Genomic DNA, 57,671 nt, shown 5'->3' on the forward strand with positions numbered 1-57,671 from the left:
CGAGATACCGACTACTTCTTCTTGAAGATAAAAGCGGCTTTCCCCGGAAAGCCGCGATGAACCTTTTTTTATGTTTGGTTCGTTTGTAAAACGGATTGAGAGGCAATAGCTCTGCTACTTAATATGAGCTGAGCCAGTCATGTTCAATTGGAATAGGGAGTTAAACCTCTGCCGCGACAACTCGCCCACTGAAGTAGTCATTCGAGACAATGTATTCGGTTGTTCTGGTCAGCTCGTCTTGCAGCTGCGCCCAGTGACATCGGTTGAGCTTGCCATCGGAGTTATGAACGGCGGGAACAACGCCACCGACTCGAATGCCAAAGGGAGTCAGCTCTTTCGCCCAACTATGGGTAAAGCCAGTGATCATTGAGTTTGCGCTCTCTAAGCCAGACACATCGTGAAAGTCATCATGAGATATCACATTCACAATCACGCCTTCCTTATCTTCCTCTCGCAATCTCTCAGCACTGATTTGCCCAAATGCGAACAGGGTCGATGCCATCGATGAGAGATCATTAATAAAGCTGCTCACAGGCTGATCGCCAATTAGGCTAGGCATTGGGGAGCTTATCCAGTTATTGACCAGCACATCGGGTGTCGTGTTGAAGGTGGTTTGAATAAAATCATATACGCTGAGAATCGCTTGGCTGTCATTGCCTTTGAGCGTGTAGTGGTAAACAGAGTCAGAAAACCGGGCACACTGTAGATACGTCGCTTTAAGTGCTTCCGTGTCTTTATCACAAAGGATGACGGTGGCTCCAAGGTTAACAAAGTGGTTCGCAATCGCCCCCCCCAGTCGCGAGCCGGCAGATGTCACCAATATGATTGAGCTTTTTATTTCCATCCCAGTACCTAAACAAATCGTCCATGTCGGATAAGGATGGGTTAAAATTTATACAACGGGTGTGAATTGGTTCAAACTAAGGTGTGCCAATTAATAAGTTTTTATGAACTTAGTGGCACGTCACATTTTGTAGTAACTTCAAGCGGTAACCGACATCAGGTGTTTTTAGGTTGCCTAAGGCTAGTGGTTCATATCATTCGTGTGAATACTTTGAAGTGTGCGAGTTAGTCGAAGAAGAGCTATGGATAGACAGCGAAAAAGGGAAAGGTAGGTGATCGCTATACTTGAGCTTGAATTTGATACCGACGTTGCGCGGTGGTTAGCTCATTGTAGAGCGTGGCATGTGGCAAATCAGGTAAATGCTTGTTTGCGAGTTTGCGTCGGTCATGACCAGAAAGGTTTTGGTAAACCTCTTCGGGTAAGTCGGCTGTATCTTCAGGCATGAAGGCAAGCGCTTCAGGTTTCAAGTAATGGCTGAGTTTGGCGCTGGCAAGGCTAGCTTGATGAAAATGATTAGATTGCTGAGCTGAAATCTCATATGAAGACTGGTTTGAACGCAGTTGTTGAGGTTCTGCTACGCCAAATTGTTTGCGCAGGCGATCTTCATTTGTCTCTGTGATTTCAATGGTGTCAATTGGCGTGCAATCACGGACATCATTAGAAAACATAGATAACAGCAACGCGAAATCTGCACGGCGACCTTGCTCAACCGCTTGGCTGATCCCGATGCCGAACTTCAGTTCGTTGATGATTCCTGCTTTGTCTAAAGTATGTATTTGCATGTCGCCTCTCATTGGATACACCTTTAACGGCATGGAGTCGGCAAACTTTAGTGTTTAATTACAGGCAAATAGAGAATTTATGTAGGGTTGGGAAGAAGGCTATCAATAGTTCGAGAAGTAAGCGCTATTGGCGGGTTTATTACGAAATGTTTAGATTTTGTGGAACACGACAGATACAAAAAAGCTCACGCCGAGGCATGAGCTTTCAATAGATAACTCGCTATAAATAGCGCAGCGTAAGCAATAATTACTTAGCTAGGTTCTCTTCTACGAAAGACCAGTTTACTAGGTTCCAGAATGCAGCCATGTAGTCAGGGCGAACATTGCGGAAATCGATGTAGTAAGCGTGTTCCCATAGGTCAACAGTTAGAAGTGGAGTAACACCTTCTTCTGTTAGAGGAGTAGCAGCGTTAGAAGTGTTAACGATGTCTAGAGAACCGTCAGCTTTCTTAACTAACCAAGTCCAAGAAGAACCGAAGTTGTTGATTGCTGAATCAGTGAATTTCGCTTTGAATTCTTCGAAAGAACCGAATGCAGCGTTGATAGCTTCTGCAACAGCGCCAGTTGGTTCGCCGCCCGCTTTAGGAGCAAGACAGTGCCAGTAGAACGTGTGGTTCCAGATTTGAGCAGCGTTATTGAAAACACCACCAGTAGAAGTCTTAACGATCTCTTCTAGTGTTTTGCCTTCAAACTCAGTACCTGGGATAAGGCCGTTTAGCTTAACAACGTAAGTGTTGTGGTGCTTACCGTGGTGGAAATCTAGCGTTTCTGCTGAGATGTGTGGTTCTAGCGCGTCTTTCGCGTAAGGAAGAGCCGGTAGTTCAAATGCCATTGCTCAATTCTCCATTAATATGAAAGAGTTAACTCTTTCGATTGCTTCCAGTGATATTATTATTCATGGCTCGCTATACTGCCAATCATGGTCAATTTGCTGACTTGCGATATAGTTTAGCAAGTTTTTACTTTATTAAAAGCTTATTTCATTACTTTTGTGTGAATTGTTAGCTTAGCTTGTTAACCGCTTTTTTTATATGGTTTTTATTCTTTTAGTTTGGGGTAGAATAAAGGCAATAAAAGCCGTAATCCATTAACGAGGAAGCAATGGAAACTATCGATAAAATCAAACAGCAAATTGAAGAAAACACTATTCTACTGTACATGAAAGGTTCTCCTAAGCTACCTAGCTGTGGTTTCTCTTCTCAAGCGTCTCAAGCTCTAATGGCATGTGGCGAAAAATTTGCTTACGTAGATATCCTACAAAACCCTGATATCCGTGCAGAGCTTCCTGCTTACGCACAGTGGCCAACTTTCCCACAACTTTGGGTTGAAGGTGAGCTAATCGGTGGTTGTGACATCATTCTTGAGATGTTCCAAAAAGGCGAACTTCAGCCAATCATCAAAGAAGCAGCGGCTAAAGTTGCTGGCGATGACGCTGAATAAGTTCTAGCCTTTGCGCTGAATAGTTAAAATGAGGGGCCTTAATCAGGCTCCTTTTTTGTTTGAATTGATCGAATCATTGACTCGATAAGGAATGAACAATGAACGTAAAACTTCATTATGTGCATGATCCAATGTGCAGCTGGTGTTGGGGTTACAAGCCAACACTTGAGTTATTGAAACAACAATTGCCTGCGAGCATTGAGTTTAACTATGTAGTGGGTGGTTTGGCCCCGGATTCTGATGAGCCAATGTCAGAAGAGATGAAAGGCAAGCTGCAAGCGATTTGGAAGCAGATCGAAGCTAAGTTGGGTACTGAGTTTAACCATGATTTTTGGACAGAGTGCCAACCTGTTCGCAGTACTTACCCTGCGTGCCGTGCCGTGATTGCTGCAGGTTTTCAAGACCACTACGAAGCGATGCTTGAAGCGATTCAACATGCTTACTACCTTCGTGCGATGTTGCCACATAGCCAAGACACACATTTGCAGTTGGCTGAAGAGCTAGGTATGAATGTTCAACAGTTTGAAAATGACCTTTCTAGCAAGTTATTGGAAAGTGAGTTAGATGACCAGCTAGGCTTTAAAGAAGCGATGGGTGTATTTTCTTACCCGACCTTAATGCTTGAAGTGAACGGCATCTTTAGTGAAGTTGAATTGGATTATCATTCAACGGAAGCGACGCTTAAGTCTATTCGCGAAATTTTAGTGAGTAATGCTCCCGCTGCGTAATTCAGCGAGAGTCATCTGTATTCGCAATGATTTCTAAGGCTTACTCATCAGAGTAAGCCTTTTTTGTTTGGTGTCGCTAGTTCAATGAGAGTGAGCGGAAGGAAGAGTAGAATGAATCTCAGAGACAAAAAAGACCGCACGAGGCGGTCTTTGTAATAATAGCTTAGGTTCTTTACTACAGAACCATGGCTGCAATCCAACCGAATACGATCAGTGGGATGTTGTAGTGCAGGAACGTCGGTACTACGGTTTCCCATACGTGCTCGTGTTGACCATCAGCATTTAGACCAGACGTTGGACCTAATGTTGAGTCAGAAGCCGGAGAGCCCGCATCACCAAGTGCTGCAGCTGTACCTACTAGAGCGATTGTTGCCATAGGCGAGAAGCCAAATGCTGCTGCTAGTGGAACGTAGATGGTAGCAAGGATCGGAATCGTAGAGAACGAAGAACCGATCCCCATTGTTACTAATAGACCAACGATGAGCATAAGCAGTGCTGCTAGAGGCTTGTTGTCGCCGATGCTTGTTGAAAGTGCTTCAACCAGAGATTCAACGCCACCTGTTTGCTTCATAACTGCCGCGAAACCTGCCGCTGCAATCATGATGAAACCGATCATTGCCATCATGTGAACGCCCTTGGTGAAGACATCTTGTGTCTCTTTCCAAGCAATGACGCCACCGAAGGTAAATACCATGAAACCCGCTAGAGCACCGATGATCATAGAGCCCGTCGACAGTTGAACTGTTAGCGCAGCTACGATACCCGCCGCTGCAACTAAGATGTGCTTCTTGTTGATCTCTTTCACTTCTGTTGAAACAACAGTGTGAGAGGTTTCTTTGTATTGGCGAGGCTTACGGTAAGTAAAGAATACTGCAGTAAGGAGACCGAAGATCATGCCTGCTGCTGGTAACAACATTGCCATAGGTACTTGGCTTGCTACAACGTTTTCAAGACCATTGTCGTGAAGGTTTTTAAGCAGAATGTTGTTTAGGAAGATGCCACCAAAACCAATCGGTAGCACCATGTAAGGTGTAATCAGACCAAAAGTAAGTACACACGCAACTAGACGGCGGTCTAGGTTCATTTTTGCGAATACGCCTAGTAGAGGTGGGATTAAGATTGGGATGAAGGCGATATGTACTGGAATCACGTTTTGCGAAGACATGGTCACTAAGATCAACGACGCAAGCATGCCGTATTTAAGACCAGTCGATGCCGCACTGTTCTCTTTGCCGTGAATGCGTTTGATAACACTTTGAGCAAGGAGATCTGTGATACCAGAACGTGAGATAGCAACAGCGAATGTACCAAGCATAGCGTAGCTAAGTGCAATCGTTGCACCGCCGCCTAATCCACTTTCGAAAGCCGCGACTGCGTCGTTCAAGCTCATACCAGAGGCTACGCCACCGATAATTGCACTGAACGTCAGAGCAACGACTACGTTTACGCGCATCAAAGCTAAAACAAGCATGATGCAAACTGAAATTACAACAGGATTCATATTATTCTCGGGATGTTGTGTTTTTTATGAAGGCAATACGAAAAAACGTTTACCGACTCTATTTTTTATTCTTCGTCAACAAGAGGCCAACCACCAAGGGCTTTCCATTTGTTTACAATGCCGCAAAATAACTCTGTGGTTTTTTGCGTATCATACAAAGCAGAGTGTGCTTCTTTGTTGTCAAATTCCATCCCTGCAGTGCGGCAAGCTTTAGCCAAAACGGTTTGACCGTAGGCAAGACCACTAAGAGCTGCAGTGTCAAAAGTAGCAAATGGATGGAAAGGGACGCGTTTAAGCTTACAGCGCTCACTTGCCGCATTAACGAAGTTCAAATCGAATGTAGCGTTGTGAGCAACCATGATTGCGCGACTGCAATCTGAAGCTTTTTGTTCTTTTCTCACTAGCTTGTAGATTTCTTTAAGGGCTTCTTGTTCCGACACAGCACCACGTAATGGGCTAAATGGGTCTTTAATTCCGTTAAAGTCTAATGCTGCCTGCTCTATATTTGCGCCTTCAAAAGGCTCAATGTGAAAATGAAGCGTTGATGCAGGGTGCAGATCTCCGTTCTCATCCATTTTTAATGTAATGGCACAGATTTCTAATAATGCATCGGTTTCAGCGTTAAACCCTGCGGTTTCCACGTCGATGACCACTGGAAAATAGCCGCGAAAGCGTTTTTTTAGGGTCAGAGCTTCGTTTTCTACAGTCATGTTAGCCCAAATAAGTGTGATTAAGGCTGCATTATTGCAGATAATAGCAGTGATAAAAACTAGGGAAGGGCAATAAATCTTAAATTACCTAACCCATTGCGGCTTGATAATTGCATATTTAAACGTGAGAGAAAAATGCGGCAATTGGCTGCATTGTTAAACGAATTGCTTAAGAGATACTCCACTTTATGAAGAAACAACTCATAACAGGTTCAATGCTATTTTCGCTACTTGTGTCGTCATCGGTCATAGCACAAGAAAAGCGTTACGGAGCATCTCCTCAACAGTCGACATGGGAGATGGTAGCCAACACGCCACTTGAATGTCGCTTGGTCCACCCAATTCCAAACTTTGGTGATGCTGAGTTCTCATCTCGCGCGAGTAAAAAAATCATTTTGGACTTTGAGCTTAAAATGCGCCGTCCAATGGGTGCGACGCGCAATGTAAGCTTGATCTCTATGCCGCCACCTTGGCGTCCGGGTGAAAGTGCTGATCGTATGACAACCATTAAGTTCTTCCAGCAATTTGACGGCTATGTCGGCGGTCAAACAGCTTGGGGCATCTTGAGTGAGTTGGAGAAAGGGCGTTATCCGACATTCAGCTACCAAGAGTGGCAGAGCCGAGATCAACGTATCGAAGTGTCGTTGTCGTCGGTGTTGTTCCAAGAAAAATACAATGTGTTCAGTGACTGTGTTGCTAACCTGCTGCCTTACAGCTTTGAAGATATCTCTTTCACTATTTTGCATTACGACCGCAACAGCGACCAGCTGAACAAGTCGTCGCGCAAAAGGCTGAGCCAGATTGCCGATTACGTTCGCTATAACCAAGACATCGACCTTGTGCTGGTGGCAACGTACACCGACTCTGTCGACAGCAAAGGGATTAGCCAAAACCTTTCAGAGCGCAGAGCAGAATCGTTAAGAGAGTACTTCAAATCTCTAGGCCTGCCAGAAGATCGTATCCAAGTGCAAGGCTATGGCAAGCGTCGTCCGATTGCGGACAATAACTCGCCAATTGGTAAAGATAAGAACCGACGTGTTGTGATCTCTTTAGGTCGCACACAGGTTTAAGCTAAACAACAGCTTGTTTTGAAATGACAAAGCCCGTCTTGATGACGGGCTTTTTTATGTTTTAAATTTGGAGTCGTTGTTTTAACGGAACTTGTTTAATTCAAGCGGAAGCGGGCGATCATTTCACAGTTGGTCGCGGTATCGATCTTCTCCACCATAGAGGCAATTTTAGGGTTTGGGTGGCGTTTCATGAAATCGATCAGCGCTTTCTTACAGCAACCAATAGAATCGATAAAGCTTGAACATTGGGTATTAGGGCACTGAGGGATCAGTGTGAGTACCTTTTCGGAAGCCAGTTGAAGATACTTGAGCTCGTATTCAGTGTCGCCAGCCCAACGCCAGAATTGAGCAAGATTGTGGCAAGAAATCACCGAGATCAGTAAGCGTTCATCGGCTTGAATATCGGTGCGTTCTGTAATTTCTTCACTTAAGTTCAAAGCCTGCTGATAATGAAGAATACTTCGTACAGGATCGTCGAGCTGCAATGCAGTATCGGCAAGTAACGTGTGTTTTTCCCATTCGCTAATCATTGTATTACCTCACTAATCAATAGGTGGTTAATTTAAATGATAATCATTATCATTTAAAGTTTCATCAATGAGATTGTTAAGAATAATTGGTAAAGAATATCGATTATGGTGAGAGTGATAAAAAAGAAGCGAGCATAGTGCTCGCTTCTTTTTTATTTCATCAGGCGTTCAAACTCAACTTCTCAAAGAGGTTAAGGAATTAACCTTCTAGACCTGCGCTTGCTTGTTTGTTCTGAATCAGCTCAATCATGTAGCCATCAGGATCTTTCACGAACGCAATGTGTGTAGAGCCGCCTTTAACCGGACCTGCTTCTCGCGTTACGTTGCCGCCAGCTGCTTTAATCGCATCACACGTTGTGTAGATGTCATCAACACCGATAGCAACGTGACCAAAAGCAGAGCCAAGATCGTATTCCGTGGTGCCCCAGTTGTAAGTCAGCTCAATCACTGCGCCTTGAGATTCGTCGCCAAAGCCAACGAAAGCCAGTGTGTATTCGTACTCTTTGTTTTCGTTCTTACGTAATAGCTGCATGCCCATTACATTGGTGTAGAACTCGATAGACTTGTCTAGATCACCCACGCGTAGCATGGTGTGTAAAATACGACCGTTTGACATGATTTGCTCCTAGCTTGTTATTGGTTGTTTCTTTTATAGCACTATATATGAGCAAGCTCATAAGCAACACCAAAGAGATGATGAGTTTGGTCATATTTTCTTATTCTCATCATCTATCTTACTCTCCCCCTCTGCCTTTTTCTTATTTGTATTACAAGAAATTAAAGAGCGACGGCCTTATTAATTTGTCAGTCACTAGCGCTTAATTCGCAGTTTTGCATAAATAGTAAGTTTGAGTGTTGGTCTTTTTTGTAATGGCCAAGAATGGCCTTGGTTGTTGAATTGTGACTTATATCTCCATCTTGTTGCTGATTTCCTTTCGTTTTTACAATTGGCATCTAACTTTCCATTTTATCAATTTATGATTACGCCAACATCTCCCTGTTTATAGAAAGGTTATTCCGATGTTTTACTTCGTTATTAAGGAATTTTCGATAAAATACGCCGATAACCAATGGTTTTTACGAAAGTGCAAAGGGTGTCTATTTTTTGTGCTTATCTTTTTTAAACAATAGTTTGGGCTTGTATTGTTTGTTTTATGTTTGATGTTTGATGTGGTTGTGTTTTCAAAGTAGTTGTCAAGTGTGTATCAAGTGTATCTTTTGCGATCTTTGCTAAATAGACAATCCTTACTATATAGTTTTTCAAGCGCACCAAATCGACTAAATATTCACTTTTGATTTGTGCGATTTTTCTATCACATAAGAATAAGTATTATTTTATTACATTAGCCTCGGCGTGAGGCATTGATGTGGAGTACTCAAATGACGAGTAAATGGTTTACACAACAAAGTTCAGATGTTTTAAACGAACTGAACGCAGATCAAACGACAGGTTTATCAACTTCTGAAGCGGATGCACGCTTAGAGAAGCACGGCACTAACGAACTGACTGCACAAGAGTCAGCTTCTGCGTGGGAACTGTATATTCATCAATATAAAAACCCACTGATTTTTATTCTAGCTGTTGGTGCAATCGTTTCTTGGTCTACTGGCCACGCGATTGATGCTATTGCTATTGCAGTGATTATCCTTATCAATACTGGTATCGCGTTCTGGCAAGAATTTAAAGCTCAGAAAGGGATGGAAGCGCTAAAAGAAATGGCAGCTCCAGAAGCCGAAGTGATGCGCGATGGTAAATGGATCAGTGTTCCAGCTAAAACCCTCGTTCCTGGTGACATCATCAAAATTAATACTGGCGATATTCTGCCTGCTGATGTTCGTATTCTTGAGTCAAACCGTCTGACGGTAGATGAGGCTGCACTGACCGGTGAATCTGAGCCAGTGAATAAGCAGTCTGAACGCCTTGAAGATGAGACCCTTGGTCTTGGCGATCAGAAGAACATGGGCTTCATGACAACAATCGTGACTACAGGTACAGGCCTTGCTGTGGTAACAAGCACAGGTATGCAAACTGAAGTTGGTCACATCGCTGATATGATGAACCAAACGGAAGAGACGAAAACACCAATGCAAGAGCGTATGGACACCATAGCACTCGCATTATTGGTTGTTGCTCTTGTGGTTGTTGCTATTGTTTGTGCTATCGGTGTTTACCACGGTATGCCATGGTTAGAAATCCTAACAACAGGTATCTCTTTATCGGTTGCCGCTATTCCTGAAGGTTTACCAACGGTGGTTACTATCGTATTAACGATGGGCTCGACTAAGATGGTTAAGAATAATGCTTTGGCTAAACAGCTAGCAGCAATCGAAACGCTTGGTTCTACAACCGTTATCTGTTCAGATAAAACCGGTACGCTAACACAAAACCAAATGCAGGTGATGAAAGCGTACGATGTGTCTGGTCGTTACTGGGATGTGTCAGGTAAAGGTTTTGATCCTAAGGGTGAATTCATTACCAAAGGTCACAATGTCGAAGCGACAAACAGCCCTGCAATGATGAAAGGTCTTGTTGTTGCAACGCTTTGTAACGATGCTGAATATGTAAATGCTGATGGTAAATGGACGGTTCGTGGCAACCCGACAGAAGGTGCACTAATTGTTGCAGCTGCAAAATCAGGTCTTAAACAAGATGAAATGCTATCAACGGGTGGCTACTCAATCGTTAAGAAGTTCCCGTTCGATTCTGGTCGTAAGATGGCTTCTGTTATCGTTCGTGACCCACAAGGTAAGCACTTCCTAGCATTGAAAGGTGCGCCAGATGTTGTTCTTGGTAAATCAACCAGCTTCATGGTTGACGGTGGTTTCGTACCAACGGTTGGCTGTGAAGTTTCAGGCAACTTGGCTCTCGATACCGCACCGTCTCAAGAGCTTCATTTAAACTTTGAAGCGGCAATCCAAACCTTTGGTGGTGATGCTCTGCGTACACTTGCCGTTGGTTTCCGTGAATTAAAAGAAGAAGAGCTTGAGTTAGATTTCCCTGAGCTTGAAAAAGACGTCAGCATCCTGGGTATCTATGGCATCATGGACCCACCACGCCCAGAAGTACGCGATGCAGTAAATAGCTGTTATAGCGCTGGTGTTCGTACGGTAATGATTACCGGTGACCACGCAGTCACGGCAGCAGCGATTGCTCGTGAAATCGGAATCATCCGTAGCGAAGACGATCTAGTGGTAACGGGTGCTGAGCTTGACCAAATGGATGACGAGAAGCTGTTGTCTATCTGTTCTCAGGTTGCAGTATTTGCCCGTGTTACTCCAGAGCACAAGCTGCGTATCGTAAAAGCGCAGCAAGAGAACAATGAAGTTGCCTCTATGACCGGTGACGGCGTGAACGATGCGCCAGCACTGCGTCGTGCAGACATTGGTGTTGCGATGGGTATTACAGGTACGTCTGTTGCGAAAGACTCAGGTGACCTTATCCTGTTGGATGACAACTTCAGTACTATCGTGAAGGCGGTACGCCAGGGTCGTCAAATTTTCGATAACCTACGTAAGTTTATCCGCCAAGCACTTACAGCGAACGTGGGTGAGGTTTCGGTAATCCTATTTGCATTCCTACTCATGGGACCAGATGTAGTACTTCCGCTAACTCCACTAATGATTTTATGGGTTAACCTCGTTTCTGATGGTCTACCAGCACTCGCACTCGGTGTTGAGCCAGAAGAGAAAGATCTCATGGAGCGTAAGCCAGGCAAACGTGACCAAGGCTTCTTCTCTAATGGTCTAGGCGCTCGTATCCTAACTCGTGGTCTCGCATTAGGTGGTCTAAGCTTTGTGACATTCTCTTACGCACTCGACGGTGGTTACAGTGCTCAATACGCACAAACCGTTGCGTTTTTAACACTGATCTTTGCTCAACTTTGGAGCTTGTTCGATGCACGTACGTTTACAACGATTTATCGTAAGAATCCGTTCACTAACCACTACCTACTTGGTGCGGTGGCAGTATCGGCTATCTTGTCTTTAAGCGTTGTGTACACAAGCTTCGGTCAGTTGGTATTCAGCACAGAAGCGCTAGAGTTTAATCACTTAATATCGTTAATCTTCATTGCAGCAGTACCAACATTTGTTCTATCTGCTATCAAAGAAGTGACTAAAGTGGAGTTTATCTAAGACAGACTTCTTAGCTAAATAATTGAATCCCGCCATAAAAGGCGGGATTTTTTATGCCTGTTGTCTTGGGAACGCAGAATTAGAAGTGAAAACTTATGTAGAGGCGGATTCTAGAGAGTGGCAATAAAAAAGCAGCGCTTTAAGCGCTGCCGTATTGATTAATCGTTGTGAACGGAAAGACTAATCTTCGCTCTTTTCTTTGAATTCACAGAGGTCTTCAATGATACAGCTGCCACAGCGTGGTTTACGTGCGACACAGGTGTAACGTCCATGAAGAATGAGCCAATGGTGGACATCCAGTTTGAATTCTTTTGGGATAACTTTAAGTAGTTTTGCTTCGACATCGTCGACGGTTTTACCCATCGCTAGCTTAGTGCGGTTTGATACACGATAGATGTGAGTATCAACGGCAATGGTTGGCCAACCGAATGCGGTATTTAACACTACGTTTGCTGTTTTACGACCGACACCTGGAAGGGCTTCTAATGCAGCGCGATCTTCCGGTACTTCACCATTATGTAGGTCAAGCAGCATACGACACGTTTTGATGGTGTTTTCTGCTTTTGAGTTAAATAGGCCGATGGTCTTGATATACTCTTTTAAGCCATCAACACCTAGGTCGAAAATTGCTTGCGGAGTGTTGGCTAAAGGGTACAGCTTATCCGTCGCCTTGTTCACGCTGACATCGGTTGCTTGTGCAGACAATAGAACGGCAATCAGCAGCTCGAATGGGCTGTTCCAGTTAAGCTCAGTCTCTGGCTTTGGATTGTTTTCTCTTAAACGCTCAAGTATTTCTACTCGTTTTACATTGTTCATAGCGACATTACTTTCAAATAGTTAGGGCATGAAGCTTGGATTGCTTCTGCTTTATCATCGGTTACGCGCTCTTATGAGCGTCATTATTATATGTACTGTTTAAATCTGATTTCCCCCGCTGAGTGGTTGAGCTAACTCAGCGAGGTTTAAGCTAATTTAACTTATTAGGCATTGGTAACGCGAGCGCGTTCAATGACTGGTTTTTCTTGTTTTGGTTGTCTAGATTTTGCTTGGTTATCGATGATATTTTTCAAAGCAATTAAGAAACCAACACCAATGAAGGCACCCGGTGGAAGCAGGGCTAACAAGAAGCTGTTATCAAATTGGAATATCTGGATTCGTAACACCGAAGCCCAGTCACCAAGCAGCAGGTCTGCGCCATCAAATAGGGTCCCGTTACCAATAATCTCACGCATCGCACCTAACACGACCAATACTGATGTCATGCCTAGACCCATCCAGAAACCATCTTGAGCCGCTGGTAGCACTTCATTTTTTGAAGCGAAGGCTTCCGCACGACCAATGATGATGCAGTTGGTTACGATCAGCGGGATGAAGATACCCAAAGAGAGGTAAAGCCCATAGGCGTAAGCGTTCATCAGCAATTGAACACAGGTTACTAGCGAGGCAATGATCATTACGAATACTGGGATACGTACTTCTTTTGGCACATGATTACGAACCAAAGAAACAGAAACGTTTGAGCCGACCAGTACAAGCAAGGTAGCAATGCCTAGCCCAAGTGCGTTAGTGACTGTTGACGATACAGCCAGCAGTGGACATAACCCAAGAAGTTGCACTAGGGCAGGGTTATTGGCCCACATGCCATTTTTGATCAATGTTTTATGGTCACTCATTATTCACCACCACAATTTAGAGGTTGAGCAAGCAATGCTTGGTTGTTTTGGTTAACGTACTGGACCGCTTGTTTGACTGACTTCACGACTGCTCTTGGCGTGATAGTAGCGCCAGTAAACTGGTCAAAATCACCACCGTCTTTACGAACCTTCCAACGGTCTAGATTAGAATCCGTCACTTGCTTACCTGCAAACGAAAGAATCCAATCACTCACACGCAGATCAATCTTATCACCCAAGCCCGGAGTCTCTTGGTGAGAAAGCACGCGAGTACCTAAAATAGTACCGTCAGTTTTCATTCCAACAATGACTTTAATCGCGCCATTGTAGCCGTCTGGTGCAATCGCTTCGATCGCAATCGCGCTTGGCTCACCATTAAGCTTAGCAATGTAAGCCGGCATCGCTTGCTCAGTACCAAGCTCTTCTGCTTGAACCAAAGTACAAGACGAAAACAGCTCGTTGTCGTGCTGATCGTGTGGGATCACTTGGTTAAGAACAGACAGTAACTGAGCCTGTTCTTGTTGTTTGATCTGATCTTTGGTCAGGTAGTGAGTTACCGCGACCAAACCCGTCGAAGCACACGCAAAAATCGCGAGTACAAGGCCGTTTTTCTTAATTGCATTTAGCATGGTATCCGCTCCCTTAGTGACCGTATGTGCGAGGTTTGGTGTAGTAGTCAATCAGTGGAACACACATGTTGGCTAACAATACAGCAAACGCCACGCCATCAGGGAAACCACCCCAACTGCGGATGATAAAGACTAAACCGCCGATCAGAGCGCCAAACACTAAGCGACCTTTGACTGTCGTGGATGCTGAAACTGGGTCGGTTGCAATAAAGAATGCACCAAGCATAGTCGCGCCAGACAGAAGGTGAATGGTTGGAGAAGCGGTTTCTCCAGGAGTGAGCACTAAGAACACTAAGCTAAACAGAGTAAGACTGCCGATGAAAGCCACAGGGATATACCATTGAATAACACGTTGCTTAATCAGCACTAAACCGCCGATTAGGTAAGCAAGGTTTACCCACTCCCAGCCTACGCCAGCTAACCAACTAAATTGAGGTTGAGATAGTGCTTCTGAGGCAGTATTGCCTGCCGTTAATGCCGTTTTGAATGCATCAAGCGGCGTCGCCATTGTGGTGCCATCAATGCCAAGGCGTGCTTGTTGCAGAGACAAACCTTCGTTATTGAAGCCAGTAAAGATCATCAAGAATGAGTCAATAAAGCTTGTTGCTTCTGCTGTCAGGCTCGCGGGAGCATTCCAACTGGTCATTTGAACTGGGAATGAAATCAGCAAAACAACGTAAGCGACCATCGCAGGGTTAAATGGGTTCTGCCCTAGGCCGCCGTATAAGTGTTTCGCGATAATAATAGCGAAGAACATACCAATGACGAGGATCCACCACGGAGAGTGTGGGGGAATCGCGACACTCAGTAGCCAAGCGGTTACAACAGCACTGTAATCACGCAGTGCCATTACTGGCGGGCGTTTTCTCAATAGCATGACGGCTGCTTCAAAGGTAACAGCAAGTGCAATAGCAAATACTAACTGGATGAGGGTACCCCATCCAAAGAAGTAGGTTTGAGCTAGTAGACCTGGCAATGCACAAATAGCCACCCATTTCATTAGATCTGGGGTGCTTCTACGGCTATGCGCGTGCGGTGAGCTGGCGATAAAGAAGGCCACTACTCTTTCTCCTCATTGTTCTTTTTATCTAGCTCTTGCTGTGCTTTTCTTGCTTTAGCACGAGCAATAGCGGCAGCAACGGCTGCTTTTTTAGGGTCAACAGCTTCAGATTGAGTTTCAGCTGCCACTTCGAGCACTGGCTCTGGCGTTTCTACTGTTTCGTCTTGTTTCGCTTGCTGGGCTTTTTTGGCTTTAGCACGAGCGATAGCTGCAGCAACGGCGTCTTTCTTAGCATCGCCAGAACTTCCAGCTTCAGTTTCAACTGCAGGTTCAGGAGCTTCGGTTGTTTCTTGTGTCGCTTGCTGTGCTTTTTTGGCTTTAGCACGAGCGATAGCGGCAGTAACAGCATCTTTCTTGGCATCGCCGGATTTTTCAGCAGGAGCTTCAGCAGCAGATTCAGCTTGTTGAGCTTTCTTGGCTTTAGCACGAGCAATGGCCGCAGCGACAGCATCTTTCTTAGCATCGCCAGAGCTTTCAACAGGAGCATCCGAAGCAGATTCCGCTTGCTGTGCTTTCTTCGCTTTAGCGCGAGCAATCGCAGCAGCAACGGCGTCTTTCTTGGCATCGCCGGATTTTTCAGCAGGAGCTTCAGCAGCAGATTCAGCTTGTTGAACTTTCTTGGCTTTAGCACGTGCAATAGCCGCAGCAACTGCGTCTTTCTTGGCGTCGCCAGAGCTTTCTGCCGGAGCCTCAGAAGCTGATTCAGCTTGTTGAGCTTTCTTCGCTTTAGCGCGAGCAATCGCAGCAGCAACGGCGTCTTTCTTCGTATCGCCTGAGCTTTCTGCAGGAGTATCGGCTGCTGCTTGTTGTGCCTTGCGCTCTCTCGCTTGACGCTTGCGCTCTTCACGCAGTTTAGACATTTCAGAGTTGTCTGGTTCAGCGCCTTCCGCTTTTTGAGCTGCAGCTTGTTTCGCTTTTGCCTTCGCAATAGCGGCAGCAACCGCAGGTTTCACTGCTGGTTCTTCATTCGGAGCCTGATCCGCAGCGGCTTTTTGTGCTTTAACACGAGCAATCGCAGCAGCAATAGCATCATCACCGCCGGATGTTTTCATATCTTTACGGCGGTTATCTGCGGCTTTTTTAAAGCGGTTTTCACGTTCGGCTTTATCACGCTCCATACGAGCGTTCTTCTCTTCAAAACGAATCTTGGCGCGTTCTGCAGCAGCGGCTTCATCTTTTCGAGTTTTGATTTCAGCTTTTGCTTGGCGATAGTACTGAACAAGAGGGATTTCGCTTGGGCAGACAAATGCACATGCACCACATTCAATACAGTCTTTAATATTTAGCTCTTCACACTTATCCAACTCGTTGGCTTTGGCGTGCCATTGCAGTTGTTGAGGAAGTAGAGACGCAGGGCAAGCTTCAGCACATGCGCTGCAACGGATACATTCCATCTCGTAAGTGCTTGGTGAGATCTCACGACGCGTTGGCGCCAAAATACAGTTCGACGTTTTGGTGATTGGCACATTGGCATGCGGCAAGGTAAAGCCCATCATCGGGCCGCCCAAAATTAAACGCGGCAGTTTTTTATCTGCTTTGTAGCCAAACTCTTCAAGTAACTCATGTACTGGTGTGCCTAATAGCGCCCAAACGTTACGAGGTTGCTTAAAGGTTTTACCGGTTAATGTCACAACGCGGTTAACCACAGGTTCGCCGTCAATTACCGCTCGCTTAATCGAGTAAAGAGAGCCGACGTTCTGAACCAAAACACCAATGTCTGCAGGAATGCCGCCAGCTGGAACCTCTTTGTTGGTGAGGATCTTGATAAGTTGCTTCTCACCACCAGAAGGGTATTTGGTTGGGATAACGCGAATGACGATATCTTTGTCTTTCGCTGCAATCTCAAGTGCTTTTATCGCATCTGGTTTGTTGTCTTCAATGCCGATAACCGTCAGCTTTGGTTGAAGAATGTGTTCAACCACTTCGATGCCTTTTAATACTTCGTCGGCATGTTCTTGAAGCAACTTGTCATCAGAGGTGATGTAAGGTTCACATTCCGCAGCGTTGACGATCAAAATGTCGGTACGACCTAAGCCTGATTGAAGCTTCTTAGCCGTAGGGAAACCTGCGCCGCCCATGCCTGAAATACCAGCTTGGCGAATCACATCAAGCAGTTCGTCAGAAGTCTTTGTCGAAAAATCTTCAACTGGATTTTTTTCAATCCAAGTGTCTAGGCCATCAGGTTTAATAACCACGCATATTTCGCTCAAGCCTGAAGGGTGAGCGGTAGTTCGCGGTTCGATAGCGGTAATCACACCCGATGTTGGTGCGTGTACTGGCAAAGTAAAACCTGTGTCTAAGGCCGTAAGTTGCTGACCTTTTAACACAGTGTCGCCAGCAGCAACCAATAGGTTCCCCGGCTTACCGATGTGCTGTTTCACAGGAAGAACGATTTCTTCTGGAAGCCTTGCATGGACGATATCAGTAGTATTCGACTGTTTCTTGTTTTCAGCAGGGTGCACGCCACCAGGGAAGTTCCAAATAGAGCCCGTGCGAATTTGTTCAATTAAAGAGATCATACTAACCCTATGCTTTAGGCTCTGACGCAGTCGCATCAGTCGCTTGGTTAGTGATATCAGTAACAGGGATGATGTTCATCTGCCATTTCCAATTTTCAGTCGTTGTTGCCACTGGAATCATTTCAATACAGTCAGTAGGGCACGGTGCGACACATAGATCACAACCTGTACATTCATCTTTAATTACTGTGTGCAGTGCCTTGGTGCCACCAACAATGGCGTCAACAGGGCAGGCTTGAATACACTTGGTACAGCCGATACACATATCTTCGTGAATGAAGGCAACGGTTTTTACTTTGTTATCTAAGTCATGAGCGGAGTCTTCAACTTCTACGCCCATTAAATCTGCTAGCTTCTCAATGGTTGCTTGGCCGCCCGGAGGACATTTGTTGATCTTGTCTCCGTTAGCGATCGCCTCTGCGTATGGGCGACAGCCAGGGTAGCCACACTGGCCACATTGAGTTTGCGGTAAAATGGTGTCGATTTGATCGACGATAGGATCAGCTTCAACTTTAAAACGGATAGAAGCAAAGCCCAAAATAGCGCCAAAAACAGCGGCTAAAACGGCTAGCGCAATGATCGCAATTAAAATGGTACTCATGTTTATTTCACCAACCCAGTAAAGCCCATGAATGCCAGAGACATTAGGCCTGCTGTGATCATCGCAATCGATGCGCCTTTGAATGGCATTGGAACATCAGCAACCGCAATACGTTCACGCATTGCAGCAAATAAGATCAATACAAGAGAGAAACCCACCGCTGCGCCGAAACCATAGATGATCGACTGAATGAAGTTGTGGTTTTCATTGATGTTCAGAAGTGCCACACCTAATACCGCACAGTTGGTGGTGATAAGAGGCAGAAAGATACCCAGCAGGCGATAAAGAGTCGGGCTGGTTTTGTGAACGACCATTTCCGTAAATTGAACAACCACCGCGATAACCAAGATGAAACTCATGGTACGCAGGTATTCAATACCCAGAGGGGTAAGGATGTAGGTTTCTACTAGGTATGCAGAGACCGACGCTAACGTTAGAACGAAAGTCGTCGCGAGGCCCATGCCAATCGCAGTCTCCAGTTTCTTGGAGACTCCCATAAATGGACATAGTCCTAAAAACTTCACTAGCACAAAGTTATTGACCAGCACTGTGCCAACCAACAACAAAAGGTATTCGGTCATAATGGATTAATTCTTGAGATTCCGATCCCGATATTATCCTGCTTTGCTCACCTAATAACAACCAAGGATCACTAGGGATTTAGACACTTGGTGAAAAAAACATCAGGTAATCGATTGATTATTAAAGTTACCGTAAGTATAGACGGCCAATTTTTACTTCGTGAGACAAGTTTGTAGGAGTAGTTGAATTGGATCTTTCATAAGATCATTCTTGAATTGAACTCGATTTGCTTCCTACGAATAGGGTCATATTTGTGGCTTTTTGTGCTCAGAACTATCAAAAAGAGGAGTGAAAGAGGCGAGTAAAATACGAGCCCAAAGCACTAAAACGCAAAAAGCCGCATCGAGTGATGCGGCTTCTTTAAATTTGGCCCCCTTGTCGAGACTTGAACGCGGGCGGCTAGGTTTGTGACATTAACTTGGAACAAGTTAGTCGCAGTTATATACGAAAAAAGCCCAATCTTTCGATTGAGCTTTTTTCTGAATTTGGCTCCCCTTGCAAGACTTGAACTTGCGACATACGGATTAACAGTCCGCCGTTCTACCAACTGAACTAAAGGGGAATTGCTTGTTAGCGACGCGAATTCTAATAATTGTCCGGATTTCTGTCAATAAAAAATATCAGAAAAAAGTAAGATAAAAAACTTTACTTTCTTGAACGCCTTATAGGATTTAGCTTTGCTTTAGTTATCCACCAAAATTGTGGATAAGTGTGTGTGTGAAACTTTAACAACAATAATCGGGATAAATCGAAAAATGTAAAAACCTTATCTAACGTAATGTATTTAAAAGATTTATAGCAAAATGTCGCAATTGTATAACTTTTGTAGATTATAAAACGAACAGTAAAACAAGCGGTATTTTTAGGTTTTTTGGGGAAAAGTAGTGGATTAAAATTCGAGTAATTTAGCTGGGGAAACTTTGCAGGGCACGGATAATACCAAGTTCTAAAAATAAAAGCTATAACTGATCTCTGATCTTAAGATGCATTTCTCTAGATAATTGTTGCAACGACACTCCTCCTAGAGTGACAATGACCTGATTAAAAAAACAGTATGGAAATGGCGACCTATGAGTAAACTCTTTGACTTGGTATCGGACTACAGCCCGTCCGGTGATCAGCCGACAGCGATAACCAAATTACTAGACGGATTAGATTCTGGTTTGGCACATCAAACTCTACTAGGGGTAACGGGCTCAGGTAAAACCTTTACCCTTGCCAACGTCATTTCCCAATCTCAAAGACCTGCGATTCTGTTAGCGCCTAACAAGACATTGGCGGCTCAACTTTACGGTGAGATGAAATCTTTCTTTCCAAACAATGCCGTTGAGTATTTCGTTTCTTACTACGATTACTACCAACCTGAAGCCTACGTTCCAACCACGGACACGTTCATCGAGAAAGATGCGTCTGTGAACGCTCATATCGAACAAATGAGGCTTTCGGCAACCAAAGCCTTATTAGAACGAAAAGACGCCATCATTGTGGCTTCTGTGTCGGCTATCTACGGTCTGGGTGATCCTAAGTCTTATTTGAAGATGATGCTTCATTTGAGTCGTGGCGAGGTGATGGATCAGCGAGACATCCTGCGTCGATTGGCTGAGCTGCAATATTCAAGAAACGATGTCGCCTTTGAACGTGGTCAGTTCCGTGTTCGTGGTGAGGTGATTGATATCTTTCCGGCTGAATCTGACCAAGATGCGGTTCGAATTGAGATGTTCGATGACGAAGTGGACTGCATTAGTATTTTTGATCCTCTGACTGGTGCGGTGAAACAAAGAGACTTGCCGCGCTTTACGGTTTATCCAAAAACTCACTATGTAACGCCAAGAGAAAAAATCCTTGAGGCGATTGAGAACATCAAGGACGAACTGCGCGATCGTGCTCAATACTTAAAAGACAACAATAAGCTTTTGGAAGAGCAGCGTATCTCTCAAAGAACTCAGTTTGATATTGAGATGATGACTGAGCTTGGCTTCTGTTCCGGTATCGAAAACTATTCACGATACTTGAGCGGCCGTGCGGAAGGGGAAGCGCCGCCAACGTTATTTGACTACCTGCCTGATGATGGTTTGCTGATCATCGATGAGTCACACGTGACTGTGCCGCAAATTGGTGCGATGTATAAAGGTGACCGTTCTCGTAAAGAAACCTTGGTCGAGTTTGGTTTTAGACTGCCTTCTGCATTGGATAACCGTCCAATGAAGTTTGAAGAATTTGAGTCTATAGCCCCACAAACGATTTTTGTGTCGGCAACACCAGGTAATTACGAGATTGAAAAATCAGATGGCGAGATTGCTGATCAAGTGGTACGTCCTACTGGTCTGTTAGACCCAATCATCGAAGTAAGACCTGTCGCGACGCAGGTGGATGACTTGCTGTCTGAAATCAGAATCCGTTCAGTGAAAGAAGAGCGTGTTTTGGTTACCACGTTGACCAAGAGAATGGCAGAAGACTTAACCGAATACCTAAGTGAGCACGGCGTTAAAGTGCGTTACTTGCACTCGGATATCGATACCGTTGAGCGTGTAGAGATCATCCGAGACCTACGTTTGGGCAAGTTCGATGTGTTAGTGGGCATTAACTTACTTCGTGAAGGTTTGGATATGCCTGAAGTGTCGCTGGTGGCGATTCTTGATGCAGATAAAGAGGGCTTCTTGCGTTCTGAGCGTTCTCTGATTCAAACCATTGGTCGTGCTGCGCGTAACTTGGAAGGTAGAGCGATCCTTTATGGTGATTCGATTACTAAGTCGATGAGAAAAGCGATTGATGAAACCGATCGTCGTCGCGAGAAACAGCAAGCCTACAACGAAGAGCAAGGTATCACGCCGCAAGCGTTGAAACGCAATATTAAAGACATTATGGAACTGGGTGATCTAACCAAGTCGAAGCAGCAGCGCCAATCGAAGCAAGTTCCTTTATCTAAGGTGGCTGAGCCTTCTGAAAGTTATGCCGTACTTACGCCGCAACAGCTTGATAAAGAGATCAGTAAGCTAGAATCTGCGATGTATCAGCATGCTCAGAATCTGGAATTTGAATTGGCCGCACAGAAGCGTGATGAAATTGATCAGTTAAGAAAGCAGTTTATTACCAACAGCTAATCTCACTTTTCGCTCGAGAATTGATCCCCCTCAACACAAGAATTGAGAGTGTTTCAGACAAAAAAACAGCCAGTAGTAAATGTTCTACTGGCTTACGTTTGTGAACAATCTGTCCACTAACAACGTCAGTTGGCTAGGTGACCCGAAGGTCATTTATACCGTTGCATCGTTCGTGCCAGATAGATAAAACATTGATTGTTTGAAGCAAGTAAAAAAACACACTACAAATACTGTGGCTAATTTGCATAATGCAAAGCGGAATGCGACTATAATAAGAAATGCAAATTATAAATGGCTAGGATATGCAATCAAAAACGCTAGATAACAAATCGAAGTATTTGTTGATGGTAGAGGATACCGCTTCGGTAGCAGCGTTATATCGCTCGTATCTTACACCGCTCGAAATTGATATCAACATTGTCGGCACTGGCCGCGATGCAATCGAGAGTTTGAATCATCGAATCCCAGACCTTATTTTATTAGATCTACGTCTGCCTGATATGACGGGTATGGACGTACTATTTGCTGTAAAACAAAAATACCCTGAAGTTCCAGTTATCTTCATGACGGCTCACGGCTCTATCGATACCGCTGTAGAAGCGATGCGTCATGGCTCTCAAGATTTCCTTATCAAACCGTGTGAAGCCGACCGACTCCGTATTACGGTGAATAATGCGATCCGCAAAGCCACCAAACTTAAAAATAGCTCGGAACACCCGGGAAACCAGAACTACCAAGGTTTTATCGGCAGCAGCCAAACCATGCAGCAGGTTTACCGAACTATCGATTCTGCTGCATCGAGTAAGGCGAGCATTTTCATTACTGGTGAAAGTGGTACCGGTAAAGAGGTATGTGCAGAAGCCATTCATGCGGCGAGTAAGCGTGGCGATAAGCCGTTCATCGCGATTAACTGTGCCGCTATCCCTAAAGACCTGATTGAAAGTGAGCTGTTTGGCCACGTTAAAGGTGCCTTTACCGGTGCTGCGACCGATCGCCAAGGTGCTGCTGAGCTTGCTGATGGTGGAACACTGTTCCTTGATGAACTGTGCGAAATGGACTTAGAGCTGCAAACCAAGCTGCTGCGCTTTATCCAAACCGGTACTTTCCAAAAAGTCGGCTCTTCGAAGATGAAGAGTGTCGACGTTCGTTTTGTGTGTGCGACCAACCGTGACCCTTGGAAAGAAGTACAAGAAGGTCGCTTTAGAGAAGATTTATACTATCGTTTATACGTGATTCCATTGCACTTGCCGCCATTGCGTGAGCGTGGTGAAGATGTCATCGAGATCGCGTATTCTCTGCTAGGCTATATGTCGGTCGAGGAGGGGAAGGCGTTTGTACGTTTTGCTCAGGAAGTACTTGATCGCTTTAATCAATATGAGTGGCCGGGTAACGTTCGTCAGCTACAAAACGTGTTGCGGAACGTGGTGGTTTTGAATAACGGCAAAGAGATTACTCTCAACATGCTTCCACCACCGTTGAACCAACCGATTGAAAACAGTCTGCGATTGAAAGAGAAGCAGAATGAAGACATCACGGTAAAAGATATTTTCCCATTGTGGATCACTGAGAAAACGGCTATCGAGCAGGCCATTAAAGCGTGTGATGGCAACATCCCTCGTGCGGCAGGTTTCTTAGATGTCAGTCCATCGACGATATACCGTAAGTTGCAAACGTGGAATGCGAAGCAGTAATCAACAAACAATAAGAAAATAATAATGACGAAAGTATTAAATCAGCAAAAAGTTGATGAGCTTGCCGGCGAAATAGGCCAAGAGAATGTCCCGGTTTTACTGGAAATCTTTTTAGGTGAGTTGAAAGGCTACTACGAACACCTAGAGATAAATAAAGAGTCGGATACCTCTAAGTACTTGGCTGATATCAGTCATGCGCTTAAGAGCAGCGCAGCAAGCTTTGGTGCGGATTCTTTGTGTAGTTTTGCGATTAGCTTAGACGCAAAAGTGAAGCAAGCGTTGCCTGTAACCGAGATTGATTTTCAAGATATGCAAGACCTCCTGTTATCGACGTACACTGAATATCAGCAGTTGATGACGGACCTTTAAAACAGCGAGTTATTACTGAGATTAAAAAAGGAGCAGCATGCTCCTTTTTTGTTGTTTGTCGCTTGAACCTATGGCTACGCCAACTGGGCTTCAATGGCTTGTTGAAGCTTCACACGGTCGTGTCGCCAATCTCGGTTTGCCGATGCAAGATCTGTGGTCACACAATTCCATTGCACTTCTAGTTCCGGGTGAGGTTCATTGCCTAACACGATGTCTATTTTCCTTGCCTTACAGGTACGTTCACACCACTCCAATTGCTCTTGAAGCGTCATTTTCCCTGCGGGACCGTGCTCTGGTGAAAGGTTTTCAACGAAGATAACTTTTGCCTTGGTGTTCTCAGAGATTGCTTTGCCAATCTCTGGAAGGAGAAGAGGGGGCATCACACTGGTTAAAAAGCTTCCAGGGCCAAGGACAATGCAGTCTGCTTGCTCAACGGCAGCAACGGCTTCTTTGGTTGCTGGCACTTCTGGAGACAAGTCCATCATGCGCAGCTTTTCCGTCATGTCATCAACGTTGGTTTCGCCGGTAACCCAGCGGCCGTCCATTGATAGAGCCGTGAGGTCTGAAGGATGCTCAGTCATCGGCACGATATTGACATCGACCTTGAGCATATTTCGAATCAGGTTAATTGCTTCCAATGGGCGAACGGAAAGGTTGTCTAACGCCGTCAGCATTAGGTTACCCAAGTTATGACCGTCTAGCTCACCTTGACCACGAAAGCGGTATTCGAACATCATCGAACTGATTGAAGGCTCTGTGATTAATTGGTTGATACAGTTGCGTGTATCTCCCCATGCGATGCCACCTTGGCAATCTCTAATACGTCCGGTGGAACCGCCGTTATCTGTCGTTGCAACAATGCCAGTTGCGTTGTTACCAAAGTCTTTTAATGCAGCTAACATGCGACCTAAGCCATGGCCACCGCCGATTGCTACGACTTTCTTTGAAGAGTAAATATTCATTTATTGTTCTTGTTAGGTTATTACCAACTATAATTTAGGTTAAATGCTTCTCGCTATATACTCAACAAGAGTTATTTTGAGCGTTTGATACGTTTTTTTTGCCGATGTGACCCGTTTTTTACCATCAGAGCTAGATTCACGTACAAATATTAAGTATTTTATTACTCAGCTACTGCGCGTGTGAATATAACGCTCAGTTGCCATAACTCCGAGCTCTCGCATGCTAAGTCGCACAGTGGTATTTGCTGTACCGATACGCATCAAGAGCCAGTGACATGTTGTCACAAGGGCTTAATTGGAAATGATTATGCCTCCCGTGTTTGGAAAGGTGTTCCGTGGCGCAACAATTCGAAGATAGATTCCATCGCAAGTTTTATTACTTGCGCTTGTCGGTTACAGACGTCTGTAACTTTAAATGTACTTACTGCTTGCCAGATGGTTACAAACCGTCAGGGCAAAAAAACTCGTCTTTTTTAAGTGTTCCCGAGATCAAACGCGTTGTTAAAGCGTTTGCAGATTGTGGTACCTCAAAGATCCGCATTACAGGCGGAGAGCCGAGTCTGCGTAAAGACTTTCCTGAAATCATACATACCGTTGCTTCTACTCCAGGCATCGAAAAAGTAGCCACCACAACGAATGGCTACCGCATGGAGAAACAAGTAGGGCAATGGCGTGATGCTGGTTTAACCCATATAAACGTGAGCGTGGATAGTTTAGATTCGCGCATGTTCCATCAGATCACTGGTGAGAATAAGTTTACTGAGGTTATGCGAGGCATTGATAAAGCGTTTGAGGTTGGCTTTGAACAAGTCAAAGTCAACGTCGTATTAATGAAAGACCTCAATAGTCAGGAATTACCAGCCTTCCTTAATTGGATCAAAGACAAACCTATTCAATTACGTTTTATCGAGCTGATGAAAACCGGCGAGATGGACGAGTTGTTCGATAAACATCATGTGTCTGGCGTTGCGATTCGCAACCAGCTTATTGCTAATGGTTGGCTGTTAAAAGTCAAAGCCGTTAACGATGGCCCGGCGCAAGTGTTTGTCCACCCAGACTACAAGGGTGAAATCGGTTTGATCATGCCTTACGAGAAAGACTTTTGTGAGAGTTGTAACCGACTGCGCGTTTCTGCGACCGGTAAACTTCACTTATGTCTGTTTGGCGACCATGGTGTTGAACTGAGAGATCTGATTCAAGAAGATCAACAAGAGCAAGAGCTCATTGATCGAATTCAGGCTCAGCTTCAAACCAAGTCCGTTAGCCACTTCTTACACGATGGCAACAGCGGCATGACTCCAAACTTGGCGTCAATCGGCGGTTAACCCGCTACACACTCTAAAGCATTTTATCGCTCAGCTTCTTCAGGCTGGGCGAATCAGTCTAATGAAAAATTTATATAGGTGAACAAATGGGTCACGCAGAAAGCAAATTCCAAGCAGCAAACATCGCAGTACTAACGGTTTCAGATACTCGTACAGAAGAAAACGACACTTCAGGCGGTTACCTAGCAGAGCATGCTAAAGAAGCGGGTCACAACGTGGTTGATAAGCAAATCGTTATTGATGACATGTACAAGATCCGTGCGATCGTATCTAAATGGATCGCTGATGAAAGCGTACAAGCTATCATGATCACGGGTGGTACTGGTTTCACTTCTCGTGACAGCACGCCTGAAGCGCTTAAGCCACTGTTCGACAAAGAAGTAGAAGGCTTTGGTGAGCTATTCCGTCAAGTATCTTACGAAGAGATCGGTACTTCGACAATTCAATCTCGTGCGATTGCGGGTTTTGCTAACCACACGGTTATCTTTGCGATGCCAGGTTCTACAGGCGCTTGCCGCACCGGTTGGACTAAGATCATCAAGCAACAGATGGATGCTAGCCACCGTCCTTGTAACTTCATGCCACACCTTTCTGTATAAGGCGGTTTGAGTATGAGCCAATTTACACACATTAACGCGTCTGGCGAAGCAAACATGGTCGATGTATCGGCTAAAGCGGAAACAGTACGTGAAGCGAGAGCGGAAGCCTTCGTTCAAATGTCGGCAGAAACGCTAGAGCTGATTGTCTCTGGTAGCCACCATAAAGGTGATGTTTTCGCAACGGCACGTATTGCGGGTATTCAAGCGGCGAAGAAGACGTGGGATCTGATTCCCCTGTGTCACCCTCTGCTATTAACTAAAGTAGAAGTGCAGCTTGAAGCTATTGAGTCTGAAAACAAGGTTCGCATCGAATCTGTTTGTAAGCTTGCGGGTAAGACGGGCGTAGAGATGGAAGCGCTAACGGCTGCTTCTGTGGCTGCGTTAACGATTTACGATATGTGTAAAGCTGTTCAGAAAGACATTGTTATCGAAAACGTGCGCCTGCTAGAGAAGACAGGTGGTAAATCTGGTCACTTTAAGGTGGAGTCATGATTACAGTACTTTTCTTTGCTCAAACTCGTGAACTTGTTGGTGTGGACAGCGTTGAAGTTGATGCACAATTTAAGACGATTGAAGCGATTCGTAGTCATCTTGTGACACAAGAAGGCAAATGGGATATCGCATTGGAAGAGGGGAAGCTTCTGGCTGCACTTAACCAATCAATCGTACCTCTGACAGCTGAAGTGAAAGACGGCGACGAAGTGGCTTTCTTCCCACCAGTGACTGGAGGCTAAGCATGGATCCAAGAGTATTAGTGACAGCTGAGGACTTCTCGGTAGGCGACGAATACGACTACTTGGCTCAAGGTACAGCTGCCGGAGCGATTGTGACGTTCGTTGGTAAAGTTCGCGACATGAACCTTGGCGACAATGTGATTGGTTTGTCTCTGGAGCACTATCCGGGTATGACAGAAAAATCACTGAGCGAGATCTGTGACCAAGCTGAGGCTCGCTGGCCTATTCAGAAGATGCGTGTTATCCACCGTGTAGGTGACTTAGATATCGGCGACCAGATTGTTTACGTTGGTGTATCCAGTGCACACCGTGGTGCTGCATTTGAAGCCTGTGAATTCGTTATGGACTTCCTGAAAACCAAGGCTCCCTTTTGGAAAAAGGAACGCACGACCGAAACGACGCGTTGGGTTGATTCTCGTGATTCAGACACGAAAGCAGCGGAACGCTGGGAGAAGTAATTTCTCTTAAAGTGATGTTGCTTCAGCATTCACTCATTTGTATATGAGACAGTCAAAAACCGACCACTTAGGTCGGTTTTTTTGTACCTGCTATAAATCTATTTATAGATAATCATTGATTTGACAAATGATAATTCATTGTGGTTGCATATAAATTCAGCGCGTAATTTTGTCTTAATTGGTGCATTGGATAACCCGGTTTGGTGCAGAGCATTATGCTGTCTTGTATAAAGTGATTATCCTCACAAATAGTGTAGACGGTTTAGGTGATATGTGATGTGCAATTAGATTTCATGTGGCATTAATGTTAATTTGCGCTCAGTGTTCTAGCATAAGATGCTAAAAAAAAGTATCAACACAGATACATCAACACTAAAGGCTGTTTTTTAATTAATCCCTCTACGCAAGTCACTACTGATTTGGGGTTTTTTAGATATTTACACTGATACCTTAAGTATTTCGGAGAATTATCCGATTTTTTGCGACTTGTTTGTGGCAAATTACTTCAATGGTTGATAGTGTGTGCCTCAATCTTTGTAAGGTTTTAGATTTTTATGCTTAAATTTTGAGCTAAATAAATCTAAATCACTGCCGTTCAGTGAACCAAGCAAAGAAGTCATGGATGCAATACATAAAACTTGGAGTTTATTAAATGTACAAGAATAAAATCACTCAGGCCCTTCTTCTAGGTGCTGGTTTGGCAGTGGCTGCCTCTTCTACTCTTTCTATCGCTGCTGAAGTTCCAGCAGGCACAGAACTGGCAAAAGTTCAGGAACTTGTTCGCGGTAACGGTACTGAAGTTGCAACTATCGACCCACACAAATCTCAAGGTGTACCAGAATCTCACGTAATTCGTGATCTTCTAGAAGGTCTAGTGAACCAAGACGGCGACGGCAACACTATCCCTGGTGTTGCGGAAAGCTGGGAAACGACAGACAACAAAACATTCACTTTCCACCTACGCAAAGACGCAAAATGGTCTAACGGCGATCCTGTAACAGCTCAAGATTTTGTATACAGCTGGCAACGTGCAGTTGATCCTGCAACGGCTTCTCCATACGCTTGGTACATGGAATACACCAAGATGGCGAATGCGAAAGATATCGTAGCGGGTAAGAAAGACAAGAGTGAACTAGGCGTTAAAGCAGTGGATGCAAACACTCTAGTTGTTGAATTAGAAACAGCGGTACCATACTTCGTAATGATGATGGGCCACACAACAATGAAGCCAGTACACCAGGCAACTGTTGAAAAATACGGTGACCAGTGGACTAAGCCAGAGCACTTTGTTGGCAACGGTGCATTCTCTGTTGATAAATGGGTTGTTAACGAGCGTCTAGTACTCAAGCGTAACGAACAGTACTGGGACAACGATAAAACAGTTCTTAACAAAGTAACGTTCCTACCAATCGAAAACCAAGTAGCGGAAATGAACCGTTTCCTATCTGGTGAAATCGATTTCACAAACGAACTTCCAACTGAGCACTTCAAGCGTCTTCAAAAAGAGTACGCAGAAGATGTATCTGTAGCGGGTAACCTATGTACTTACTACTACATCTTCAATACGAAGAAAGCACCATTTGATGATGTTCGTGTTCGTCAAGCAATCTCTTACGCGATCGACCGTGATATCGTAACAGGTGCTATCCTAGCGCAAGGTCAAAAACCTGCGTATTTCCTAACGCCTGAAATCACAGCTGGCTTCGATCCTGAGCTACCTGCTTACGGCAAGATGTCTCAGAAAGAGCGTAACGCAGAAGCGGAACGTCTTCTTGAAGAAGCGGGTTACGGTAAAGACAACCCACTTAAATTCAACCTGCTTTACAACACTTCAGAGAACCACAAGAAGATTGCTGTAGCGCTAGGTTCTATGTGGAAGAAAACACTGGGTCTTTCTGTAACACTTGAGAACCAAGAGTGGAAAACGTACCTATCTTCTAAAGATTCTGGTGACTTCGAAGTAGCACGTGCTGGTTGGTGTGGTGACTACAATGAAGCGTCTTCGTTCCTAACGCTAATGAAGAGTAACAACACTACCGGTGGTGTTCACTACGACAGCGCGGCTTACGACCAGATCATCGATAAAGCACTTAACTCAACTTCAGAAGAAGAGCGTAAAGCACTTTACCTAGAAGCTGAGGCGCTAATGGCAAACGACATGCCAATTGCTCCTATCTACCAATACGTGAAATCTCGTCTACTTAACCCGCATGTTGGTGGTTTCCCAATCAACAACGCGGAAGACAAGATCTTCTCGAAAGACCTATACATCAAAGCTCAATAATAAGCTTCGATTCTAAAAAGTTAATATAACTATAACGATACAGGCACTACATGCGCAGGGCGCGCATGTAGCGTCTTTCTAATTTTAATTGTCACAGACTGAAAGAGTGAGTTTATGCTTAAATTCATTATGAAAAGGATATTTGAAGCGATTCCAACCATGTTGGTGTTGATCACTATATCTTTCTTTCTCATGCGTTTCGCACCGGGTAACCCGTTTTCAAGCGAGCGTCCATTACCGCCAGAAGTTATGGCTAACATCGAAGCTAAATACGGCTTAGATAAACCAGTGTTTGAACAATACACCACGTATTTGACAAATATCTTACAAGGTGACTTCGGTCCCTCTTTTAAATACCAAGATTACACAGTAAATGAGCTGATCGCGGTTGCACTTCCAGTATCTGCGAAGGTAGGTTTCGTTGCTTTTATCTTCACATTATTGATGGGGGTAACGGTCGGAACCATTGCCGCCTTGAAGCACAACACCTGGGTCGACTACACCATAATGTCGACCGCCATGCTCGGGGTGGTAATGCCATCTTTCGTGTTGGCACCGGCGCTTATTTACCTTTTCTCCCTGCACTGGAACATATTCCCAGCAGGTGGTTGGCATGGCGGTACATTCATGTACATCGTGCTGCCTGTTATCGCGATGTCTCTTCTTTACGTAGCAACCTTTGCTCGTATTACTCGTGGTAGCATGATTGAAACGCTAAACAGTAACTTTATCCGAACTGCACGTGCAAAAGGTCTAAGCTACCGTTATATCATTCTAAAACATGCACTTAAGCCAGCAATGCTACCTGTTGTTTCTTACATGGGACCTGCGTTCGTAGGTATCATCACAGGTTCAGTTGTTGTTGAAACCATCTTCGGCCTACCAGGTATCGGTAAGCTGTTTGTTAACGCCGCGTTTAACCGTGACTACTCGCTAGTAATGGGTGTAACCATCTTGATTGGTTTCCTATTCATCTTGTTCAACGCAATCGTTGATATTTTGCTAGCGCTTATTGACCCGAAAATTCGCTACTAACAGGGACGCATGGTTATGTTGAAGAAAAAAGAAAATTTAGAAGCGATCGAAAAGTTCTCTGAGAGCTTAGAGATTGAAGGTCGTAGTTTGTGGCAGGACGCGCGCATTCGTTTCATGCGAAACAAAGCTGCGATGGTGAGTCTGTTCATTCTTACGCTTATGGTACTGGCAGTTATCTTCTTACCAATGCTGGCTCAGTACACTTATGATGATACTGACTGGTACGCAATGCACGTTGGTCCGAATGCGGATCACTGGTTTGGTACCGATAGCTTAGGTCGTGATTTGTACGTTCGTACTCTTGTCGGTGGCCGCATCTCATTGATGGTTGGTGTGATGGGTGCCTTCGTAGCGGTACTGATTGGTACGCTTTACGGTGCAGCTTCAGGCTTCATCGGCGGTCGTACTGACCGAGTGATGATGCGTATCCTAGAGATCTTGTACGCAGTGCCATTCATGTTCCTAGTAATCGTACTGGTAACGTTCTTTGGTCGTAACATCGTCCTAATCTTCGTTGCTATTGGTGCGATTGCTTGGCTAGATATGGCGCGTATTGTACGTGGTCAAACGTTGAGCCTACGTAGTAAAGAGTTCATTGAAGCTGCACACGTATGTGGTGTAAGCAAATGGAAGATCATTACACGTCACATCGTACCGAACGTACTGGGTATCGTAGCGGTTTACTCTACGTTGCTTATTCCAAGCATGATCCTTACAGAATCATTCTTATCTTTCCTTGGTCTTGGTGTTCAAGAGCCTATGACAAGCTGGGGCGCATTGCTTCAAGAAGGTTCGCAAACAATGGAAGTTGCAATCTGGCAATTGACATTCCCTGCGGCATTCATGGTAGTTACGCTGTTCTGCTTTAACTACGTAGGTGATGGTCTGCGCGACGCGCTTGATCCAAAAGACAGATAACGAAATAGCAATTAAAAGCTATAAAAGATTAAGGAAGCAATAATGAGCTTATTAGATGTCAAAGATCTGCGCGTCGAATTTACCACACAAGATGGTATCGTAACCGCAGTAAACGACTTGAACTTCTCACTTAACCAAGGCGAAACGCTGGGTATTGTTGGTGAGTCGGGTTCAGGTAAATCACAAACGGTATTTGCACTGATGGGGCTGCTGGCTAAGAACGGCATCATCTCAGGCAGTGCAAAGTTTGAAGGCAATGAAATTCTCAACCTGCCTGAAAAAGCACTGAACAAGGTTCGTGCTGAACAGATCGCGATGATCTTCCAAGATCCAATGACCTCACTGAACCCTTACATGAAAGTAAGTGATCAGCTGATGGAAGTACTTATGCTGCATAAAGGCATGGGTAAAGCAGAAGCGTTTGAAGAATCAGTACGCATGCTTGAAGCGGTGAAAATCCCTGAAGCACGCAAGCGTATCACTATGTACCCGCACGAGTTTTCGGGCGGTATGCGTCAGCGTGTGATGATCGCAATGGCACTGCTGTGTCGTCCTAAATTGCTTATCGCTGATGAACCAACAACGGCACTGGATGTAACCATTCAAGCGCAAATCATGGAATTGCTGAACGAACTAAAAGATGAGTTCAATACAGCAATCATTATGATCACCCATGACTTGGGTGTTGTTGCTGGTTCTTGTGACAAAGTACTTGTGATGTACGCGGGTCGTACAATGGAGTACGGCACGGTTGATGAAATCTTCTACGAGCCAAGCCACCCATACGCGGAAGGCCTGCTTAAAGCGATTCCTCGTTTGGATACCGAAGGTGAAATTCTACCGACGATTCCAGGTAACCCACCTAACTTACTTCGCCTACCAACAGGTTGTCCTTACCAAGACCGTTGTCACCGTGTAATGGACCGTTGTAAGCAAGAAGCACCGATTTTGCAGCCATTTGCTAAAGACCGTCAGCGTGCTTGTTTTTCAGATTGGGAGACTTGGACAAAATGAGTAAAGAATTACTATTAGATATTAAAGACCTGAAAGTTCACTTTAGCATTGCAGCTAAGTCTGCTTGGCCTTGGGCAAAACCATCAAACCTTAAAGCGGTTGATGGGGTTGATGTTCACCTTTACGAAGGCGAAACGCTTGGTGTAGTAGGTGAGTCTGGTTGTGGTAAGTCGACTTTTGCCCGTGCGATTATCGGCTTGGTTGAAGCGACTGAAGGGCAAGTGATGTGGTTAGGTCAAGACCTAACTAAGATGCAGGAAGTGAAGCGTCGTGAGACTCGTAAAGAGATTCAGATGATCTTCCAAGACCCGCTAGCGTCGCTTAACCCACGTATGTCAGTAGGCGATATCATTGCTGAGCCTCTAGAGACTTTCTTCCCTGAACTTTCTAAACAAGAAGTGAAGGACAGAGTTAAAGAGATGATGGCAAAGGTTGGTCTACTACCAAACGTAATCAACCGTTACCCACATGAATTCTCTGGTGGTCAGTGTCAGCGTATTGGTATTGCACGTGCGCTTATCTTGAAACCTAAGATGATCATTTGTGATGAACCGGTTTCTGCACTCGATGTATCTATCCAAGCTCAAGTAGTTAACCTTCTGAAAGAGCTACAGAAAGAACTTGGTTTGTCTTTGGTATTCATCGCGCACGATTTGTCAGTGGTTAAACACATTTCTGACCGTGTCTTGGTGATGTACCTAGGTAACGCGGTAGAGCTTGGTGAATCAGATGCCTTATTCTCTGATCCAAAGCACCCGTACACCAAGGCGTTGATGTCTGCCGTTCCGATTCCAGACCCTCGTCTAGAGCGCAACAAAACGATTCAGATGTTGGAAGGTGATTTACCATCGCCAATCAATCCTCCATCAGGTTGTGTGTTCCGTACACGTTGCCCACAAGCAACAGAGGCGTGTGCGCAAACTAAGCCAACTATCCAAGGCGATGACGTACACGCAGTATCTTGCTTGCACGTGCAAGTCTAGAGCCAATTTAAAACGGTTCAGCCTGTGACAGGCTTAAGCGCGACTAGTTTTTAGAGTCGCGCTTTTTTTGTACTGCAGACCTAGTTCCTATATTTTGCTCAACAGCTTCATCAAATAATTCGAACAACTAAGCCAACTTTTTCTAGTTTTGAAAAAGTTGGCTTTTTTTATACTAGAGAAAAGTTAGCATCACAGAGGTTTGGATATGGGCAAATTAGTTGAAGGTGTTTGGCATGATGTGTGGTACGACACGAAAGAAAGCGGTGGTAAGTTTGTTCGTGAAGATGCGGGCTTTCGTCATTGGGTAGAGAACAAACCGGGCGCGCAGTTTGAGCCGGAAAGCGGCCGTTATCACTTATACGTATCGTTAGCTTGCCCTTGGGCGCACCGAACCCTTATCTTCCGCGAGCTGAAAGACCTAACCGATCACATTGACGTGACGGTTGTTTGCCCAGACATGATGAGTGAAGGTTGGCAAATGGGGTTACCTGAACCTCTATTTGGCCATACCCGCATGCACCAAATCTACACTCAAGCCAAGCCTGACTACTCGGGTAGAGTAACGGTACCTGTGCTGTGGGATAAGAAAACCAACACCATTGTGAGTAACGAGTCGTCTGAAATCATTCGCATGTTTAACTCAGAGTTTAACGAGCTAACGGGTAACACCGATGATTACTACCCGTGGGAGTTGTCCAAGAAGATTGATGAGTGGAATGATTATATCTACCCAAACATCAACAACGGCGTTTATCGTACTGGCTTTGCGACAACACAAGAAGCCTACGAAGAAGCTTATGACGCCTTGTTTGAAGCCCTAGACAAAGTAGACGCTCACCTTAGCGAACATCGCTATTTAGCGGGTAACGAGATTACAGAAGCGGATTGGCGCTTGTTCACGACCTTGGTTCGATTCGATGCTGTGTATGTGGGTCACTTCAAGTGTAACAAGCAACGAATTGCGGATTACAAACATATCCAAGGTTATCTAAAAGAGCTCTATCAAATAGAGGGTATTAAAGAGACGACGGATTTCTACCACATCAAGCGCCACTACTATTACAGCCATACGGGCATCAACCCGACTCAAGTGGTGCCTAAAGGGCCTGATCTGGATTTAGATTCGCCTCACGGACGTGGTTAGAATCATTAATTAATCCGCTTTTCTTCAGGCGTAAAAAAACCCTAGATAAACATCTAGGGTTTTTGCTTTCTGAAAAAGAAAATTAGTTAACTACTTTTTCTTCAGCTTGCGCAGCTTGGTCTGCTTGGATAGCCGTTAGAGCTACTGTGTAAACGATATCGTCTACTAGAGCGCCACGAGACAAGTCATTTACTGGCTTGCGCATACCTTGAAGCATTGGACCGATAGATACTAGATCTGCTGAACGCTGTACAGCTTTGTAAGTCGTGTTACCCGTGTTTAAGTCTGGGAATACGAATACTGTCGCTTTACCTGCAACTGGAGAGTTAGGCGCTTTAGAAGCGGCTACGTTTTCCATGATTGCTGCATCGTACTGTAGAGGACCGTCGATCACTAGATCAGGACGCTTCTCTTGAGCAAGTTTCGTTGCTTCACGTACTTTATCTACGTCTGCACCCTTACCAGATTCACCAGTAGAGTAAGAGATCATAGCAACGCGTGGGTCGATACCGAATGCCGCAGCAGAATCTGCAGATTGGATAGCGATTTCAGCAAGCTGTTCAGCTGTTGGATCTGGGTTGATCGCACAGTCACCGTATACAAGAACTTGATCAGGCAGAAGCATGAAGAAGATCGAAGATACGATAGAAGCATCAGGAGCAGTCTTGATGATCTGGAACGGAGGAACGATAGTGTTCGCCGTTGTGTGAACAGCACCAGAAACTAGGCCGTCAACTTCGCCAGCTTCAAGCATCATAGTACCTAGGAATACTGAATCTTCTAGCTTCTCACGAGCAACAACTTCAGTCATACCTTTAGCGCCACGAAGTTCTACTAGACGAGCTACGTAGTTTTCGCGAACTGATGCAGAATCGATGATCTCAACGCCAGCGCCAAGCTCAACACCTTGCTGCGCTGCAACGCGACGGATTTCTTCAGGGTTACCTAGAAGTACACACGTTGCGATACCGCGCTCAGCACAGATAGCCGCAGCTTTAACTGTACGTGGCTCATCACCTTCAGGAAGAACGATGCGCTTAGCCGCTTTACGAGCAAATTCAGTTAGCTGGTAACGGAATGCTGGTGGGCTTAGACGACGGATGCCTTGAGTACCTTCAGATAGAGAATCAATCCAAGGGCCATCAATGTGGCTTGCAACGTGATCGTTAACGAACTCGATACGCTCTTTATCGTCTGCAGGAACTTCTAGGTTGAAGCTCTGTAGGTTTAGAGATGTCTGCCAAGTGTTACCTTGAGCCTTGAAGATCGGTAGACCTGAAGCGAATGCTGGTGCACAAAGGTTAGCAATGCTTTCTGGAATGTCGTAACCGCCAGTAAGCAGGATTGCGCCAATCTCAACACCGTTTTTCGCAGCAAGAGCCGCAGCAACGATAACGTCAGGACGGTCTGCAGAAGTTACTAGCAGTGAGCCTGGTTTGAAGTGCTCAATCATGTGCGGTAGAGAACGTGCACAGAAAGTGATGCTCTTAATACGACGAGTTGAGATTTCACCTTCGTTAACGATTTCAGCGTTAAGGTGCTTAGCCATATCAACCGCACGAGTTGCGATTAGATCGATGCTCCATGGCACGCAGCCAAGAACACGGATAGGGCTAGAGTTGAAGATTTGCATTACTTCAAGGTTCGCTTGCTGAGCGCTGTCTGCATCATCAAAGATTTCAGATAGGTCAGGGCGAGTACGGCCAGCCTCATCAACAGGAGCGTTAAGCTTGTTGATGATTACGCCTTTGATGTTTTTGTTCTTAGTACCGCCGAAGTTAGAACATGCTACTTCTATACGCTCTTTAAGCTGCGTAGGGTTGTCAGTACCAGGAGTCGCAACGAATACGATCTCCGCGCCAAGTGTTTTTGCGATTTCCGCGTTCACTTGGTTAGCAAATGGGTGCTTACGAGTAGGTACTAGACCTTCGATTAGCGTAACTTCTGCGTCTTTGTTGATCTTGTTGTATTGCTCAACAACAGACTCAAGAAGCTCGTCCATTTTTTCGCTACCGATCAAAGCTTCAGCTTTAGTCATTGCGATTGGCTCACCAATCTTAATGTCGCTGTTTGCGCTGATGATAGTAGACGTTAGATCTGGTTGGTTACCACCGCTGCGAGGCTGAGCGATTGGCTTGTAGAAAGAAACACTTACGCCCTTACGCTCCATAGCGCGAAGAACACCCATGCTAACACTAGTAAGACCAACACCAGCGCTTGTAGGGATAAGCATAATAGTACGTGACATTGACGAACACCTTTGACTATTGGAAATAAAAAAAGCTCAACTGCTATTCCCACCGATATTTAAATTGGGGTAGGAATAGAAGTTGAGCCCCATTTTCTTGATATGAAAAACTGACTAGCTTCGAATGAAGCTAGTCAGGAAAATCAATTAAAGACCTGCTAGTTTCGCAGTGTCTTCAGCAATTACTAGCTCTTCGTTAGTAGAGATAACCATTGCAGGGATACGGCTGTTAGCTGTAGTGATAGTACCTTCGCCGCCGAAACGAGCTTTAAGGTTAGCTTCACCGTCAACTTCGATACCGAAGATGCCTAGGCGGTTAAGAACCATTTCACGGATTGGGCCTGAGTTCTCGCCGATGCCGCCAGTGAAAGTGATTGCGTCTAGACGACCTTCTAGAGTTGCAGTGTAACCAGCTACGTACTTAGCTAGACGGTGACAGAACACGTCCATTGCACGAGTTGCTTCTTCTTTCTCACCGTAGTTGTCTTCAACGAAACGACAGTCAGAAGTCACTTCAGTTAGACCAGCAAGACCAGACTCTTTAGTTAGCATGTTGTTGATTTCTTCAACAGAGTAACCAAGTGCGTCGTGTAGGTGGAAGATGATTGCAGGGTCTAGGTCACCACAACGAGTACCCATTACAAGACCTTCAAGAGGAGTAAGACCCATAGAAGTGTCTACAGATTTACCGTTCTTGATTGCACATACAGAAGCGCCGTTACCTAGGTGACAGTTGATGATGTTAACTTCTTCAACTGGCTTGTTTAGTAGGCCTGCAACTTCACGAGTGATGAATAGGTGAGAAGTACCGTGCATGCCGTAACGACGGATGCCGTGCTCTTTGTACAGGTTGTACGGTAGAGCGTATAGGTAAGACTCAGAAGGCATTGTTTGGTGGAACGCAGTGTCAAAAACAGCAACGTTTTTAAGGCCTGGGAAGTTTTGTTGAGCCGCTTCGATACCGATAAGGTGAGCAGGGTTGTGAAGAGGTGCGAAAGTCGCAGCGTCTTGAATACCCTTAAGAACTTCATCAGTGATAAGTGCAGAAGAAGTGAACTGCTCGCCACCGTGTACGATACGGTGACCGATAGCGCCAAGGTTAGCTTTAAGCTCAGGCTTAGAAGCAAGAATAGTTTCTACCATGAAAGATAGTGCTTCTACGTGAGCTGCGCCCGCGCCTAGTTGTGCTTCATGCTTGCCATCAAGTTTCCACTTCATACGAGCTTCTGGAAGACCTAGACACTCAGCAAGACCAGTTAGGTGCTCTGCACCTGTTTCTGCATCAACAACAGCGAATTTAAGAGAAGAACTACCACAGTTTAAAACTAAAACTAGCTTAGACATTAATGACTACCTGTTTATTTTTCTGATCGAAATCAGTTAAGGATGAAAATTAATCTCAAGAATAGTCGAAGCACATAGGCTTGCGTACTAACCTTGGTCAAAAAAACGTTAATTTCCGTATAAAGTGAAAGCGCTCTTTATCAAAAAGAGGCTTGTGCATTCCTTGCAGAAGTCTTCTCAAAGTTGCTTAAATTGTAAATAAGGGCAACAATGAGATTGAGGTCTGCAAATAATAGCGATATTGTGCAAATATAACAAAAAAATTTGAAAGAATATTATTTTTCGTCAAATTTTTGTGTTTTTAGTTGATGATTTCAACTTTTTTTTAATGGGAGACTCATATGAGCAATAGAGTTGGTTTAGCTAGTAGTTTAAAAGATGGCCAAAAGTACATGGATCTCTGGCCCGTCCGAAAAGAGTTAAACGCGATCTTCCCAGAACAACGCATTATTAAAGCGACCCGCTTTGGCGTGAAAGTGATGCCTGCGATTGCCGCTATCAGTGTTCTTACACAAATGGTCTTTAATAATTACCAAGCGATGCCACAGGCTGTGGTTATGGCTTTGTTTGCGATCAGCTTGCCGCTTCAAGGTATGTGGTGGTTGGGCAATCGCTCAAATACACAACTTCCGCCGGCGCTAGTATCGTGGTACCGCGAACTGCATGAAAAGATCACTGAAACGGGTTTTGCGTTAGAGCCTATGAAGCCGCGCCCTCGCTATAAAGAATTGGCAATCATTTTAAATCGTGCCTTTCGTCAGTTAGATAAATCCTCAATGGAGCGTTGGTTCTAAAGAATCCCAGCTCTCCCTCTTGTCTGAGAACAACTATTCATCTTCTATAGCTTGTTCTCAGATTTGCTCCTCTTTTTGTTACCTCGCTTACTTTCCGTTTAGCTTACCTGTCCTTATTCACTTGGTTTCTTACCTTCCTCCGAAGTCAATATAACCTTTCTCACATAACTCGAGCCTTGTTGTATTTTTGTTAAATATCACTTCAAGTTATCAATGGTTACTGGTAATAATGTCAATAGTGATTTTGACGTTGTTCTCTTTGAGCGAGTAATGACGGGTAGAGCTTGATTCAGGGAGCGATAATGAGTTCTGTAAGAAAGGTATTGGCAGCGGTTTTAAGTTGCTTGATGTTGCTATGGACTGGCAATGTAATGGCAAACGTTGCCAAAGTGTCGGTTTCACAAGTTGTTGACCATCCAGATCTGAATGCGACACGTTTAGGGCTTCTTGAAGGATTGAGAGCCAATGGTTATGAACCCGGTAAGAACTTAGAATTCTCCTATGAAATGGCGAATGGTAACCCGGCTCAGGCAGCCAAGATTGCCAGAGAGCTCGTCAGTGAAAATCCACATGTACTTGTTGGTATCGCGACACCGACTTCACAAGCCTTAGTGTCGGCGACTCGCTCGATTCCTATCGTGTTTACCGCGGTTACGGATCCTATCGGCGCTAGGCTCGTTAAACAATTAGAAAAGCCGGGGCGTAATGTCACGGGGCTTTCTGACTTATCTCCGATCACTCAGCATGTGTCATTAATCAAAGAACTGCTCCCTGAAGCTAATTCAATCGGTGTAGTTTACAACCCAGCAGAAGCAAATGCCGTTGCGTTAGTTGGGTTATTGAGAAAGGCAACTCGAGATTTCGGTTATACACTTCACACCGAAAAAGCGCTGACTGTTGACGATGTCGAAGCAAAAGCAGAATCCATTGCTAAGAAGTCCGATGTTATCTATGCCTTGACCGATAATACGGTTGCAAGCGGCATGGAGGGTCTTATCAAAGCGGCTAACCATGCAGATACGCCAGTCGTCGCAGGCGCCACATCTTATGTCGGAAAGGGAGCGATTGCTGGTTTAGGTCTAGATTATTATGATGTTGGGGTTCAGACCGCGGATTATGTCGCAGCCATTCTGGAAGGACAGAAGCCCGGGAAGTTGAGTGTCAAAACTGCGCAGAGTTCTCAGCTGGTGGTCAACCTAGATGCTGCTCGTGAGCTTGGCGTGACAGTGCCTCAATCTGTGATTGAGCGTGCGGTCATTAGCCGGTGAATTGAGTTTGGTGTTAGGTGAGCTAATAGGCCATAAGTCATATTATTAACAGCATTGAAATGGGCTCAGATAACAAACTCACCTGCTCTATATGTTGGCGCTTCTCTATTTTATTCATTTGTAAGCGGTTATTTGACCGTTAGGTGTGTCGTTAATATCAATTTACATTATTTTACGTCGAGCGAATTGCCGATTAATGTAATAATATTAATGGGGAAAATGAAAATAGCTGAACGCTAAGAGCACATTATATGAAAGTAAATAGGCACTTTAGCCTAACCTTTGTTTTCGGGTTTCCCGCTGTGATCGCCGCGATGTTACTTGGCCTAATAGGAAAGAATCATTTTGACGCGGTAGAAAAAGATATCAGTAGTGAGTTTCATCGTATTGAAGATGTGTTCAAAAGAACCACAAAAGTGGCAACAGCCCTAGACTACAGCTTCTCCAACTATTATAAATCAGGAAACCCTCTCTTTCTTGATCACAACAAACATGTTGTGGATGGTCTTTGCCAAATCTGGCCTATTGATGTATTGCTACTTGCCGACGGTAAAACCTCAGACATTCCCTCTGTCGATATCGACTATATGCTAATTGGTCAAGAGTCTCTTTGTTCTGAAAGCAGTGATAGTTATAAGAGCGCGTCAGAAAAAATAGCGTTAGCTCCTATTCTTTCATTTTTATCCCAGCTTGATGAATACCATGCCGGCGTGCACTTTATTGATACGAGCGGCTATGTGATCTCTTCACCTGAAGGTTTTGCCAAAGGGCTGAGCAAAGAGTTACTCTCGACCATAAAGAGTCGTCCTTATTGGCAGAAAACAGCCAACAACCCTGACCAACTTACCCTTTCAGGCCCTGGTTATCGTTTTGATTCCCTTGACCGTATAATCAGTATGACGATCCCTGTATTCCATAAAGGCGTTCACCAAGGGATGCTGTCGGTGGATATTAATGCTGACAAGCTGCTCGCAAACTCGAATGAGCATCTTGCAGGTCGGATCGATATCATTGATACCACTTTAGCGACTCCGGTAGATTCTGCGGCTTTTTATCACGAGATCAAACTGGATGGTGTCTCGTCTCACCATGCGATGTATTACAAATTAGACATCGCGAAAGAGGTTGAGCACTTTTTCGTCTACGAGAAAGACAGCCTTATTGTTGCCATCATTGTGTATCTGTTCTCAGTAACCATCTTCTTCTACGTCAATTCCAATATTGAACGTGGTTACTTCAAAGATCTCGCAGCCAAAGACCCTATGACAGGGTTATTGAATCGTCGTGGCTTAGAAGCGTTCTGGCGCAGTGTAGAGCACGATCAACTGTTTGCATTAACCGTCTTCGATATTGATGATTTTAAGTCAATTAACGACACCTACGGCCACGATAAGGGGGATGATGTGATTCGTTATATGTCGCGTCAGATCAGCAACAGTATTCGAAGCAGTGACGTTGCAGCACGGTTTGGCGGTGAAGAGTTTGTCGTTTATATGAAAGGCGAAGATCGTGAAACTTTGATGAGAACATTAGAGCGAGTGAAGAATGCGATTTGTTCCACTTCAGCCGACATTATTCCAAATGGATTTACGGTGTCTGGCGGTGTCTGCATTGTTGAAACTGAGCAAAGTAAACTTAACTTCGATGAGATATTTAAGTACGCCGATGAAAAGCTGTACGTGGCTAAGACGACGGGCAAAGACCGTCTTAAATTTTAACCACGTTATTGAATCGATGCTTTGTATGAAAATGAAAATGAAAGAGGGAAGAGCGAACGTGTCTACCAAGCAAAGCTTATTTGCACCGGTAACACGTTTGTAGCGTTGGGTATTTAACCCTAAACATAATCTTAAACAGGTTGGCGGCGTTCTTCTTGATAACGCTGAAGGCGTTCTACAATCGGTGGCGCCTTTTTGAAAGTACGAATTTCTTTAAACAGTTCGTTCGCTTCAGGGTAGCCTTTACTTAGATAAACAAACCACTGCTTCACTCTATTGGGGTAGTACATGCCTTTGTCCCCTTTAATTTGAAACTCTGAATAGCGCAGCAAAAGTTCAATGACTTTATCCCACGGCATTTTCTGGTGGTTGTGCTTAACGACGTTACCAAGGTTTGGAATATTGAAAGCACCACGGCAGACCATTAATGAATCGACGCCTGTTGCTTCTATGCAATCTTGACCATCTTGATAGTTCCAGATCTCCCCATTAGCAATCAACGGCAGAGATGTTTTTTCTCTTATTTGATTGATGAAGTCCCATTTGATTTCGCTGGCTTTATAGCCGCCAACTTTGGTTCTTGCATGCACGGTGAGTTCGTCAGCTTTGGCTTGTTCGATGGCATCGACGATTTCAAAGCACTCTTCCGGATGCTCCCAACCTAATCGAATCTTTGCGGACACAGGAATGTGTGCCGGTACCGCTTCTCGACAGGCGTTCACCACTTGATAGATGAGCTCTGGCTCTTTTAGCAATGAAGCGCCACCATTACTTTTGTTGACCGCTTTTGCTGGGCAACCAAAATTAAGATCGATCCCTTTCGCGCCTAAGCTAGCAGCTTGAAAAGCATTCTCGGCCATCCAATTTGGGTGTTGCCCTAGAAGTTGGAGATGGATTGGCACACCAGCCATGGTCTGAGAGCCTTGATGTAGCTCAGGGCAAATACGGTGGAACACATGCGGGGGAAGAAGTTGATCTACGACGCGCACAAACTCTGTCACACAGAGATCGTAATCATTAATCTCTGTGAGAATTTCACGCATTAGGTGGTCTAGAACGCCCTCCATAGGGCCAAGTATTACGCGCATGTTGCTTTACCAAAACTGAATGAACCGAAAAATTCGAGGCGTGATTGTACGGTGTGCTTACAGAATTGTCACTATGAGTGTGGTGCATGTCTTAATGATGGTTTCGTCTCTTAATAGCGACATCTTTGGGAGGATGGCGTTATAATATCGGAAATGCCCAATATCCAGAGCTTTCATGACATATCAATTATTAAGCCTACCAGAATCAATCACTGACATTACTCCGCAGTTTATGGAAGGTGCAATCCTTGCCTCTAACTTAGCGACCAAACCACTCGATCCAGAAGAGTGGCTGGTTATCGTTGCGCCTGAAGCGGGTAAAGAGCTGGTAAAAACGGTGACAGAACAGATTAATCGCCAGCACAACCTGATTCAGCGTAATGAATACCTATTAACAGACGTACTGGCTGAAGGTGACTTTAACGAACAGTTCGCTGATTTTTCTGAAGGCTTCATGATGGTTTGGCCAACAGTGGAAGAGCAGTGGCAGAGCGTGACAGTCGCGGATGGTACTCTGCGCATGTTGCAAGCGCTCTTAACCACCTTGATGCTTGCGATTGATGAAGAGCAAACTCAACAACAAATGATCGCTGCAGGGCTTACTACCCCACCATCGCTTGCCGATTTAGTGGGTCAAGTCGATCTGATGATCTCAGAAGTGGCAATGGCAGCGGATGAAGCTATGTTGGGCAATAAGTCCCAGAGCGTGAACCCGTTTAAAGACATCGGTCGAAACGACCTTTGCCCTTGTGAAAGCGGCAAGAAGTTTAAACAATGCTGCGGTAAAAGCAGCTAATCACGGCTTGTTGAGCAACTTAGTTTGTGTGAATAACAGACTCTCTTAATATGTTCAAAAGCTTAAGTAATAAAAAAGTCGACCTCGTGGTCGACTTTTTTGTTGTCCAAGTGTCAACGGCTTACTGTTAGTCGTTTTTCGACTTCACAAATTGAGAAATAACCACAATACCGAAAGCAACCAAGTTACCTGCAAAGATAATTACTAGCCACTGAGGCATAGAAAGATCGAAGAACTGCCACACAACCTTGCTGCAATCGCCGTAAGCCTCAAACATCCACGGAGCCCATTGGTTTAAAGGCGCCCAGCTAGGGAAGGTTACGAATAAGTCGCAGGTTGCGAAAGGGGACGGATTGAACTGGTAATCGACGTGCTCTAAAGCAAGCATCAAACCTTTGTATGCGCCAAATCCCCAGCTAGCAAGGCCTAACCAGCGTGATATTGGGTTATTCGGGGCAATCGCACCAATCATGGCGGCAACACCGATAGCGAGCATAGCAACGCGCTCATAGATACACATCACGCAAGGACCAAGCATCATCACGTGTTGGAAGAAGAGAGCGCACGCTTCAAAAAAGACAATAAAAGCCAGCAGTAAAAGCCAAGATAAACGTCCCTTAGAGAAGTCTTTGATCATTGCTAAAAAGTTCACGAATTGAATCCTGTCTATAAAATAAAAAAGCCCTGATTACTCAGAGCTTTTTATCTTGGATAAGTTTCCTAATCAACTAATATTTTTGATTAGTTAGTTATAGTTATTGTGGTTTGCGACACAGTGTTTAGCTTAGTGACCACCAGAGATAACTGGAGCGACGACTTCACCAGTGCGTTGAATGATCCAACCAGCATCGTAGAACCATGCTGTCATTGGCTCTACGATGAACACAATGCCTGCTAGGCCAACCAGTGCCAATACGATGGTGTATGGCAGCGCCATGATAACCATGCGGCCGTAAGACAATCTAATTAACGGAGCAAGTGCTGATGTTAATAGGAATAGGAATGCAGCCTGGCCGTTTGGCGTTGCAACAGAAGGTAGGTTAGTACCAGTGTTGATAGCAACAGCAAGTAGGTCGAACTGATCACGAGTGATGATGCCTTCAACCAGTGCAGTTTTCACTTCGTTAATGTAAACCGTACCGACGAACACGTTATCTGAAACCATCGATAAAATACCGTTGGCAATATAGAAGAGTGCGAGCTGTGCGCCTTTATCTTCAACGTGAAGTACTGCATCGATGACTGGCTTAAATAGAGCTTGGTCGATGATCACAGCAACAACAGCGAAGAAAACGGCAAGAAGTGCAGTAAATGGCAGCGCTTCTTCAAAGGCTTTACCCATAGAGTGTTCTTCAATAACACCCGTAAATGCTGTAGCTAAGATGATCACAGACAGGCCAATCAAACCTACTTCAGCAACGTGAAGTGCAAGGCCGACGATAAGCCAAACTGCGATTGCACTTTGAACCCATAGTTTTGCTACGTCTTGCTTTGTGCGGTTTGCACGTTCTTTGTTGTCAAACTCAACTAAGATTTGGCGAACATTCATTGGTAGGTGAGCACCGTAACCAAACACTTTGAATTTCTCGACAAGTGCACAAGTTAAAATACCGCAGAAGAAAACAGGTAGTGTTACTGGCAGCATACGGATGATAAATTCACCGAACTCCCAACCTGCTTGCTTAGCAATTACCAAGTTTTGTGGTTCACCTACCATGGTCATTACGCCACCCAGTGCAGTACCCACACCAGCGTGCATTAGCAGTGAACGTAGGAAAGCACGGTAGTTTTCTAGGTCATCACGAGTTAGCTCTGAGATCTCTTCATCATGAGTATGATCGTGCGAAGACGTTGTGCCCTTGCCTGATGCAACCTTGTGGTAGATAGAGTAGAAGCCGACCGCAACGCTAATAACTACGGCGATTACTGTTAGTGCATCTAGGAATGCTGATAAGAAAGCGGCAGCAACACAGAAGGCAACGGAGAGTAAAATTTTAGATTGGATGCCAAGCAAGATCTTCGTGAAAATGAACAAAAGCAGTTCTTTCATGAAGTAAATGCCAGCAACCATGAATACGAGCAAGAGTAATACAGGAAGGTTTGCTTGCAGCTCGTGATAAACCATTTCTGGTTTGGTCATGCCAATGGCGACTGCTTGAATAGCTAATAGACCACCCGGTTGAAGTGGGTAGCATTTGAGAGCCATAGCTAGAGTGAAAATAAACTCAACCACCAATAGCCAGCCCGCAACAAATGGGTCAACTAGGAAGAAAACAAACGGGTTGATGATTAAAAAGGAAATGATGGCAAGTTTATACCAATCAGGAGCTTTACCAAGGAAGTTCTTGATAAAAGCGTTTCCGAGAGACATCGGCATGTTAATACTCTTTTATGTTGATTATGAATAGACAAGCAATACAACATTTTGAGAATCGAGCTATAGAAATTGTTAAAAACTATGACTAACAGTGACTTAGAAAAACTACATTCCATGTAATGTTCTGTGGTCTTGCCAAGTCACTCCCTTAGAAACTCAAGCACTGCTTATTTTTGAGCGCAACTTTACTCTTAGATAACATTTAGTCAACAGGAAAAGCCCTGTAGCCCTAAAAATACCTCTTTTTTGTTGAGAAACGCGATCAAAGTAGCGCAAGCATACCACTTAAAATGTGATAAAAACCGACTAGAATCAATATTTCAGCGAAATGATTGAAAATTACAGAATAACGACGGCTTATATATGATTATTACAACTTAATATTGCAAATTAATAGCTTTAAAAATATGACCAATCCCATTGATTTTAAAGAAAAATTGTTGTGTTAACGGTTTGTTTAAATGGTGGTTTAGAGTCGCTTGCTTTACAAACCTGAGGTGCAAACGTGTGCTGAACTTTAGAGTTATAACTCTAACGGTGTTTAGGGGGAGTAAAATTTTTGAGGGTGTTTCCGCTAGGTGTGAACTAGTGGTATGATGAGTAAATTAGAACAGAATAATTAAATTGGATTGAAGTGTAGATGGTCATTAAGGCGAAGAGCCCGGCAGGATTTGCAGAGAAGTATATCATTGAAAGTATTTGGAATGGCCGTTTCCCTCCAGGTTCTATCTTGCCCGCAGAGCGTGAGCTTTCTGAGCTGATTGGTGTTACACGTACTACGCTTCGTGAAGTACTACAACGTCTTGCTCGTGATGGTTGGTTGACAATCCAACATGGCAAACCAACTAAAGTTAACCAGTTTATGGAAACCTCAGGTCTTCATATCCTTGATACGCTAATGACGTTGGACGTTGATAACGCAAGCAAAATGGTAGAAGACCTGCTTGCTGCTCGTACTAATATCAGCCCGATCTTTATGCGTTATGCATTCAAAGCAAACAAAGAAGCTTCAGAGCGTACTATCAGTAACGTGATTGAATCTTGTGAAGCGCTACTTGCGGCACCAACTTGGGATGAGTTCCTAGAATCGTCGCCATACGCTGATAAGATCAAACAAGCGGTAAAAGAAGATTCAGAAAAAGATGAAGCGAAACGTCAGACGATCTTAATCGCGAAGACTTTCAACTTCTATGATTACATGCTTTTCCAACGTTTGGCATTCCACTCAGGCAACCAGATTTACGGCCTGATCTTTAACGGTGTGCGTAAACTTTATGACCGTATCGGTAGCTACTACTTCTCTAACCCAGAAGCACGACGTTTAGCGATGGACTTTTATAAAGAGTTGTTCATTATCTGTGAAAGTGGCGAGCGCGAAACTTTGCCATTAGTGATTCGTAATTACGGTATCGCAAGTGCACAAGTTTGGAATGAAATGAAAACGACATTGCCGACGAACTTCACTGAAGACGACAGCTAAGGCATAGGTTTACTATTGTTGTTCCTGTTTAGTCAGTGACGTAAAGAAAACGAAAAAGCGGCGAGATAATTCAATTATCTCGCCGCTTTTTATTTATCTGTCGTTACTAGAAAATTATCAGTGGGTCAGTTACTTACCTATGACGAGTAATTTATCTATGTGTAGCAACTTAAAATTTATCTAGGAGTAGTAACTTAACCCGCAAACTCTTCTGAGTCTGGACGGTTGGTAAATTGCACACCGTTTAGAAAATCGCAAAGTAGTTGGTCTTCACACACTTTGTAGTTTTTGTTTTCTGGCTTGCGGAAGTAAGCGCCGATTTCGTACTTGCTCAAGCTAATGCCAACCACTTCTAGTACGTCCAAAACATCTTCTGCTTTCATGTTTAATGCGATACGAAGCTTCATGAAGATCATGTTGTTCGTCAGTGCAACTTCAGGTTTAGGTTGCTCGCCTTCTTTTTTGCCACGCTTAAGGTTGATGAAACCATTTAGGAATACCGCCAACTCTTTATCTTTCATCTTAGAGCATGACTTGTCGTTGTCATCTTTTAGCCAGTTAATCACTTGGTCATGAGCAACAGTCACATCAGCTTGTTCGATAGCTTTGATGATTTGTGCATTTTTAAGGTTTAGTGCGTGTTGAATACGACGCAAGATTTCGTTGTTAGTCACTGGGGATTCCTAAAAAGGGTTTTAGAGTAAAGAGGTGTTGGTTTAGCCTATTTTTGTCGACGAACCAATTTCTACTCTACATAGCATAGTTGACGGCGACTCTAACAGAGAACGCTAATTTTCGGTAGATATAAAAAATCCCCAATGCTGATTAACTCTTTCAAGTCAAAAATGCATTAGGGATTTAGTGATGGGTGCTTGTTATCTGACTGGAGTCAGAATTACATTACACGCATACCAGGTTGAGCACCTTCGTGTGGCTCAAGGATCCATAGGTCGCTGCCGCCAGGGCCCGCTGCTAGGATCATGCCTTCAGACATACCAAACTTCATCTTACGAGGTTTTAGGTTTGCTACCATTACAGTTAGCTTGCCTTCTAGCTCTTCAGGTTTGTATGCTGATTTGATACCAGAGAATACTTGGCGAGTCTCACCACCGATGTCTAGTTGGAACTTCAGTAGTTTGTTCGCTTTTGGTACTTCTTCACAAGAGATGATACGAGCGATACGCATGTCTACTGCTGCAAAGGCATCGAACTCAATCTCGTCTGCGATTGGCTCTTTGTCTAGCTCAGTTTGGCTTGCTTGCTCTTTTTCAGCTTCTGCTTTTTCTTTCGCTGCTGCTTCAGCGGCTGCATCTTCTTTAGAAGACTCAACCATTGCTTCCACTTTCTTAGGGTCAATGCGGTTGAATAGCGCTTTGAACTTAGTGATCTCGTGATCAGTTAGCGGAGTAGCAATCGCTTCCCACGTTAGCTCTTCGTTTAGGAAAGCTTCAGTGCGAGCTGCAAGCTCTGGCATCACTGGTTTCAGGTAAGCCATCAGTACGCGGAATAGGTTAATACCTACAGAAGAAACTTGTTGAAGCTCAGCTTCTTTGCCTTCTTCTTTTGCAAGAACCCAAGGTGCTTTTTCGTCGATGTACTGGTTAGCTTTATCCGCTAGTGCAGTGATTTCACGGATAGCACGGCTGAATTCACGAGTTTCGTATAGCTCACCGATACGCTCAGCAGCAGCAACGAATTCGTTGTATAGCTCAGGCTCTGCAAATTCAGCAGCTAGCTTGCCTTCAAAACGCTTAGTAATGAAGCCAGCGTTACGAGAAGCTAGGTTAACAATCTTGTTTACTACGTCAGCGTTTACACGTTGAGTGAAGTCTTCAAGGTTAAGATCTAAGTCATCGATGCGGCTGTTTAGTTTCGCAGCGTAGTAGTAACGTAGACACTCAGGGTCTAGGTGGTTTAGGTACGTGCTTGCTTTGATGAATGTGCCTTTCGACTTAGACATCTTCGCACCGTTCACTGTTACGTAGCCGTGTACGAATACGTTGTTTGGCTTACGGAAACCTGCGCCGTCTAGCATTGCTGGCCAGAATAGGCTGTGGAAGTAAACAATGTCTTTACCGATGAAGTGGTAAAGCTCAGTTGTGCTGTCTTTCTTCCAGTATTCATCGAAGTTTAGATCGTCACGTTTGTCACATAGGTTCTTGAAAGAAGCCATGTAGCCAACAGGTGCGTCTAGCCATACGTAGAAGAACTTGTCTTTTTCGCCCGGGATTTCAAAGCCGAAGTAAGGTGCATCACGTGAGATATCCCACTGTTGCAGACCAGACTCAAACCATTCCTGCATTTTGTTTGCAGTTTCATTCTGTAGAGAGCCAGAACGAGTCCACTCTTTAAGCATGCTTTCGAACTGAGGTAGGTCGAAGAAGAAGTGCTCAGAGTCTTTCATTACTGGAGTTGCGCCAGAAACCGCTGATTTAGGGTTAATTAGCTCAGTTGGGCTGTATGTCTCACCACAGTTATCACAGTTATCACCATACTGGTCTTCTGACTTACACTTAGGGCAAGTACCTTTTACGAAGCGGTCTGGTAGGAACATCTCTTTCTCAGGATCGAAAAGCTGAGAAATAGTGCGGCTAGAAATGAAGCCGTTCTTTTTAAGTTCTAAGTAGATGTGAGAAGCCAGTTCACGGTTCTCTTCGCTGTGTGTGCTGTGGTAGTTATCAAAGCTGATATCAAAGCCAGCGAAGTCTTTTTGGTGCTCTTCACTAACAGCAGCGATCATCTCTTCTGGCGTGATACCCATCTGTTGAGCTTTAAGCATAATTGGCGTGCCGTGAGCATCGTCAGCACAGATGAAGTTTACAGTGTTGCCACGTAGACGCTGGTATCGAACCCAGATATCAGCTTGGATATGCTCAAGCATATGGCCAAGGTGAATAGAGCCGTTAGCGTACGGAAGCGCACAAGTTACCAAAAGTTGTCTTGGATCAGTTGCCATACTTAATAATTCGCTTTTTTGATAGGTATAAATTTGAGAGGTAATACTACTTTATAACGTGTGATACGCCAAGGTATCAGACTAAGGATTCCCCTAGTTTTTTAGGGGTTCAGTCTTCATCTCGTGGGTGATAGCATAAATAAAAAAAGGAGTCCCAATGCGCAACTTTACTTCTAAGCAAGATTTCTGTTCATGGTTGAATGAGTTCGAGTCACCAATCCTCATCCCAGAGTGGGCGCTACACCAAAATATTGTATCGGTTGATCCGCGTGGATCATTTGTTATCACCTTACCTTTTGCCGCTAATCAGCTTGCGGTTGAATTGGAACAGTGGATTCACTCTCAGATTGAACAACAGCTTGTTAGCGCTTTTCAGTTTGAAGTGAAGGTGAAGCCGTCTGCGTTAGAAACCACGGTTGCGACACCATTGAAGGGGGTGAAGAACATCATCGCCGTGACATCTGCAAAGGGTGGGGTGGGTAAATCGACCACTTCAGTCAACCTTGCTTTGGCTTTATCTAAGTCTGGTTCAAAAGTGGGTTTGTTGGATGCGGATATCTATGGTCCTTCTGTACCTATGATGCTTGGCCAATTAGATGCGAAACCAGAAGTCCAGAATAACAAGTGGATGATGCCAATCGAAGCGCACGGTATTTTCACTCACTCTATCGGTTATCTTGTGTCGAAAGATGACGCTGCGATTTGGCGCGGTCCAATGGCGGCCAAGGCTTTAGGTCAGCTTGTTAACGAAACCGTATGGCCAGAGTTGGATTATCTAGTTATTGATATGCCACCGGGCACGGGCGATATTCAGCTGACGTTATCGCAACAGATCCCAGTGACCGGGGCTGTAGTGGTGACCACTCCTCAAGATTTGGCGCTAGCGGATGCACGTAAAGGCGTAGCGATGTTTGATAAGGTGAGTGTGCCAGTCGCAGGCTTAGTTGAAAACATGAGCTATCATATTTGTAGTCACTGTGGTGAGAAAGAGCATATCTTTGGTGTTGGTGGTGCCGAAGCTATGTCAGAAGAGTTTTACCTCGATATTTTGGCACAGATCCCTCTTCATATTGATGTGCGAGAAGATATCGATGCAGGTTGCCCGACGGTGATTCGTCGTCCAGATAGTGAACATACACGTCACTACTTAGAGCTTGCAGAGAATGTGGCTGCGAAGATGTTCTGGACCGGCAAGGCGAGACCAGAAGCGATTAACTTCTCTATGGTTGAATAACGAATCTATGGTTGAATAGCGCAAGTTAATCACAAAGTCGTTTAAATATAGTTTGGATTAGATAAACAGCTGTGGATTTAAGTCAATATCCATTGGGCTTGTGCAAATAGTTGTAGGCAAGTTATTTGAAAGCAAACGATTGCATTCATTAAATGCATTGATATCATCAATTTGACTGCAATTAGCTAAAATGGCGACTAGAATCTATGTGCTTTAGCCCCTATAATCAGGCGGTTTATCTCTTCCCACCACCAAACCATATCGGGTGCAAAATTAATGTCTGATAATAATCAATGTGTCATCGTAGGTATCGCTGGCGCTTCAGCTTCAGGAAAAAGTCTGATTGCTAGTACAATTTATAATGAATTGCGCGAAAAAGTAGGCGACCATCAAATTGGTGTTATCACGGAAGATTGCTATTACAGCGACCAAAGCCACTTGAGTATGGAAGAGCGTGTTAAAACTAACTACGATCACCCAAATGCACTAGATCATGATCTTTTATGTGAACATCTACAGCAGCTAATGAGTGGCAACGCCGTAGAAGTTCCTGAATACAGCTACACAGAGCACACACGTACTTCTGAAACGACTACACTTACTCCAAAGAAAGTGATCATTTTAGAGGGTATTCTGCTTCTAACAGACCCGCGTCTTCGTAAACTAATGCACGCAAGTGTGTTTATGGATACACCATTAGACATCTGTCTATTACGCCGTGTTAAGCGTGATGTAGAAGAGCGTGGTCGTACAATGGACACTGTACTTAAGCAATACCAAGAAACAGTACGTCCAATGTTCATGCAGTTTATCGAGCCTTCAAAACAACATGCAGACATCATCGTTCCTCGTGGTGGTAAAAACCGTATTGCGATTGATGTGCTAAAAGCGCACATTGCGAAGTTGTTGAAGTCTTAATCGAATAAAATTTTGCCTAAGTGACTCACTTAGCTTTATTTTTTACCGAATCAGTGGCACTTTTATAGTGCCACTTTCTTTTGGAATCTAAGCAAGGAATATGCGGATGAAGAAACTACTCATTTTCATAGCTGTACCAGTGTTTGTTGTCGTTGCAGCAATTCTGGCACTAGTGCTGTTAGTGAATCCCAACCAATTTAAGCCATTAATTGTCGAACAAGCCCAAAAACACACAGGCCTAGAGCTAGTGATCGAGGGTGATATCAGCTGGCAATTCTTCCCATCCATTGGCTTTGAACTTGGTCAAACTGAATTACGCAACCCTGAAGGTTTTACGCAACCTAACCTATTTAAGGTTGATACCGTTGGCGTTGACGTTTCGGTTACTCCGCTATTTAGCAACCAACTAGAGATCGGCAACATTACTCTAGATGGTGCAGAATTCTATTTAGAAACGCTTAAAGATGGTCGCAAGAACATTGATGCACTAACGCAAGCGTCAGCGCCTCAAGAATCTGAGCCTGCAGCAGGCACAAGTTCTGAATCAGCGCCTGCCCCTCAAGAGCAAACTACCACAGACGCATCGGGTTGGACGATCAACCTTGCAGGCGTAACTGTATCAAACGCATTGTTTGAAATGGACGACAAGCAAGCGGGTTCATTCACTAAGCTATACGATGTGTCTTTGAATCTTTCTGAGTTTGCCGTTGATACATGGACAACCGCGACATTTGCGGCTTCTGGTGAGAACAATCAACAGAAGTTCTCTGCACAAGGCAGTGCAGAATTCAAATTAGCTGAAGGCTTTGCAAGTTACGCACTTCGTAATATCGACTTAAACGCTAAGTTCAATGATCCAGCGACGTCGATTGAGTCAGCAAAAATTGGCTTGAATACGTTTGAGTTCGATAAGGTAAACCAACTGACTTACGCTGTAATCGGTAATGCAGCTGGCCTTGACCTTGATCTTAAAGGTGGCGGTGAACTTACTGTTGATAGCGCGATTTCAAAAGTAACGCTGAACAAGTTAACGTTAGACTCAACATTCAAAGGCGACACGCTTCCTCAGTCTCCAATGAAAGTCGACATGCTGTCTGACTTAAGCTTCGATCTTAACAAGAGCCACCTGAGCTTTGTGTTAGAGAAGCTACAAGCTAACGCTATTGCATTAGACGGTAAAGCAGACGTAATCCTATCTGAAATACCAAAGGTTCGTTTCTCTCTTCATAGCCCGAATATTGATTTAGATGAATTCTTAGGCTTAGGCAATACAACAGAAACAGCGAGCACAGCGCCTTCTGGTTCTGCTGGTGGTTCAACGTCAAGTTCTGGTAGTTCAGATCCAGCTAAAGAAGTGGAACCTGATCTGTCGGCTCTGAAAACGTTAGACGTGAAAGGTGACATCACGATTGATAAGTTCAAGGCGAACAACGCGAAGATGCAGAATGTTAAAACCGCATTTTCGGTTAACCGTGGTATCGCAGAGCTAACCTCATTCACCTCGAATCTTTACCAAGGTTCTATTTCTGCTACTGCAAAGTTAGACGCTCGTAAAACACCAGCGACTTACACGGCTAAGAAGAAAATCAAAGGCGTGAAAGTACAACCGTTACTGGTTGATGTTGCAGATAACGATATGCTGGAAGGTACCGGTAATATTGATGTCAACGTGAAAGGTAAGAGTCTAACTCCGACGGGTATCAAGAAAAACCTAGTCGGTACTATCGCGATTAACTTTGAAGATGGTGCAGTTAACGGCATCAACGTAGCTCAACTGATTCGAGAAAACTACGCTAAGATCAAGGGCGAGAAAGTTGAAAGCACAAATGAAGCTCAAAAAACGGACTTCAGTGCAATGAAAGCGACGCTGAAAGTGGATAAAGGTTGGGTTTCAACTAACGACTTATCAGCACAGTCGCCACTGTTACGTGTGACAGGTCAAGGTAAAGCAAACTTCATCAATGAAACGGTCGACTTCCTTGTGCGTACATCAATTGTGGGTTCACTTGAAGGTCAGGGCGGTAAGAGCATCGACGACCTGAAAGATGTGACTATCCCAATTAAGGTAACAGGTCAGTGGGCAGCCCCGAAATTTGCACTTGTTTTTGATGATGTATTGAAACAGAAAGCACAGAAAGAAATTGATCGTGGTTTAGAAAAGTTAGACGAAAAGTACGGTGACAAGATCAAAGATGAGAAAACAAGAGACGCAGTAAACGGTCTACTAAAAGGTTTGTTTAACTAGTCTTCATCTCATTTAAAAATGAACAAAGCGCCACTCCTGTTGTAGGAATGGCGCTTTTTATTTTTGGCTCGATAATACTCAAGAGAGATTCCCTATGACACTCGTCCCTCGCTCTAGGGAATGACGATAGGCCGTCGTCCTTTGTTCAAGAGCGTAACGGCCTAGTGGTCGTCATCCTCGAGAGGGAAGAATGACCGAGTCGGGGATCTCTGGTTGAAGGTGATTACCAGTCAACGCCTTGTAGCGCTTTAACACCAGATTCAAAAGCGTGTTTCACATTGCGAACTTCAGATACTGTATCTGCTATCTCAGTAAGAGTACGGTGCGCGCCACGACCTGTAATGATGACAGACTGCATCTTCGGGCGGTTATTCAACGCCTCAACCACTTCATCGAGTTCGATGTAACCGTAGCTAACCATGTAAGTCAGTTCATCAAACAGAATCACATCGATCGACTCATCAGCCAGCATGCGTTGGCACTCTTTCCATACACGCTGCGCAGCTTCAATATCTTGCGCTTTGTTCTGAGTTTCCCAAGTAAAGCCTGTGCCCATGACTTGGAACTCGACATCAAGCTTTTGCAGAACGTTTTTTTCGCCGTTATCCCAGGTACCTTTAACAAACTGAGCAACGGCGCATTTCTTACCATGACCAACTGCACGTGTAATCGTACCAAAACCGGATGTTGATTTACCTTTACCGTTACCCGTGATGACCAGCAATAGGCCTTTTACTTCTTGTGCTGCAGCGACACGTGCATCGACTTGTTCTTTTACTTTCTGTTGTCTTGCTTTGTGGCGTTGTTCTTTGTTGTCTTCAGTCGACATAACAAATCCTTTTAAGTTGTGATTGCGTCTATCATAGCCTAACTTAACGATAGCAAAAACCATCGGAAGAACAGGTGATTAGGGATGAAAAAGATACTCGTAGTTTGTATGGGGAATATTTGCCGCTCGCCAACAGGTGAAGCGGTGCTAAGGAAGAAAGCGCAACAGCTGGATATTGATGTTGTGGTCGACTCTGCGGGGACGATTGGTTTTCATCAAGGCAACCCGCCAGACTCGCGATCCAAATCTGCAGGAGAGAAGCGAGGCTACAGCTTTAAGGGGATTACTTCTCGTAAAGTGGTAGATAATGACTTCGAAGAATTTGACCTGATACTCGCGGCCGATAGGGCGAATTTAGACGACTTAATGAGCCAATGCCCAGTTCACCTCCAATACAAGCTCGCATTATTTTTGAGTTTTGGAGAGTCACAATATCAAGAGATCCCCGATCCGTATTATGGTGAGGGAAATGGTTTTGAATTGGTGTTGGATTTAATCGAAGAGTCTAGCGAAGCGATACTGCGTTCGATGTAGTGTAGGAACAATGTACGTCGTTTTGTTATCAGCGTAAGGGCTGACCGATAGGTATAAAAAAGGCCGACATTGAATGTCGACCTCTCTAAATCTAACTTAAAGCTACAGCTAAGATTACTTAGACATTACTTTGTAGATTGGGTCTTCTGCAACGTTCGCTTCAACTAAGCTACCTGCTTTGTGCAGCATAGCAACACAGTCTTGGCTTAGGTGGCGAAGGTGAAGTGTTTTACCTAGCGCCGCGTAACGGTCAGCAATCGTGTCGATCGCTTCAATTGCAGAGTGGTCAGTCACGCGTGAGTTTGCGAAATCAACGATTACATCTTGTGGATCGTTGTATGCGTCAAACAACTCTAGGAAGTTAGCCGTTGAACCAAAGAAGATTGGGCCGTTAACTTTGTACTCTTTTGAGCCTTCAGCGT

Annotated in this window: 51 protein-coding genes, 1 tRNA gene and 1 riboswitch (1 of these 53 running past the window's edge); of the genes, 27 read left to right on the forward strand and 25 right to left on the reverse strand. The window is 44.5% G+C overall.

Annotated features, from left to right (window positions below):
• Positions 1-160 precede the first annotated feature (160 nt).
• From ACED41_RS07420 to sodB, 3 genes are all read right to left on the reverse strand, one after another.
• Positions 161-844 carry an SDR family oxidoreductase gene (locus tag ACED41_RS07420; RefSeq protein ID WP_017061182.1) on the reverse strand — a complete coding sequence of 228 codons (684 nt, stop codon included), beginning with the start codon at positions 842-844 and terminating at the stop codon, positions 161-163.
• 278 nt (positions 845-1,122) lie between these two features.
• Complete coding sequence (locus ACED41_RS07425) at positions 1,123-1,626, reverse strand: VC2046/SO_2500 family protein (RefSeq protein ID WP_276202729.1); 504 nt, start codon at positions 1,624-1,626, stop codon at positions 1,123-1,125.
• A 247-nt stretch (positions 1,627-1,873) separates the two neighbouring features.
• Positions 1,874-2,458 carry a superoxide dismutase [Fe] gene (gene sodB, locus ACED41_RS07430; RefSeq protein WP_004734050.1) on the reverse strand — a complete coding sequence of 195 codons (585 nt, stop codon included), beginning with the start codon at positions 2,456-2,458 and terminating at the stop codon, positions 1,874-1,876.
• A 269-nt stretch (positions 2,459-2,727) separates the two neighbouring features.
• On the opposite strand from sodB, the gene ACED41_RS07435 reads away from it, so the two are divergent.
• Entirely contained in the window at positions 2,728-3,066 is a 339-nt protein-coding gene (locus ACED41_RS07435) for a Grx4 family monothiol glutaredoxin (RefSeq protein ID WP_004741702.1), read from the forward strand.
• Between the two features lie 98 nt (positions 3,067-3,164).
• Entirely contained in the window at positions 3,165-3,794 is a 630-nt protein-coding gene (locus ACED41_RS07440) for a DsbA family protein (protein ID WP_017061180.1), read from the forward strand.
• Positions 3,795-3,969: 175 nt separating this feature from the next.
• Here the strand turns inward: ACED41_RS07440 and ACED41_RS07445 are convergent, their stop codons facing one another.
• Positions 3,970-5,295 (reverse strand): Na+/H+ antiporter family protein, encoded by a 1,326-nt coding sequence (locus tag ACED41_RS07445; protein ID WP_029235135.1) that lies wholly within the window; start codon positions 5,293-5,295, stop codon positions 3,970-3,972.
• A gap of 65 nt (positions 5,296-5,360) precedes the next feature.
• Complete coding sequence (gene rnt / locus ACED41_RS07450; protein WP_017061178.1) at positions 5,361-6,005, reverse strand: ribonuclease T; 645 nt, start codon at positions 6,003-6,005, stop codon at positions 5,361-5,363.
• A 188-nt stretch (positions 6,006-6,193) separates the two neighbouring features.
• Between rnt and ACED41_RS07455 the strand changes: the two genes are divergently transcribed.
• Entirely contained in the window at positions 6,194-7,075 is an 882-nt protein-coding gene (locus tag ACED41_RS07455) for an OmpA family protein (protein ID WP_371724730.1), read from the forward strand.
• 95 nt (positions 7,076-7,170) lie between these two features.
• Here ACED41_RS07455 and ACED41_RS07460 read toward each other — a convergent pair whose 3' ends face one another.
• Both ACED41_RS07460 and gloA read right to left on the reverse strand, forming a co-directional pair.
• Positions 7,171-7,605: a DUF2753 domain-containing protein gene (locus ACED41_RS07460; protein WP_004734047.1), complete on the reverse strand. Its 435-nt coding sequence runs from the start codon at positions 7,603-7,605 to the stop codon at positions 7,171-7,173.
• Between the two features lie 199 nt (positions 7,606-7,804).
• Positions 7,805-8,221, reverse strand: a complete 417-nt coding sequence (gene gloA, locus ACED41_RS07465; protein WP_004734046.1) for a lactoylglutathione lyase — start codon at positions 8,219-8,221, stop codon at positions 7,805-7,807.
• A 764-nt stretch (positions 8,222-8,985) separates the two neighbouring features.
• On the opposite strand from gloA, the gene ACED41_RS07470 reads away from it, so the two are divergent.
• Positions 8,986-11,739, forward strand: a complete 2,754-nt coding sequence (locus ACED41_RS07470) for a cation-translocating P-type ATPase (protein WP_371724731.1) — start codon at positions 8,986-8,988, stop codon at positions 11,737-11,739.
• A gap of 180 nt (positions 11,740-11,919) precedes the next feature.
• Here ACED41_RS07470 and nth read toward each other — a convergent pair whose 3' ends face one another.
• The 8 genes from nth to ACED41_RS07510 all read right to left on the reverse strand — a co-directional run bounded on the left by nth (position 11,920) and on the right by ACED41_RS07510 (position 19,365).
• Entirely contained in the window at positions 11,920-12,555 is a 636-nt protein-coding gene (gene nth / locus ACED41_RS07475; protein WP_017061172.1) for an endonuclease III, read from the reverse strand.
• Between the two features lie 164 nt (positions 12,556-12,719).
• Positions 12,720-13,412, reverse strand: coding sequence for an electron transport complex subunit E (locus tag ACED41_RS07480; RefSeq protein ID WP_012603531.1), 693 nt, complete (start codon positions 13,410-13,412; stop codon positions 12,720-12,722).
• Entirely contained in the window at positions 13,412-14,041 is a 630-nt protein-coding gene (rsxG, locus tag ACED41_RS07485) for an electron transport complex subunit RsxG (RefSeq protein WP_017061171.1), read from the reverse strand. Before rsxG ends, ACED41_RS07480 begins: the two co-directional genes overlap by 1 nt.
• A 13-nt stretch (positions 14,042-14,054) precedes the next feature.
• Entirely contained in the window at positions 14,055-15,101 is a 1,047-nt protein-coding gene (gene rsxD, locus ACED41_RS07490; RefSeq protein WP_017063459.1) for an electron transport complex subunit RsxD, read from the reverse strand.
• Complete coding sequence (gene rsxC, locus ACED41_RS07495) at positions 15,101-17,620, reverse strand: electron transport complex subunit RsxC (RefSeq protein ID WP_371724732.1); 2,520 nt, start codon at positions 17,618-17,620, stop codon at positions 15,101-15,103. The genes rsxD and rsxC overlap by 1 nt, the downstream gene beginning before the upstream one ends.
• Before the next feature lie 7 nt (positions 17,621-17,627).
• Entirely contained in the window at positions 17,628-18,221 is a 594-nt protein-coding gene (rsxB, locus tag ACED41_RS07500) for an electron transport complex subunit RsxB (protein WP_004734040.1), read from the reverse strand.
• 2 nt (positions 18,222-18,223) lie between these two features.
• On the reverse strand, positions 18,224-18,802 hold the full coding sequence (rsxA, locus tag ACED41_RS07505) for an electron transport complex subunit RsxA (protein WP_004734039.1): 579 nt from the start codon (positions 18,800-18,802) through the stop codon (positions 18,224-18,226).
• 487 nt (positions 18,803-19,289) lie between these two features.
• Positions 19,290-19,365, reverse strand: a tRNA-Asn gene (locus ACED41_RS07510).
• A 508-nt stretch (positions 19,366-19,873) separates the two neighbouring features.
• Here ACED41_RS07510 and uvrB point away from each other — a divergent pair.
• The 3 genes from uvrB to luxU all read left to right on the forward strand — a co-directional run bounded on the left by uvrB (position 19,874) and on the right by luxU (position 23,964).
• Positions 19,874-21,904 (forward strand): excinuclease ABC subunit UvrB, encoded by a 2,031-nt coding sequence (uvrB, locus tag ACED41_RS07515; protein ID WP_017066592.1) that lies wholly within the window; start codon positions 19,874-19,876, stop codon positions 21,902-21,904.
• Positions 21,905-22,206: 302 nt separating this feature from the next.
• Positions 22,207-23,595 carry a quorum-sensing sigma-54 dependent transcriptional regulator LuxO gene (gene luxO / locus ACED41_RS07520; protein WP_004734031.1) on the forward strand — a complete coding sequence of 463 codons (1,389 nt, stop codon included), beginning with the start codon at positions 22,207-22,209 and terminating at the stop codon, positions 23,593-23,595.
• Positions 23,596-23,619: 24 nt separating this feature from the next.
• Positions 23,620-23,964 carry a quorum-sensing phosphorelay protein LuxU gene (gene luxU / locus ACED41_RS07525; RefSeq protein WP_017062179.1) on the forward strand — a complete coding sequence of 115 codons (345 nt, stop codon included), beginning with the start codon at positions 23,620-23,622 and terminating at the stop codon, positions 23,962-23,964.
• Between the two features lie 74 nt (positions 23,965-24,038).
• Here the strand turns inward: luxU and ACED41_RS07530 are convergent, their stop codons facing one another.
• Positions 24,039-24,926, reverse strand: a complete 888-nt coding sequence (locus tag ACED41_RS07530; RefSeq protein WP_017062178.1) for a YvcK family protein — start codon at positions 24,924-24,926, stop codon at positions 24,039-24,041.
• Positions 24,927-25,120: 194 nt separating this feature from the next.
• Positions 25,121-25,273: riboswitch (molybdenum cofactor riboswitch) on the forward strand.
• Between ACED41_RS07530 and moaA the strand changes: the two genes are divergently transcribed.
• From moaA to ACED41_RS07585, 11 genes are all read left to right on the forward strand, one after another.
• On the forward strand, positions 25,262-26,251 hold the full coding sequence (moaA, locus tag ACED41_RS07535) for a GTP 3',8-cyclase MoaA (RefSeq protein WP_009848642.1): 990 nt from the start codon (positions 25,262-25,264) through the stop codon (positions 26,249-26,251). (Overlaps the previous riboswitch by 12 nt.)
• An 86-nt stretch (positions 26,252-26,337) precedes the next feature.
• Positions 26,338-26,850: a molybdenum cofactor biosynthesis protein B gene (moaB, locus tag ACED41_RS07540; protein ID WP_004734027.1), complete on the forward strand. Its 513-nt coding sequence runs from the start codon at positions 26,338-26,340 to the stop codon at positions 26,848-26,850.
• 12 nt (positions 26,851-26,862) lie between these two features.
• Positions 26,863-27,342, forward strand: a complete 480-nt coding sequence (moaC, locus tag ACED41_RS07545) for a cyclic pyranopterin monophosphate synthase MoaC (protein WP_004734026.1) — start codon at positions 26,863-26,865, stop codon at positions 27,340-27,342.
• Positions 27,339-27,584: a molybdopterin synthase sulfur carrier subunit gene (moaD, locus tag ACED41_RS07550; RefSeq protein WP_017063465.1), complete on the forward strand. Its 246-nt coding sequence runs from the start codon at positions 27,339-27,341 to the stop codon at positions 27,582-27,584. The genes moaC and moaD overlap by 4 nt, the downstream gene beginning before the upstream one ends.
• A gap of 2 nt (positions 27,585-27,586) precedes the next feature.
• Positions 27,587-28,042, forward strand: a complete 456-nt coding sequence (gene moaE, locus ACED41_RS07555) for a molybdopterin synthase catalytic subunit MoaE (protein WP_017062176.1) — start codon at positions 27,587-27,589, stop codon at positions 28,040-28,042.
• A gap of 652 nt (positions 28,043-28,694) precedes the next feature.
• Complete coding sequence (locus tag ACED41_RS07560; RefSeq protein WP_017062175.1) at positions 28,695-30,326, forward strand: ABC transporter substrate-binding protein; 1,632 nt, start codon at positions 28,695-28,697, stop codon at positions 30,324-30,326.
• Between the two features lie 114 nt (positions 30,327-30,440).
• A complete protein-coding gene (oppB, locus tag ACED41_RS07565) occupies positions 30,441-31,361 on the forward strand; it encodes an oligopeptide ABC transporter permease OppB (RefSeq protein ID WP_017062174.1) in 921 nt (306 codons plus the stop codon).
• Positions 31,362-31,376: 15 nt separating this feature from the next.
• Entirely contained in the window at positions 31,377-32,279 is a 903-nt protein-coding gene (gene oppC, locus ACED41_RS07570; RefSeq protein WP_017062173.1) for an oligopeptide ABC transporter permease OppC, read from the forward strand.
• 42 nt (positions 32,280-32,321) lie between these two features.
• Entirely contained in the window at positions 32,322-33,293 is a 972-nt protein-coding gene (locus tag ACED41_RS07575) for an ABC transporter ATP-binding protein (protein ID WP_012603544.1), read from the forward strand.
• Positions 33,290-34,276, forward strand: coding sequence for a murein tripeptide/oligopeptide ABC transporter ATP binding protein OppF (oppF, locus tag ACED41_RS07580; RefSeq protein WP_009848634.1), 987 nt, complete (start codon positions 33,290-33,292; stop codon positions 34,274-34,276). Before ACED41_RS07575 ends, oppF begins: the two co-directional genes overlap by 4 nt.
• Positions 34,277-34,481: 205 nt before the next feature.
• Positions 34,482-35,420, forward strand: a complete 939-nt coding sequence (locus tag ACED41_RS07585) for a glutathione S-transferase family protein (RefSeq protein WP_371724733.1) — start codon at positions 34,482-34,484, stop codon at positions 35,418-35,420.
• Positions 35,421-35,502: 82 nt separating this feature from the next.
• Here ACED41_RS07585 and pta read toward each other — a convergent pair whose 3' ends face one another.
• Together pta and ACED41_RS07595 are read right to left on the reverse strand one after the other, a co-directional pair.
• On the reverse strand, positions 35,503-37,668 hold the full coding sequence (gene pta / locus ACED41_RS07590; protein ID WP_017062170.1) for a phosphate acetyltransferase: 2,166 nt from the start codon (positions 37,666-37,668) through the stop codon (positions 35,503-35,505).
• A 147-nt stretch (positions 37,669-37,815) separates the two neighbouring features.
• A complete protein-coding gene (locus ACED41_RS07595) occupies positions 37,816-39,012 on the reverse strand; it encodes an acetate kinase (RefSeq protein WP_017063468.1) in 1,197 nt (398 codons plus the stop codon).
• A 341-nt stretch (positions 39,013-39,353) separates the two neighbouring features.
• On the opposite strand from ACED41_RS07595, the gene yfbV reads away from it, so the two are divergent.
• The 3 genes from yfbV (at position 39,354) to ACED41_RS07610 (ending at position 42,792) form a co-directional block, all read left to right on the forward strand.
• Positions 39,354-39,806 (forward strand): terminus macrodomain insulation protein YfbV, encoded by a 453-nt coding sequence (gene yfbV, locus ACED41_RS07600; protein ID WP_017062168.1) that lies wholly within the window; start codon positions 39,354-39,356, stop codon positions 39,804-39,806.
• A gap of 302 nt (positions 39,807-40,108) precedes the next feature.
• The gene (locus ACED41_RS07605; RefSeq protein WP_017066116.1) at positions 40,109-41,074 is read left to right on the forward strand and encodes an ABC transporter substrate-binding protein; all 966 of its coding nucleotides are present in this window, start codon (positions 40,109-40,111) and stop codon (positions 41,072-41,074) included.
• Between the two features lie 251 nt (positions 41,075-41,325).
• The gene (locus tag ACED41_RS07610; protein WP_017069188.1) at positions 41,326-42,792 is read left to right on the forward strand and encodes a sensor domain-containing diguanylate cyclase; all 1,467 of its coding nucleotides are present in this window, start codon (positions 41,326-41,328) and stop codon (positions 42,790-42,792) included.
• A gap of 131 nt (positions 42,793-42,923) precedes the next feature.
• On the opposite strand, the gene dusC is transcribed toward ACED41_RS07610, so the two are convergent.
• Positions 42,924-43,880 (reverse strand): tRNA dihydrouridine(16) synthase DusC, encoded by a 957-nt coding sequence (dusC, locus tag ACED41_RS07615; protein ID WP_017069187.1) that lies wholly within the window; start codon positions 43,878-43,880, stop codon positions 42,924-42,926.
• Between the two features lie 175 nt (positions 43,881-44,055).
• On the opposite strand from dusC, the gene ACED41_RS07620 reads away from it, so the two are divergent.
• Positions 44,056-44,676, forward strand: coding sequence for a YecA family protein (locus ACED41_RS07620; RefSeq protein WP_371724734.1), 621 nt, complete (start codon positions 44,056-44,058; stop codon positions 44,674-44,676).
• Between the two features lie 127 nt (positions 44,677-44,803).
• Here ACED41_RS07620 and dsbB read toward each other — a convergent pair whose 3' ends face one another.
• Positions 44,804-45,313 carry a disulfide bond formation protein DsbB gene (dsbB, locus tag ACED41_RS07625; protein WP_102394342.1) on the reverse strand — a complete coding sequence of 170 codons (510 nt, stop codon included), beginning with the start codon at positions 45,311-45,313 and terminating at the stop codon, positions 44,804-44,806.
• Between the two features lie 147 nt (positions 45,314-45,460).
• A complete protein-coding gene (gene nhaB / locus ACED41_RS07630; protein WP_102427876.1) occupies positions 45,461-47,053 on the reverse strand; it encodes a Na(+)/H(+) antiporter NhaB in 1,593 nt (530 codons plus the stop codon).
• 640 nt (positions 47,054-47,693) lie between these two features.
• Here nhaB and fadR point away from each other — a divergent pair.
• Positions 47,694-48,533, forward strand: a complete 840-nt coding sequence (gene fadR, locus ACED41_RS07635; RefSeq protein WP_017062161.1) for a fatty acid metabolism transcriptional regulator FadR — start codon at positions 47,694-47,696, stop codon at positions 48,531-48,533.
• Positions 48,534-48,727: 194 nt separating this feature from the next.
• Here the strand turns inward: fadR and ACED41_RS07640 are convergent, their stop codons facing one another.
• Both ACED41_RS07640 and metG read right to left on the reverse strand, forming a co-directional pair.
• Positions 48,728-49,207, reverse strand: a complete 480-nt coding sequence (locus tag ACED41_RS07640) for a DUF1456 family protein (protein WP_010437231.1) — start codon at positions 49,205-49,207, stop codon at positions 48,728-48,730.
• Between the two features lie 221 nt (positions 49,208-49,428).
• Entirely contained in the window at positions 49,429-51,489 is a 2,061-nt protein-coding gene (gene metG / locus ACED41_RS07645) for a methionine--tRNA ligase (protein ID WP_017062160.1), read from the reverse strand.
• Positions 51,490-51,646: 157 nt separating this feature from the next.
• Between metG and apbC the strand changes: the two genes are divergently transcribed.
• The 3 genes from apbC (at position 51,647) to ACED41_RS07660 (ending at position 55,886) form a co-directional block, all read left to right on the forward strand.
• The gene (gene apbC / locus ACED41_RS07650) at positions 51,647-52,723 is read left to right on the forward strand and encodes an iron-sulfur cluster carrier protein ApbC (RefSeq protein WP_017063474.1); all 1,077 of its coding nucleotides are present in this window, start codon (positions 51,647-51,649) and stop codon (positions 52,721-52,723) included.
• Between the two features lie 276 nt (positions 52,724-52,999).
• Positions 53,000-53,641 carry a uridine kinase gene (gene udk, locus ACED41_RS07655; protein WP_004734002.1) on the forward strand — a complete coding sequence of 214 codons (642 nt, stop codon included), beginning with the start codon at positions 53,000-53,002 and terminating at the stop codon, positions 53,639-53,641.
• Positions 53,642-53,747: 106 nt separating this feature from the next.
• Positions 53,748-55,886, forward strand: a complete 2,139-nt coding sequence (locus ACED41_RS07660; protein ID WP_102427874.1) for an AsmA family protein — start codon at positions 53,748-53,750, stop codon at positions 55,884-55,886.
• Between the two features lie 223 nt (positions 55,887-56,109).
• Here ACED41_RS07660 and cobO read toward each other — a convergent pair whose 3' ends face one another.
• Positions 56,110-56,715 carry a cob(I)yrinic acid a,c-diamide adenosyltransferase gene (gene cobO, locus ACED41_RS07665; protein WP_017062158.1) on the reverse strand — a complete coding sequence of 202 codons (606 nt, stop codon included), beginning with the start codon at positions 56,713-56,715 and terminating at the stop codon, positions 56,110-56,112.
• Between the two features lie 84 nt (positions 56,716-56,799).
• Between cobO and ACED41_RS07670 the strand changes: the two genes are divergently transcribed.
• Positions 56,800-57,249, forward strand: coding sequence for a low molecular weight protein-tyrosine-phosphatase (locus tag ACED41_RS07670; RefSeq protein WP_017067202.1), 450 nt, complete (start codon positions 56,800-56,802; stop codon positions 57,247-57,249).
• Between the two features lie 114 nt (positions 57,250-57,363).
• Here the strand turns inward: ACED41_RS07670 and ACED41_RS07675 are convergent, their stop codons facing one another.
• Positions 57,364-57,671, reverse strand: the final stretch of a protein-coding gene (locus tag ACED41_RS07675) for a SulP family inorganic anion transporter (protein ID WP_017062156.1). 1,240 nt of this gene lie beyond the right edge of the window; the window shows 308 of its 1,548 coding nt (coding positions 1,241-1,548); its start codon lies beyond the right edge, outside the window; the stop codon is at positions 57,364-57,366.

The organism is Vibrio sp. 1F255 (assembly GCF_041439145.1).
Classification (GTDB): domain Bacteria; phylum Pseudomonadota; class Gammaproteobacteria; order Enterobacterales; family Vibrionaceae; genus Vibrio; species Vibrio crassostreae_C.

What these genes read in the sequence shown, in the direction of transcription:
- ACED41_RS07420 (WP_017061182.1), bottom strand. Translation starts at nt 844, where the DNA reads ATGGAAATAAAAAGCTCAATCATATTGGTGACATCTGCCGGCTCGCGA.
- ACED41_RS07425 (WP_276202729.1), bottom strand. Translation starts at nt 1,626, where the DNA reads ATGCAAATACATACTTTAGACAAAGCAGGAATCATCAACGAACTGAAG.
- sodB (WP_004734050.1), bottom strand. Translation starts at nt 2,458, where the DNA reads ATGGCATTTGAACTACCGGCTCTTCCTTACGCGAAAGACGCGCTAGAA.
- ACED41_RS07435 (WP_004741702.1), top strand. Translation starts at nt 2,728, where the DNA reads ATGGAAACTATCGATAAAATCAAACAGCAAATTGAAGAAAACACTATT.
- ACED41_RS07440 (WP_017061180.1), top strand. Translation starts at nt 3,165, where the DNA reads ATGAACGTAAAACTTCATTATGTGCATGATCCAATGTGCAGCTGGTGT.
- ACED41_RS07445 (WP_029235135.1), bottom strand. Translation starts at nt 5,295, where the DNA reads ATGAATCCTGTTGTAATTTCAGTTTGCATCATGCTTGTTTTAGCTTTG.
- rnt (WP_017061178.1), bottom strand. Translation starts at nt 6,005, where the DNA reads ATGACTGTAGAAAACGAAGCTCTGACCCTAAAAAAACGCTTTCGCGGC.
- ACED41_RS07455 (WP_371724730.1), top strand. Translation starts at nt 6,194, where the DNA reads ATGAAGAAACAACTCATAACAGGTTCAATGCTATTTTCGCTACTTGTG.
- ACED41_RS07460 (WP_004734047.1), bottom strand. Translation starts at nt 7,605, where the DNA reads ATGATTAGCGAATGGGAAAAACACACGTTACTTGCCGATACTGCATTG.
- gloA (WP_004734046.1), bottom strand. Translation starts at nt 8,221, where the DNA reads ATGTCAAACGGTCGTATTTTACACACCATGCTACGCGTGGGTGATCTA.
- ACED41_RS07470 (WP_371724731.1), top strand. Translation starts at nt 8,986, where the DNA reads ATGACGAGTAAATGGTTTACACAACAAAGTTCAGATGTTTTAAACGAA.
- nth (WP_017061172.1), bottom strand. Translation starts at nt 12,555, where the DNA reads ATGAACAATGTAAAACGAGTAGAAATACTTGAGCGTTTAAGAGAAAAC.
- ACED41_RS07480 (WP_012603531.1), bottom strand. Translation starts at nt 13,412, where the DNA reads ATGAGTGACCATAAAACATTGATCAAAAATGGCATGTGGGCCAATAAC.
- rsxG (WP_017061171.1), bottom strand. Translation starts at nt 14,041, where the DNA reads ATGCTAAATGCAATTAAGAAAAACGGCCTTGTACTCGCGATTTTTGCG.
- rsxC (WP_371724732.1), bottom strand. Translation starts at nt 17,620, where the DNA reads ATGATCTCTTTAATTGAACAAATTCGCACGGGCTCTATTTGGAACTTC.
- rsxB (WP_004734040.1), bottom strand. Translation starts at nt 18,221, where the DNA reads ATGAGTACCATTTTAATTGCGATCATTGCGCTAGCCGTTTTAGCCGCT.
- rsxA (WP_004734039.1), bottom strand. Translation starts at nt 18,802, where the DNA reads ATGACCGAATACCTTTTGTTGTTGGTTGGCACAGTGCTGGTCAATAAC.
- uvrB (WP_017066592.1), top strand. Translation starts at nt 19,874, where the DNA reads ATGAGTAAACTCTTTGACTTGGTATCGGACTACAGCCCGTCCGGTGAT.
- luxO (WP_004734031.1), top strand. Translation starts at nt 22,207, where the DNA reads ATGCAATCAAAAACGCTAGATAACAAATCGAAGTATTTGTTGATGGTA.
- luxU (WP_017062179.1), top strand. Translation starts at nt 23,620, where the DNA reads ATGACGAAAGTATTAAATCAGCAAAAAGTTGATGAGCTTGCCGGCGAA.
- ACED41_RS07530 (WP_017062178.1), bottom strand. Translation starts at nt 24,926, where the DNA reads ATGAATATTTACTCTTCAAAGAAAGTCGTAGCAATCGGCGGTGGCCAT.
- moaB (WP_004734027.1), top strand. Translation starts at nt 26,338, where the DNA reads ATGGGTCACGCAGAAAGCAAATTCCAAGCAGCAAACATCGCAGTACTA.
- moaC (WP_004734026.1), top strand. Translation starts at nt 26,863, where the DNA reads ATGAGCCAATTTACACACATTAACGCGTCTGGCGAAGCAAACATGGTC.
- moaD (WP_017063465.1), top strand. Translation starts at nt 27,339, where the DNA reads ATGATTACAGTACTTTTCTTTGCTCAAACTCGTGAACTTGTTGGTGTG.
- moaE (WP_017062176.1), top strand. Translation starts at nt 27,587, where the DNA reads ATGGATCCAAGAGTATTAGTGACAGCTGAGGACTTCTCGGTAGGCGAC.
- ACED41_RS07560 (WP_017062175.1), top strand. Translation starts at nt 28,695, where the DNA reads ATGTACAAGAATAAAATCACTCAGGCCCTTCTTCTAGGTGCTGGTTTG.
- oppB (WP_017062174.1), top strand. Translation starts at nt 30,441, where the DNA reads ATGCTTAAATTCATTATGAAAAGGATATTTGAAGCGATTCCAACCATG.
- oppC (WP_017062173.1), top strand. Translation starts at nt 31,377, where the DNA reads ATGTTGAAGAAAAAAGAAAATTTAGAAGCGATCGAAAAGTTCTCTGAG.
- ACED41_RS07575 (WP_012603544.1), top strand. Translation starts at nt 32,322, where the DNA reads ATGAGCTTATTAGATGTCAAAGATCTGCGCGTCGAATTTACCACACAA.
- oppF (WP_009848634.1), top strand. Translation starts at nt 33,290, where the DNA reads ATGAGTAAAGAATTACTATTAGATATTAAAGACCTGAAAGTTCACTTT.
- ACED41_RS07585 (WP_371724733.1), top strand. Translation starts at nt 34,482, where the DNA reads ATGGGCAAATTAGTTGAAGGTGTTTGGCATGATGTGTGGTACGACACG.
- pta (WP_017062170.1), bottom strand. Translation starts at nt 37,668, where the DNA reads ATGTCACGTACTATTATGCTTATCCCTACAAGCGCTGGTGTTGGTCTT.
- ACED41_RS07595 (WP_017063468.1), bottom strand. Translation starts at nt 39,012, where the DNA reads ATGTCTAAGCTAGTTTTAGTTTTAAACTGTGGTAGTTCTTCTCTTAAA.
- yfbV (WP_017062168.1), top strand. Translation starts at nt 39,354, where the DNA reads ATGAGCAATAGAGTTGGTTTAGCTAGTAGTTTAAAAGATGGCCAAAAG.
- ACED41_RS07605 (WP_017066116.1), top strand. Translation starts at nt 40,109, where the DNA reads ATGAGTTCTGTAAGAAAGGTATTGGCAGCGGTTTTAAGTTGCTTGATG.
- ACED41_RS07610 (WP_017069188.1), top strand. Translation starts at nt 41,326, where the DNA reads ATGAAAGTAAATAGGCACTTTAGCCTAACCTTTGTTTTCGGGTTTCCC.
- dusC (WP_017069187.1), bottom strand. Translation starts at nt 43,880, where the DNA reads ATGCGCGTAATACTTGGCCCTATGGAGGGCGTTCTAGACCACCTAATG.
- ACED41_RS07620 (WP_371724734.1), top strand. Translation starts at nt 44,056, where the DNA reads ATGACATATCAATTATTAAGCCTACCAGAATCAATCACTGACATTACT.
- dsbB (WP_102394342.1), bottom strand. Translation starts at nt 45,313, where the DNA reads ATGATCAAAGACTTCTCTAAGGGACGTTTATCTTGGCTTTTACTGCTG.
- nhaB (WP_102427876.1), bottom strand. Translation starts at nt 47,053, where the DNA reads ATGCCGATGTCTCTCGGAAACGCTTTTATCAAGAACTTCCTTGGTAAA.
- fadR (WP_017062161.1), top strand. Translation starts at nt 47,694, where the DNA reads ATGGTCATTAAGGCGAAGAGCCCGGCAGGATTTGCAGAGAAGTATATC.
- metG (WP_017062160.1), bottom strand. Translation starts at nt 51,489, where the DNA reads ATGGCAACTGATCCAAGACAACTTTTGGTAACTTGTGCGCTTCCGTAC.
- apbC (WP_017063474.1), top strand. Translation starts at nt 51,647, where the DNA reads ATGCGCAACTTTACTTCTAAGCAAGATTTCTGTTCATGGTTGAATGAG.
- udk (WP_004734002.1), top strand. Translation starts at nt 53,000, where the DNA reads ATGTCTGATAATAATCAATGTGTCATCGTAGGTATCGCTGGCGCTTCA.
- ACED41_RS07660 (WP_102427874.1), top strand. Translation starts at nt 53,748, where the DNA reads ATGAAGAAACTACTCATTTTCATAGCTGTACCAGTGTTTGTTGTCGTT.
- cobO (WP_017062158.1), bottom strand. Translation starts at nt 56,715, where the DNA reads ATGTCGACTGAAGACAACAAAGAACAACGCCACAAAGCAAGACAACAG.
- ACED41_RS07670 (WP_017067202.1), top strand. Translation starts at nt 56,800, where the DNA reads ATGAAAAAGATACTCGTAGTTTGTATGGGGAATATTTGCCGCTCGCCA.